Source organism: Flavobacterium ginsenosidimutans (assembly GCF_037478105.1).
GTDB lineage: Bacteria > Bacteroidota > Bacteroidia > Flavobacteriales > Flavobacteriaceae > Flavobacterium > Flavobacterium ginsenosidimutans.
Genome location: NZ_CP147988.1, coordinates 5305775 through 5363003, shown reverse-complemented (window position 1 = coordinate 5363003; position 57229 = coordinate 5305775). Strand labels below are relative to the sequence as shown.

Annotated in this window: 63 protein-coding genes (1 of these 63 only partly in view); 23 read left to right on the top strand and 40 right to left on the bottom strand. The window is 32.4% G+C overall.

Features of this window, described 5'->3' with window-relative positions:
• From V6624_RS22970 to V6624_RS22925, 10 genes are all read right to left on the bottom strand, one after another.
• Positions 1-641, bottom strand: the 5' portion of a protein-coding gene (locus tag V6624_RS22970) for a nucleoid-associated protein (RefSeq protein WP_111288976.1). Its footprint begins 418 nt before the window's first position; 641 of the gene's 1059 nt are visible here — the first part of the coding sequence; the start codon lies at positions 639-641; its stop codon lies off the left edge, out of view.
• A gap of 45 nt (positions 642-686) precedes the next feature.
• Positions 687-1046, bottom strand: a complete 360-nt coding sequence (locus V6624_RS22965) for a four helix bundle protein (protein ID WP_111288974.1) — start codon at positions 1044-1046, stop codon at positions 687-689.
• Positions 1047-1140: 94 nt separating this feature from the next.
• Positions 1141-1680 carry an IS1096 element passenger TnpR family protein gene (locus V6624_RS22960; RefSeq protein WP_111289268.1) on the bottom strand — a complete coding sequence of 180 codons (540 nt, stop codon included), beginning with the start codon at positions 1678-1680 and terminating at the stop codon, positions 1141-1143.
• 190 nt (positions 1681-1870) lie between these two features.
• On the bottom strand, positions 1871-2470 hold the full coding sequence (locus V6624_RS22955; protein WP_338840366.1) for an HPP family protein: 600 nt from the start codon (positions 2468-2470) through the stop codon (positions 1871-1873).
• Positions 2471-2556: 86 nt separating this feature from the next.
• Positions 2557-3837 carry a chloride channel protein gene (locus V6624_RS22950; protein ID WP_338841923.1) on the bottom strand — a complete coding sequence of 427 codons (1281 nt, stop codon included), beginning with the start codon at positions 3835-3837 and terminating at the stop codon, positions 2557-2559.
• Positions 3838-3995: 158 nt separating this feature from the next.
• Positions 3996-5387, bottom strand: coding sequence for a hypothetical protein (locus V6624_RS22945; protein WP_338840365.1), 1392 nt, complete (start codon positions 5385-5387; stop codon positions 3996-3998).
• A gap of 203 nt (positions 5388-5590) precedes the next feature.
• Positions 5591-5980: a VOC family protein gene (locus tag V6624_RS22940; protein WP_338840364.1), complete on the bottom strand. Its 390-nt coding sequence runs from the start codon at positions 5978-5980 to the stop codon at positions 5591-5593.
• Positions 5980-6555 (bottom strand): sugar O-acetyltransferase, encoded by a 576-nt coding sequence (locus V6624_RS22935; RefSeq protein ID WP_338840363.1) that lies wholly within the window; start codon positions 6553-6555, stop codon positions 5980-5982. The genes V6624_RS22940 and V6624_RS22935 overlap by 1 nt, the downstream gene beginning before the upstream one ends.
• 3 nt (positions 6556-6558) lie before the next feature.
• Positions 6559-7017, bottom strand: coding sequence for a YciI family protein (locus V6624_RS22930; RefSeq protein ID WP_338840361.1), 459 nt, complete (start codon positions 7015-7017; stop codon positions 6559-6561).
• A 161-nt stretch (positions 7018-7178) separates the two neighbouring features.
• The gene (locus V6624_RS22925; protein WP_338840360.1) at positions 7179-7637 is read right to left on the bottom strand and encodes a DinB family protein; all 459 of its coding nucleotides are present in this window, start codon (positions 7635-7637) and stop codon (positions 7179-7181) included.
• A gap of 141 nt (positions 7638-7778) precedes the next feature.
• On the opposite strand from V6624_RS22925, the gene V6624_RS22920 reads away from it, so the two are divergent.
• From V6624_RS22920 to V6624_RS22880, 9 genes are all read left to right on the top strand, one after another.
• On the top strand, positions 7779-9944 hold the full coding sequence (locus V6624_RS22920; RefSeq protein ID WP_338840357.1) for a TonB-dependent receptor: 2166 nt from the start codon (positions 7779-7781) through the stop codon (positions 9942-9944).
• A 359-nt stretch (positions 9945-10303) separates the two neighbouring features.
• Positions 10304-10711: a DUF2141 domain-containing protein gene (locus V6624_RS22915; RefSeq protein WP_338840356.1), complete on the top strand. Its 408-nt coding sequence runs from the start codon at positions 10304-10306 to the stop codon at positions 10709-10711.
• A 51-nt stretch (positions 10712-10762) separates the two neighbouring features.
• Positions 10763-11383: a hypothetical protein gene (locus V6624_RS22910; RefSeq protein ID WP_111288956.1), complete on the top strand. Its 621-nt coding sequence runs from the start codon at positions 10763-10765 to the stop codon at positions 11381-11383.
• Positions 11384-11403: 20 nt separating this feature from the next.
• Positions 11404-12741 (top strand): 2TM domain-containing protein, encoded by a 1338-nt coding sequence (locus V6624_RS22905; RefSeq protein WP_338840355.1) that lies wholly within the window; start codon positions 11404-11406, stop codon positions 12739-12741.
• Positions 12741-13064, top strand: a complete 324-nt coding sequence (locus tag V6624_RS22900; protein WP_338840354.1) for a 2TM domain-containing protein — start codon at positions 12741-12743, stop codon at positions 13062-13064. Before V6624_RS22905 ends, V6624_RS22900 begins: the two co-directional genes overlap by 1 nt.
• The gene (locus tag V6624_RS22895; protein WP_338840353.1) at positions 13045-13374 is read left to right on the top strand and encodes a 2TM domain-containing protein; all 330 of its coding nucleotides are present in this window, start codon (positions 13045-13047) and stop codon (positions 13372-13374) included. Before V6624_RS22900 ends, V6624_RS22895 begins: the two co-directional genes overlap by 20 nt.
• A complete protein-coding gene (locus tag V6624_RS22890; protein ID WP_111288948.1) occupies positions 13365-13682 on the top strand; it encodes a 2TM domain-containing protein in 318 nt (105 codons plus the stop codon). The genes V6624_RS22895 and V6624_RS22890 overlap by 10 nt, the downstream gene beginning before the upstream one ends.
• Before the next feature lie 20 nt (positions 13683-13702).
• Positions 13703-14083, top strand: coding sequence for a 2TM domain-containing protein (locus tag V6624_RS22885; RefSeq protein ID WP_338840352.1), 381 nt, complete (start codon positions 13703-13705; stop codon positions 14081-14083).
• 40 nt (positions 14084-14123) lie between these two features.
• Positions 14124-14891, top strand: a complete 768-nt coding sequence (locus V6624_RS22880) for a LytTR family DNA-binding domain-containing protein (RefSeq protein WP_338840351.1) — start codon at positions 14124-14126, stop codon at positions 14889-14891.
• Here the strand turns inward: V6624_RS22880 and V6624_RS22875 are convergent, their stop codons facing one another.
• The 4 genes from V6624_RS22875 to V6624_RS22860 form a co-directional block, all read right to left on the bottom strand.
• Complete coding sequence (locus V6624_RS22875) at positions 14892-15413, bottom strand: hypothetical protein (protein WP_338840349.1); 522 nt, start codon at positions 15411-15413, stop codon at positions 14892-14894.
• Positions 15414-15437: 24 nt separating this feature from the next.
• On the bottom strand, positions 15438-16463 hold the full coding sequence (locus tag V6624_RS22870; protein WP_111288940.1) for a COX15/CtaA family protein: 1026 nt from the start codon (positions 16461-16463) through the stop codon (positions 15438-15440).
• Positions 16464-16478: 15 nt separating this feature from the next.
• Entirely contained in the window at positions 16479-17912 is a 1434-nt protein-coding gene (locus tag V6624_RS22865; protein WP_338840345.1) for a CCA tRNA nucleotidyltransferase, read from the bottom strand.
• Between the two features lie 70 nt (positions 17913-17982).
• Positions 17983-18303, bottom strand: coding sequence for a GxxExxY protein (locus V6624_RS22860; protein WP_317048486.1), 321 nt, complete (start codon positions 18301-18303; stop codon positions 17983-17985).
• Between the two features lie 533 nt (positions 18304-18836).
• Between V6624_RS22860 and yaaA the strand changes: the two genes are divergently transcribed.
• Complete coding sequence (gene yaaA, locus V6624_RS22855; RefSeq protein WP_111288936.1) at positions 18837-19595, top strand: peroxide stress protein YaaA; 759 nt, start codon at positions 18837-18839, stop codon at positions 19593-19595.
• 178 nt (positions 19596-19773) lie between these two features.
• On the opposite strand, the gene V6624_RS22850 is transcribed toward yaaA, so the two are convergent.
• From V6624_RS22850 to V6624_RS22740, 23 genes are all read right to left on the bottom strand, one after another.
• Positions 19774-21363 (bottom strand): MDR family MFS transporter, encoded by a 1590-nt coding sequence (locus tag V6624_RS22850; protein ID WP_111288934.1) that lies wholly within the window; start codon positions 21361-21363, stop codon positions 19774-19776.
• A gap of 4 nt (positions 21364-21367) precedes the next feature.
• Positions 21368-22447 carry an HlyD family secretion protein gene (locus tag V6624_RS22845; RefSeq protein WP_111288932.1) on the bottom strand — a complete coding sequence of 360 codons (1080 nt, stop codon included), beginning with the start codon at positions 22445-22447 and terminating at the stop codon, positions 21368-21370.
• A gap of 12 nt (positions 22448-22459) precedes the next feature.
• Positions 22460-23779 (bottom strand): TolC family protein, encoded by a 1320-nt coding sequence (locus V6624_RS22840; RefSeq protein WP_338840344.1) that lies wholly within the window; start codon positions 23777-23779, stop codon positions 22460-22462.
• On the bottom strand, positions 23769-24398 hold the full coding sequence (locus V6624_RS22835) for a TetR/AcrR family transcriptional regulator (RefSeq protein ID WP_111288928.1): 630 nt from the start codon (positions 24396-24398) through the stop codon (positions 23769-23771). Before V6624_RS22835 ends, V6624_RS22840 begins: the two co-directional genes overlap by 11 nt.
• Before the next feature lie 269 nt (positions 24399-24667).
• The gene (locus V6624_RS22830) at positions 24668-25024 is read right to left on the bottom strand and encodes a lipocalin family protein (protein ID WP_338840343.1); all 357 of its coding nucleotides are present in this window, start codon (positions 25022-25024) and stop codon (positions 24668-24670) included.
• Positions 25025-25034: 10 nt separating this feature from the next.
• Entirely contained in the window at positions 25035-25796 is a 762-nt protein-coding gene (trpA, locus tag V6624_RS22825) for a tryptophan synthase subunit alpha (protein ID WP_338840342.1), read from the bottom strand.
• Between the two features lie 53 nt (positions 25797-25849).
• Positions 25850-26587, bottom strand: a complete 738-nt coding sequence (locus V6624_RS22820) for a carbon-nitrogen hydrolase family protein (protein WP_338840341.1) — start codon at positions 26585-26587, stop codon at positions 25850-25852.
• A 10-nt stretch (positions 26588-26597) separates the two neighbouring features.
• Positions 26598-26915, bottom strand: coding sequence for a gamma-glutamylcyclotransferase family protein (locus V6624_RS22815; RefSeq protein ID WP_111288920.1), 318 nt, complete (start codon positions 26913-26915; stop codon positions 26598-26600).
• Positions 26916-26996: 81 nt separating this feature from the next.
• Complete coding sequence (gene trpB / locus V6624_RS22810; protein ID WP_111288918.1) at positions 26997-28178, bottom strand: tryptophan synthase subunit beta; 1182 nt, start codon at positions 28176-28178, stop codon at positions 26997-26999.
• A gap of 12 nt (positions 28179-28190) precedes the next feature.
• Positions 28191-28802: a phosphoribosylanthranilate isomerase gene (locus V6624_RS22805; protein ID WP_239455708.1), complete on the bottom strand. Its 612-nt coding sequence runs from the start codon at positions 28800-28802 to the stop codon at positions 28191-28193.
• 126 nt (positions 28803-28928) lie between these two features.
• Positions 28929-29708, bottom strand: a complete 780-nt coding sequence (gene trpC, locus V6624_RS22800; RefSeq protein WP_111288914.1) for an indole-3-glycerol phosphate synthase TrpC — start codon at positions 29706-29708, stop codon at positions 28929-28931.
• Between the two features lie 47 nt (positions 29709-29755).
• Positions 29756-30748: an anthranilate phosphoribosyltransferase gene (trpD, locus tag V6624_RS22795; RefSeq protein WP_111288912.1), complete on the bottom strand. Its 993-nt coding sequence runs from the start codon at positions 30746-30748 to the stop codon at positions 29756-29758.
• Positions 30749-30842: 94 nt separating this feature from the next.
• Entirely contained in the window at positions 30843-31409 is a 567-nt protein-coding gene (locus V6624_RS22790) for an anthranilate synthase component II (RefSeq protein WP_111288910.1), read from the bottom strand.
• Positions 31410-31493: 84 nt separating this feature from the next.
• On the bottom strand, positions 31494-31937 hold the full coding sequence (locus V6624_RS22785) for a hypothetical protein (RefSeq protein ID WP_338840338.1): 444 nt from the start codon (positions 31935-31937) through the stop codon (positions 31494-31496).
• A gap of 103 nt (positions 31938-32040) precedes the next feature.
• Positions 32041-33441, bottom strand: a complete 1401-nt coding sequence (locus tag V6624_RS22780; RefSeq protein ID WP_338840337.1) for an anthranilate synthase component I family protein — start codon at positions 33439-33441, stop codon at positions 32041-32043.
• A 299-nt stretch (positions 33442-33740) separates the two neighbouring features.
• Positions 33741-35021, bottom strand: coding sequence for a hypothetical protein (locus V6624_RS22775; protein WP_338840336.1), 1281 nt, complete (start codon positions 35019-35021; stop codon positions 33741-33743).
• Positions 35022-35227: 206 nt separating this feature from the next.
• Positions 35228-35794, bottom strand: a complete 567-nt coding sequence (locus tag V6624_RS22770) for a YceI family protein (RefSeq protein ID WP_111288902.1) — start codon at positions 35792-35794, stop codon at positions 35228-35230.
• 38 nt (positions 35795-35832) lie between these two features.
• On the bottom strand, positions 35833-36465 hold the full coding sequence (locus V6624_RS22765) for an NAD(P)H-dependent oxidoreductase (RefSeq protein ID WP_338840333.1): 633 nt from the start codon (positions 36463-36465) through the stop codon (positions 35833-35835).
• Positions 36466-36478: 13 nt separating this feature from the next.
• Entirely contained in the window at positions 36479-36937 is a 459-nt protein-coding gene (locus tag V6624_RS22760; RefSeq protein WP_198856630.1) for a MarR family winged helix-turn-helix transcriptional regulator, read from the bottom strand.
• Positions 36938-37225: 288 nt separating this feature from the next.
• The gene (locus tag V6624_RS22755) at positions 37226-38803 is read right to left on the bottom strand and encodes a glycerol-3-phosphate dehydrogenase/oxidase (RefSeq protein ID WP_338840329.1); all 1578 of its coding nucleotides are present in this window, start codon (positions 38801-38803) and stop codon (positions 37226-37228) included.
• 360 nt (positions 38804-39163) lie between these two features.
• Positions 39164-39640 carry a DUF6691 family protein gene (locus V6624_RS22750; protein WP_338840327.1) on the bottom strand — a complete coding sequence of 159 codons (477 nt, stop codon included), beginning with the start codon at positions 39638-39640 and terminating at the stop codon, positions 39164-39166.
• Between the two features lie 11 nt (positions 39641-39651).
• Complete coding sequence (locus V6624_RS22745) at positions 39652-40215, bottom strand: YeeE/YedE family protein (RefSeq protein ID WP_250837179.1); 564 nt, start codon at positions 40213-40215, stop codon at positions 39652-39654.
• 90 nt (positions 40216-40305) lie between these two features.
• The gene (locus V6624_RS22740; protein ID WP_338840326.1) at positions 40306-41721 is read right to left on the bottom strand and encodes an MBL fold metallo-hydrolase; all 1416 of its coding nucleotides are present in this window, start codon (positions 41719-41721) and stop codon (positions 40306-40308) included.
• Positions 41722-41924: 203 nt separating this feature from the next.
• Here V6624_RS22740 and V6624_RS22735 point away from each other — a divergent pair, with 203 nt between their 5' ends.
• The 8 genes from V6624_RS22735 (at position 41925) to V6624_RS22700 (ending at position 48880) form a co-directional block, all read left to right on the top strand.
• On the top strand, positions 41925-42515 hold the full coding sequence (locus V6624_RS22735; RefSeq protein ID WP_286968960.1) for an HD domain-containing protein: 591 nt from the start codon (positions 41925-41927) through the stop codon (positions 42513-42515).
• Positions 42516-42892: 377 nt separating this feature from the next.
• Positions 42893-44239, top strand: a complete 1347-nt coding sequence (locus V6624_RS22730) for a cytochrome ubiquinol oxidase subunit I (protein ID WP_338840322.1) — start codon at positions 42893-42895, stop codon at positions 44237-44239.
• A gap of 2 nt (positions 44240-44241) precedes the next feature.
• Entirely contained in the window at positions 44242-45318 is a 1077-nt protein-coding gene (gene cydB, locus V6624_RS22725; protein WP_338840321.1) for a cytochrome d ubiquinol oxidase subunit II, read from the top strand.
• A gap of 288 nt (positions 45319-45606) precedes the next feature.
• On the top strand, positions 45607-46191 hold the full coding sequence (locus V6624_RS22720) for a hypothetical protein (RefSeq protein ID WP_338840320.1): 585 nt from the start codon (positions 45607-45609) through the stop codon (positions 46189-46191).
• A complete protein-coding gene (locus V6624_RS22715; protein WP_338840318.1) occupies positions 46181-46933 on the top strand; it encodes a hypothetical protein in 753 nt (250 codons plus the stop codon). The genes V6624_RS22720 and V6624_RS22715 overlap by 11 nt, the downstream gene beginning before the upstream one ends.
• Before the next feature lie 179 nt (positions 46934-47112).
• On the top strand, positions 47113-47562 hold the full coding sequence (locus V6624_RS22710) for a hypothetical protein (protein WP_338840317.1): 450 nt from the start codon (positions 47113-47115) through the stop codon (positions 47560-47562).
• 297 nt (positions 47563-47859) lie between these two features.
• A complete protein-coding gene (locus tag V6624_RS22705) occupies positions 47860-48264 on the top strand; it encodes a hypothetical protein (RefSeq protein ID WP_338840316.1) in 405 nt (134 codons plus the stop codon).
• A gap of 229 nt (positions 48265-48493) precedes the next feature.
• Positions 48494-48880, top strand: a complete 387-nt coding sequence (locus V6624_RS22700) for a helix-turn-helix transcriptional regulator (protein WP_111288878.1) — start codon at positions 48494-48496, stop codon at positions 48878-48880.
• 90 nt (positions 48881-48970) lie between these two features.
• Here V6624_RS22700 and V6624_RS22695 read toward each other — a convergent pair whose 3' ends face one another.
• Both V6624_RS22695 and V6624_RS22690 read right to left on the bottom strand, forming a co-directional pair.
• A complete protein-coding gene (locus tag V6624_RS22695; protein WP_338840315.1) occupies positions 48971-49756 on the bottom strand; it encodes a sulfite exporter TauE/SafE family protein in 786 nt (261 codons plus the stop codon).
• A 270-nt stretch (positions 49757-50026) separates the two neighbouring features.
• On the bottom strand, positions 50027-50653 hold the full coding sequence (locus V6624_RS22690) for a Crp/Fnr family transcriptional regulator (RefSeq protein ID WP_111288874.1): 627 nt from the start codon (positions 50651-50653) through the stop codon (positions 50027-50029).
• Between the two features lie 377 nt (positions 50654-51030).
• Between V6624_RS22690 and V6624_RS22685 the strand changes: the two genes are divergently transcribed.
• The 4 genes from V6624_RS22685 to V6624_RS22670 all read left to right on the top strand — a co-directional run bounded on the left by V6624_RS22685 (position 51031) and on the right by V6624_RS22670 (position 55943).
• A complete protein-coding gene (locus tag V6624_RS22685; RefSeq protein WP_095929060.1) occupies positions 51031-51342 on the top strand; it encodes a rhodanese-like domain-containing protein in 312 nt (103 codons plus the stop codon).
• A gap of 73 nt (positions 51343-51415) precedes the next feature.
• Positions 51416-52996, top strand: coding sequence for an NADP-dependent glyceraldehyde-3-phosphate dehydrogenase (locus tag V6624_RS22680; RefSeq protein WP_338840312.1), 1581 nt, complete (start codon positions 51416-51418; stop codon positions 52994-52996).
• 295 nt (positions 52997-53291) lie between these two features.
• Positions 53292-55169 carry a M1 family metallopeptidase gene (locus V6624_RS22675; protein ID WP_111288870.1) on the top strand — a complete coding sequence of 626 codons (1878 nt, stop codon included), beginning with the start codon at positions 53292-53294 and terminating at the stop codon, positions 55167-55169.
• A gap of 165 nt (positions 55170-55334) precedes the next feature.
• Positions 55335-55943 carry a hypothetical protein gene (locus tag V6624_RS22670; RefSeq protein ID WP_111288868.1) on the top strand — a complete coding sequence of 203 codons (609 nt, stop codon included), beginning with the start codon at positions 55335-55337 and terminating at the stop codon, positions 55941-55943.
• 41 nt (positions 55944-55984) lie between these two features.
• On the opposite strand, the gene V6624_RS22665 is transcribed toward V6624_RS22670, so the two are convergent.
• Positions 55985-56548, bottom strand: a complete 564-nt coding sequence (locus V6624_RS22665; RefSeq protein WP_111288866.1) for an outer membrane beta-barrel protein — start codon at positions 56546-56548, stop codon at positions 55985-55987.
• Positions 56549-56724: 176 nt separating this feature from the next.
• Between V6624_RS22665 and V6624_RS22660 the strand changes: the two genes are divergently transcribed.
• Positions 56725-57132 (top strand): GNAT family N-acetyltransferase, encoded by a 408-nt coding sequence (locus V6624_RS22660; protein ID WP_111288864.1) that lies wholly within the window; start codon positions 56725-56727, stop codon positions 57130-57132.
• Positions 57133-57229: the final 97 nt, after the last annotated feature.

Below are 57229 nucleotides of genomic sequence, written 5' to 3'. Positions count from 1 at the left end.
AAATATTTTTTTGTGATGAAATTTTCATCCTCAAAAGCATCAACAGATAAAAAGTGCTCTAACCAGTAACGCGCATCATAACGGTTGCTGTCTACAGTTAAAATTTTATATCCTTCTTCTCTTTTGTAGTTGAAAATCAAACATCCTTTATCTAATTTACTCAAGTTAATTCCTTGCTGTAAAATCATTTCAAGGTTGCTTCCATTTTCTTCAAACTGTAAAAAGTCTGCTTGTAACTCGCTTTTGAAAATTCCAATTGCATCAACAACATTGTTATCAATACTTAGATTAGTCAAATACGTTACATAAACTTCACCATTTTTAATGTGCGGGTGATTTGACTGCTCGTATAAATGTTTTGTGATGTTTTTAGAAACCTCATGAACATTTGACGGATTTGCAAAAATCTCAGTTGCATATTTAAACATGTCGTTGTAGTCCAAGTCCACTTCGTGTGCAAACTGATAATAGTTTTCTTCTTTTTCTCTAAAAGGTTTAAAAAAGAATTCTTTAATCAAAGGAACAATCTCGTCATTTAAATTAAACGGCTGCTCTGATAAAAAAATCGCTTCGTTACGGCTTTTGTTTCCTACGCGGTGAATAGCAAGCGTATCGATGTGGGTGTTGAATAAGTTGATCATTTTTTTTGAGTTGCTGAGATTCTAAGTTTCTAAGATACTAAGTTTTTAATTACTGTCTTTTAATTTTCTAATTAATGACGCTAACATTCTTTCGATCTCTCGACTATCCTCATATAAAAGGTTAAATTCTTCTTCGTTTATGTAAATTATATTTTTTGCAATTTCGAGTTGAGTCTGCATCTCAAATATAGAACCAAGAGAAATATATAAAAATCGTAAAAAATCTTTACTGCTTTCTCTACCTGATCCTTCCGCAATATTGCTCGGAATGGAAACTGAGCTTCGACGTATCTGCGAAGTTAATCCAAACATTTCTTCTTTGGGAAATGTACTTGTTGCTTTGTAAATTTTGGTAACTAAGGAAATTGACTTTTGCCAAACTAAGATTTTTTTAAAATGACTCATTTTTTATTTTTAAATTAATTTTAAAAATAAGAAAAATCTCTCAAAAAAAAAGAAAGCTTAGAATCTTAGTGTCTCAGAATCTTAGCAACTTAGATTAATTCCAATTCTCCTCAAATCCATAATCTTCGAAGCTGTCATCGCCTTCAAACATATCAAGATCTTCTTCGTCTAAGTCGTCTTCAAATTCTCCGTAAATATCGTCGTGCATATCTGCTTCGAAGTTTTTTTCAAGAGCTTCGTCTGGCATTTCGCCGTGAGAATATAAAGTTTCTGGGTAAATTGCTCCAACTTGTTCATCTTCGACAGCGGCCAATTCAACTAAGAAAGTCCACATACTGATGAAATCATAAACGTAGATAATCTTAGTATTTTGTTTGTCTAAAATACTAGATAACGGATAATCGTTCATGGTTCTTATTTCGCCAGGAACATCTCCTGTATCAAAAAGCGGAATTTCATCTTCTTGATTCCAAGTATCATCACAAGTATAAAATGAAGCCACTTCTGATCCGTCAAAGCCAAAAGCATTGAAGATTGCATTGTGTAAATCCTCAAGTGTATCTTCCTCAAGAATAGCAATGTCTCTAAAAATATCTTCTTCGGCGTCTAGAATAACTCTAAATTTATAAACCATAATCTTTGTTTTTATTGAGAGGTCAAAGGTAAAATATAAAAAACGAAATTCGAATCTCGAATTGCGATTTGTTGAAAAGATTTTAGTAGATTGATTTTCAATTAGTTTGTCAGGCTGAGCGAAGTCGAAGCCACATTCCAATTTGCGAGCCTTCGACTTCGCTCAGCCTGACAAACAGAACTTAAAAAATTTATTTTCTTGTCAGTCTTTTTCTAATCTTATGATAATGTTTGTGATAAGTACTGTGACTTGGATAACTTCTGCTTGAAGTCATATTATTAAAAATCAAAGCCGTTAAAAGTAAAATCATAACTCCTGTAAAAACTGGAGAGAGTACATACATATAACCTAAAGCTTTTACTTTTTCTGTTCCAATAACTGCGATTAAAGCTGTTGCTCCTCCAGGTGGATGAAGCGTTTTAGTAATCTGCATTAAAATGATGGCAATTGAAACCGCCAAAGGCGCAGCAATCCACATAATATCGGGAACCAATTTGTTGACAGTTACACCGACAAGAGCAGAAATTACATGTCCGCCAACTAAATTTCGAGGCTGCGAAAACGGACTTTGAATAATTCCATAAACCAAAACACTCGATGCTCCAAAAGAACCAATTAAATAAACTGCATCAGGACCAGAAAAATGCATAGATTGTACATAAGCTAAAATTCCAATTCCAACGAAAGAACCTAAAAATGACCAAAAGTGTTCTTTATAATCAATTAAAGTTTCTTTGTAAAGGATGTAACGTGTTTTGCGATAGCTTCTTTTTATTTTTTCAGTTGGCATTATGTGGTATTATTTTTATTCGTTATGCTTTTAAATATACTTTGCTATATGTTTTTAATCTTCAGATTGTATAACTAAGTCTGAAATTATTTAACTAAGCTTGGAGAATAACTGTATACTGTATACGGATAAATTGTTTTTGCAGTGTATTTTGAAATTAAACAAACTACAAGAATTGGGAAAAACAAAGTATAATCGTTTGTTAAACCACAAACCAAGAATATCGCTGTAAAAGGCGCATGAATACTTGCGCTAAGAACCGCAGCCATTCCGATAATCATAAAGTTAACTGGAATTACATTTACATGGAAAAAGCTGTTTAAGATCGAAGCCAATAGTAATCCTAAAAATGCTCCGATAAATAGACTTGGAGCAAAAACACCTCCGTCACCTCCAGAAGCCAATGTTATAGAAGTAACAATTGGTTTTAGGATTAAAATTCCAATAAACGTTAAAGCTAAAGTTATAGTTAATTGAGTTTGAGGCGCATTTCCAAAAATTCCTTTAATGGCGTGATAACCTTCTCCGTACAATTGAGGAAAAAAGAATAAGGAAAGACTTAAAACTGCTGAACCTAAAATGATTTTGTAATAATGTGTGTCGATTTTACCAAATTGTGATTTGAAAAATAAAACGCAGCGAGTTAGATAAACCGAATTCATTCCAGCTAAAATTCCTAAAAGAATGAAGTACGGAATCGCTTTTAAATTCCAAGTTACGATTGAAACTGCAAATAAAGGTTCTTCTTTTAAAATGGTCAGTAAACCAAAAGCAATAGAAACGGCAATTAAATTAGAAATGATAAATGCACGAGTTACTTTTCTAGAAATTACTTCGAAAGCAAATAAAACTCCCGCAATCGGACTGCTGAAAAGTGCTGTAACTCCCGCGGCCACACCCGCACAGATTAATTCTGTTTTGTATTGACGGAAAACATTTTCTTTTTCATGAGCAACAGATCCGATAGTTGCTGTAGCGACAACAGTAGAAACTTCGATTCCTGTTGAACCTCCAAAAATAACTGTTAGTAATCCGTTTATGAAGTGAGATGGAATTTTATAAGAAGGAAGATTTTTAGATTTTGATGCTGTACTTTCAAAAACTTCTTTGATTCCTTTATTTTCTTTTTTCTTAAAAAGATATTGCCTTAAGAAATAAATTACCGATAAACCAAAAACTGGAAATATGATGTAAAATACTGGGTGAACTGAAACTTCATGAAAGAAGATCTCTTCGTAATATTCCGTTATTTTTTTTAGTGAAATTCCGAGGAAAGCTGAAAGAAAGCCAATTAAAATAGAAACAATAACTAATTTTCGGAATTTGATTAATTGATGATTTTTTTTTATTTGCGCCGTTTTGTTCATCATTATAAGTTTGAGAATTCCGCATTTTTTTTCTGCGGATTACAAAATTAAGCATCAAATTCGGTTTTTTCTAGGAAATATTCATTTTAGTGTGTTAAAATGAATATAAACAGGAAAATTCGTTCAGTATGCTTATTGATATATAACGCTCTATTCATCTATAATTTCGTTTCGACTATACCGGATATACTGCTTTCAAGGACATTGTTTTGCTTATCCAAAGTCATAATGATATTTTGCATACTAGACATGCGGAAATAATTGAATTTTTCACCAATAAAGAAAAAAGGCCTGTTTAAACCTTCATTTGAAACTTGAAATAGTTTCTCGCCCTTTTGGTTGTAGTAATATTCATCAGTCGTCCAACTATTTAAAATCCTGTCTATTTCTTTATAATAATATACTTCGCGATGATAAATTCCGTCGGAGACTTCCCATATTTTGTTCCAATCTCCGGCAGGAGTAATGATGTAATTTCCTTTATAGTCAATTACACAATCTTTAAACTTAATATTCTGTATTTCTCCTACTGGATATGACATAATGATATTTCCATAGCTATCAAAATCACTACCAACTGTAATATCGTTTAAGATTCTGAAGTTTTCTAATTGCTCGTTTACAATTTTAATAACAATTTTTGTTTTTTGAAGACTGTCTTTTATTTCTTCTTTCACAATACCATGACCGTTATAGAAAGTAGAAAGAGGCTCTAAATCAGTTTTTAATTTTTTTCCGTTAAGTTTAATAAAACCATATTCGTGAATCTCTTTTTTACGATTGTAAAAACTATAGGTGAAAATTTTACTTTTCTGCGATAAACCTTTTATATAGATAAATTCTTTTGGTACTGTGTAAGTATGAGAATTGTAAGTAAATAAATATTTCTTAGTTTTGGTATTTTTGACAATATAGTTTTTTGTGTCCCAATATCTTACTAGACTGTCTTTCGTTGAAAAAACTTCTTTTCCGGTAAAATAATCTAATTTCACATAGGTTTTTATGCTTTTATTTTTTTTAGTAACAGTGAAAAATCTAAAGCTATGGTCATATTTAAACTCCGTTAATACATCTCCGTTCTTATTTATCTTAGCATATTTTCCGTCTCTGGAGCCAGCATATCCTGCTGCATCCGTGTGATTATTAAGTTCAATAACATAATCTAATTTATTTGAATTGTCTTCAAAATATCCAACTTTTATATATCGATCTGGAAAATAATAATAATTAATATCGCCCATTTGTTTCATGATTTCTAAAATATAAATTTCACTTATACCGCCGGTCTTTCCTTTGCTATTGCCTCTAGTTTGATCAGCTGGCAGATTTTCTTCAACTCTTACCATTCCGTTATTTATACTAAAAACTGATTTGAACGATTTGTAATATTGGACCCCTTTCTTGTTAACAAAAGTCCACCCTTCAGGAGTTGATTTTAAAAATACGCCGTTTTTTATAGGTTCACCATCTATCATTTTGATTATTCTATTTTCCTGACTGAAAAGAATAAGTGGAAAAAAAATGATAATAAATAAGTAAAATAACCTCATATCTATGTTTTTAGAATTTCCTTTCTTGAATAGAGTATTTTTTTATTGTAAAGGTTGGGAACAATTTGTAGAATCTTCGTATGAGTAAACTTTCAAAGACGCTAAGTTTTATTTTTACATAAGCTAAAGCTGGACGCAATTCAATCCTTCAATATTTAAATAATAAAAAAAACTTAGTGTCTTCGCCTTTGTGGCAAAAAAACTTAACGCTCATAAAACTCAATCGGCAATAAATCAGGATCTGCAATAAAAGTAAAACGTTTTTCTGTCGTTTCATCAATTCTTATTGGTTCTGATTCAATTTTTTTAGAAGTTAAAAAAGCAATTGTTTCTTCTAAATTAATAACTTCAAAAGCCAAATGGCGCAAACCAACCGCTTCTGGTCTTGAAGGTCTTTGTGGCGGATTTGGAAAGGAGAATAATTCGACTACATAAGTGCCATTTAGAGCCAAATCTAATTTATAAGACTGGCGCTCTTCACGATAGATTTCTCTAATTATGGTTAGACCTAAAATCTGAGTGTAGAAATATTTCGATTTTTCATAATCGGAACACAAAATGGCAATATGGTGGACTTTATTAAGGGTAAGCATTATTTTTTTGATTCAGGTTCTTGATTTAATTTTCGAATAACTTTTGCTGGATTTCCAACTGCAAGCGAATTGTCTGGAATATCTTTTGTAACAACAGATCCAGCTCCAATAACACAGCCTTTTCCGATTGTTACGCCTGGGCAAATAACCGAATTTCCGCCAATCCAGCAATCGTCTCCAATTGTAACTGGATAAGCATTTTCTAATGTTTTTCTTAATTCAGCATCAAGCGGATGAGAAGCGGTGTAAATCTGAACATTTGGCGCAATAAACACATTTGATCCGATATTTACTGGTGCACAGTCCAAAACAACACAATTCACATTAAAATAAACATTTTCGCCAGCAAAAATATTGTAGCCATAATCACAGTGAAAAGGAGGTTCAATATAAAAACCAGCTCCAGTATTTGGAATTAATTCTTTTAAAATTTCTTTTGCTTTTTTGGTAACTCTGTATTCTTTTACGTTTAAAGTATGCAGTAAATTTTTAGCATTTCGGCGTCCTTTTACCAATTCAGGATCAAAGGCGTTGTAATACTCGCCAGAGATCATTTTTTCTTTTTCTGTTTTCATATTTTACATTTTCGTCTTGGCGATTTTGTCATGTATTTTCACAGTTTCCTGTAAAGCTGCGGTGCAATACCAAGGCGTTAATTCGGCTTCGAGTAAATTGGCTTTTATTGCTGGATCGGTAGCGACAAGAGCTTTTGCTTCTTCTATCGTTTCAACATTAAAAACGTAAATGCCACGATAATTTCGATCATTTTTCATGAAAGGTCCGGCAACAACCAGTTTTCCTTCTTTGGCCAATTTGCCAATATTTTCCATGTGCCCTTCAAAAAGTTTTTTAGTTTCTTCTTTAGAAGCGGTTGTATTGCTTCCAGATTTTAAAAGACAAAAAACATATTTCTTCATTCCGTATTCGTCAGCGTGAAGAGATTTTGCAAGGGTTTCATCATATTTCACTTCGGTTTCTTGCGAAAAGCTGGTAGCGCTTAATAGCAAAAGAGCAAATAACAGTATTGATTTTTTCATAATGCAATTCAAGTTTAAAATTATATTATTTAAAAAATTAGGCTCAATTTTGTCATTTCGAGGAACGAGGAATCTCCGCAAGTAACTCCATAACTAAAATCCAATCTTTGTAGAGCTTCTCGCGGAGATTCCTCGTTCCTCGAAATGACATAAGCGACGTTTTAAACCAGTTTCTTCAAAATAACAATCTGCCCTAAATGATAAACATCATGCTGAATAATTCCGTGAATGTGTTCATAATAAGTATGACCGTTATTTACATAAATTTTCGCTAAATCTTCATCATCAAAATTCTCAAAAAAAGCATTCCACGATTCTTGAGTTTTTGCAAGTGTCTGAAGCGATTGTTCCCAAGCCACTTCTGACGGATCTAAAACAGGAACAAAATAGTTATGATCTGGAGTTATGATCACTTCTCCCTGCATGCGCTCTAAAATATTTCTTCTCCATTGTATCAAATGATTCACAATTTCCCAAATCGTATTAAGATTAGGGTTTGCTTTTTTGTAAGCTTGCTCTGCTGTTACATTTTTTAGAGTGCTAGCCAAATTGACTTCAAGCCAAGGATTTCCATTATAAATGGATTGATATAGATTTGAAATTCGTTTACTTTCTGACATAAAAAGATGATTTTGGTTTTCCTAGCTAAGATACAAATTAGTATTTTACAACTCATCCTCGAAATTCTACAATTGGGTTATTATATATTTTTTAACATGAATTGTTAAAATACATTTGCTTCATCAAAAACCAAAACGGATATGAAAACCAAATTATTTTTTACAGTTAGCTTTTTATTTTTTACAGCTTTAATTTTTGCTCAGAATACTATTTCAGGAAAAGTAGTTGACCAAAAAGGAAAACCAGTTGCAGGTGCAAATATTTATATAGATGGAACTTATGACGGAGCAACAAGCTCTGAAACTGGTGAGTTCTCTTTTGAAACTACTGAAACTGGAAATAAATTTTTAGTGGTTAGTTTTTTACTTTTCGAAACTTATAAACAAGAAATTGATGTTGCTAATTATAAAGACCAAACGGTAAAATTAAGAGAAAATGTTAATGCTTTAGATGCAGTTGTCATTACGGCTGGAACTTTAGAGTCTGGAGAAAAGGCTAGAGTTTCTGTTTTAAAACCTTTAGATATTGTAACGACTGCGGGTTCTGCTGGAAATATCGTGGCAGCTTTGCAAACTTTGCCTGGAACGCAGACAGTAGGTGAAGATGGACGTTTGTTTGTGCGTGGAGGAGAAGCTAGTGAAACTCAAACTTTTGTAGACGGAATTCGTGTAGCACAACCGTATGGAGCAACTACAAATAATTTACCAACTCGAAGCAGATTTTCTCCTTTCTTGTTTAGCGGAATTGCTTTTTCTACAGGCGGATATTCTGCAGAATACGGCGAAGCTTTGTCAAGTGTTTTGCTTTTGAATACACAAGATGACGAAGATCACGAAAAAACAGATTTGGGTTTTATGACTGTTGGTTTTAGCGTAGGAAATACTCAAAAATTCAAAAAAAGTACTTTGAGCGTAAATATGATGTATGTGAATTTAGCGCCATACCAAGCTGTGATTCCGCAAAACGTAGATTGGAATAATCCTTATCAATCGCTTGGAGGTGAAACAGTTTATAGATATAAATTCACAAACGGAGTTTTCAAATTATATGCTTCATTCGATTCAGAAAGATTCGATTTAAATCAGAAGAATGTCAATTTTGAAAATCCTATTAGAACAGATATGAACAATAATAACTTCTATTTGAATTCATCTTACAAAGGAAGTTTTGGATCAGGCTGGACGTTAACTTCGGGAGTTAGTTACGGTTATAGTAATAACAAGTTGAAATATGATATTACGGGCGTTAAAAGTGTAGAAAATGCTGCACAATTGAAATTAAAGTTAAGCAAGAAATTTTCAAACTATTTCAGATTGTCTTTCGGAACAGATTATTTCATTACCAAATACAATGAAGATATAGTTGACAATGTTTCTCTTGATATTGCAAATGGTTATGATTCTAACATTTTTGCATCATATGTAGAAGGTGATGTTTCGTTTTCAAAAAATCTGGCTTTAAAAGTAGGTTTAAGATATTCTAATAATAGTTTATTAAACGAAAACAACATTGCACCAAGAGCTTCATTAGGATACAAACTTTCAAAAAGCAGCCAGTTTTCTTTTGCTTACGGAGATTTCTCTCAAACGCCTGTTGTAGATTATATTAAATATTCAAAATACCATCAGTTTGAAAGCGAAAAAGCGCAACATTATATTTTGAATTACACGTTTACAAAACCGGGACAATTGCTGAGAACAGAACTTTATTATAAAGATTATAGAAATTTAGTTCAGTACGATACGAGAGATATTCAGTACAATTCAGTTTTTAATAACAACGGATCAGGTTATGCAAAAGGTTTTGATTTGCTTTGGAGAGACAGCAATTTGTACAAAAACTTGGAATATTGGATTTCATATTCTTACATCGATTCAGAAAGACAATATAAAAACTTTCCGAACATGGCGACTCCAAGTTTTATTGCCAACCATAGTTTGTCTCTAGTAACAAAATATTTCATTACAGACTGGAAATCACAAATCGGATTTACAAATAGTTATAGTTCAGGACGTCCGTACAACGATCCAAATCAGACACAATTCATGAACGGAAAAACTAAATCGTACAATAGTTTGAGTTTCAATTGGGCATACTTATTAACAACACAAAAAATTCTTTATTTCTCAGTTTCAAATCTTTTAGGAACACAAAATGTTTTCGGTTACGATTATGCTAAAAATCCAGATCCAAGTGGAGTTTATCAAAGACAAGCCGTTGTTCCGACTGCAGACAGATTCTTCTTCGTAGGTTTCTTCTGGACAATCAGCCAAAATAAAAATGAGAATCAATTGAAAAACTTGTAGTTCTTGGTAAAGATGCTAAGCTACTAAGTTTCTGAAATGCTAAGGTTTTGCCTGAAAAGAGAAAAACTTAGAATCTTAGTAGCTCAGAATCTTAGAATCTTCAAAAAACAATTCATCATCAAAAATCAACAACTCAGTATCATTTAATTTTAAAAGACTAAAAACCAGCATACTTTTGAAGTATAAATTAAATAAAGGATCAAAGTTACAAAGTAACAAAGTAGCAAAGGTTTCTTTGCAAATTCAAAAACTCTGAATCTTTGAACCTAAAAAAAGAGTTTTAATTATCTATAAAAAAAACTTAGAACCTCAGAACCTCAGAACCTTAGTAACTTAGAAACTTTAAAAAAATAGAAATCATGACCAAAATTATTACAATAACTATTTTATTTATCTGCAGCTTAATGTCTGCACAAAATGTAAAATTAACTGTTGCTGTTTCAGGTTTGAAAAATGATACAGGAGTTGTTAAAGTAGGATTATATAATTCAGACGGAACGTTTCTTAAAGCAACTTACAAAAGTCTTGCTTCCGAAATTAAAGACAATCAAGCGGTTGTAACTTTTGATGATCTTCCTGCGGGAGAATATGCAATTTCAACTTATCATGATGAAAATATTAACGGAAAGCTAGACAGAAATGCAATGGGAATGCCATTAGAAGAATATGCCGCTTCGAATAATGCAAAAGGATTTATGGGACCTCCTTTGTATAGCGATGCAAAATTTAATGTCAATAAAGATTCAAAAATTGAAATTACATTCTAATAAACAAATAACTAATCCATATAAATAAACCATTAAAAAAACTTATAAAAAATGAAAAAAATCATCACTTTAATAGCACTATTTGTAGTAGTAATAAGTTCAGCTCAAACACAATTTGAACAAGGAATGAACAAAGCTTTCGGACTTTGGAAAGAAGGAAAAAATACTGAAGCTTCTGCTTTATTTGAAAGAATCGCTGGCGCTGAAAAAAACAGTTATTTACCAAATTATTATGTAGGTTTAATAAATGCATTAGCTGTTTTTACAGAAAAAGACAAAACAAAAATCGATTTGTTATTGACAAAAGCGCAAGATGCTGTAGATGTTGAAATGATAAAAGATCAAAGCAACTCAGAATTATATGTTTTACAAGCTTTAATTTACACAGGATATGTTGTTGCTGACCCAATGACAAACGGAATGAAGTATTCTGGAAAGGTGATGGAAGCTTACGCGAAAGCTAAAACATTAGACCCAAATAATCCAAGAGCCGTTTTTGGTGAAGCAGATTATCAATTGGGAGGTGCAAAATGGACAGGAGTTGATACAAAACCTTTATGTGCACAAGTTGATAAATCTATTGAACTTTTTAATAATTTTAAACCAGCAACGCCATATTCTCCAAAATGGGGATTAGAAAGAGCGTTAGAAATTCAAAAAACCTGTAAATAATTTAATAGTTATAAGCCATCATGATATTAAAACCTAATTTGTTAAAAGCATGCTTAGTTGGAGGAATAGTATTTTTATTTTCTTTTCTAATTCGGTTTGCTTCTATAGGAACAGCAGTTTTTACCAAGAATCTTTACATTTATTTCTTGTACTGCATGCTTTACAGTGTGGTTTTATATGTCGTAAACGTCGTTCTTTTTGAATTTTTAGATAGAGTCTTCAGAGAAAATCCATATTCGACAAAGAGAATTTTAATTGGTTTTGTAAGTTCATTTTTAGTGTCGATGATTGTAATTGGTGTATTGCGCTTGTTTACAAGTATAATAATCGAGAATAAGACAATTCTAGGTTTTCTAGCCAATGAAAAGGCGGAAAATTATATAGAATCTTCGGTAATGACATTTATTGTTTTAGTGTTTTTTCACGGACTTAATTTTTATAAACTCTATCAGGAAAATAAAGTCACGCAGCAGAAGATTATCGCAGGAACGGCAAATGCAAAATTTGAAAGTTTAAAAAACCAGATCGATCCGCATTTTCTGTTTAATAGTTTGAATGTTTTAAGTTCTTTGATCGAAGAAAATCCGGATAATGCGCAGCGTTTTACAACTTCTCTTTCTAAAATTTACAGATATGTTTTAGAACAAAAAGACAAAGAATTAGTTTCTGTTGAAGATGAATTGTCATTTGCGAAAACCTATATGAATCTGTTGAAAATGCGTTTCGAAAATAGTTTGTTTTACGAATTGCCAACAGAAAACATAAATCCGGAAGCAAAAGTGGTTCCGCTTTCTTTACAGCTTTTGCTGGAGAATACAGTGAAACACAATATAGTAAGTGAGCAAAAACCACTTCATATTAGAATATTTATTGATAAAGATTATTTAGCAATTCAAAATGATCTTCAGAAAAAAGAAGTGTTGCAGGACAGGCAAGGCGTTGGATTGCAAAATATTGTAAACAGATACGGAATTATAACCGACAGAAAAGTGAAAGTTCAGGAAGATGAGAAGAATTTCACGGTTAGGATTCCAATTTTAACAAAACAAATTACCGTTATGGAAACGAGTGCAGAATATACAGATGAAGCAAAAGCATATTATAGAGCCAAAAAAAGAGTAGAAGAACTAAAAGGATTTTATGGAAATATTATTTCATACTGTTGTGTGATTCCGTTCTTGGTTTTTATTAATTTAAAATTTTCACCAGGATTTCAATGGTTTTGGTTTTCGGCTTTAGGATGGGGATTTGGGGTTGCCATGCATGCTTTTAAAGTCTTTGGATACAGCTCTGATTGGGAAGAAAGAAAAATTCGAGAAATTTTAGAGAAAGATAACAAGCAAAAAACGTGGAAATAATGGAAAATAATTTCACAGAAGCAGATCGTTATTACGATGCTCAAAAAAGAGTCAAAGAAATTAGAGAATTTTATGAGCATTTGACGGTGTACGTTTTATGTAATCCAATTGTGATTGTTGTAAATTATATGACTTCTCCAGAATACCTTTGGTGGATCTGGTCTGTAATGGGATGGGGAATGGCTATTATTTTACACGGATTGAAGGTTTTTAGTTTCCCACCTTTTTTCAATAAAAAATGGGAACAAAAAAAGATTCAGGAAATTCTAGAAAAAGAAAACAAACAACGATTAGAAAGTAATCATGGAAACAAATTTGAGTAACGATCAGGAACAAGTAATACTGCAAGAATTGGCCAGTAAAAAAGTGATTCAGCTAAAATCTTTTTACAAACATTTGTTCATTTACACCATCGCACTAATTCTTTTTCTTTTAAAAGAATATACAAATCTACCACTGCAATTTTTTCCAATAAAATACATCAATTGGGTAGTGGTAATTATTTGGTCGGCTGTTATAGTGGGTTCTGCAATCGATTTGTTTGCTTCTTATAAGATTTTCGGACAAGAATGGGAACAGCGAAAAATGAAAAGCATTTTAGAAAAAAAATATAAAAAACAAAAATGGGAATAATCATGGAAATGAATTTAAGCGAAGAAGAAAGATATATTCAGGCTAGAAAAAAAGTCGAAAATATTAAAGGATTTTATGGAAATCTAGTTGCTTTCATATTAGTAAATGCAATATTGATTTTTATAAATTTATATACATCGCCAAGCTATTTATGGTTCTTTTGGCCATTATTATGGTGGGGAGTTGGTGTAATTTTTCACGGATTAAAAGTCTTTGAAGTTTTTCCAGGAATGGGTAAAGAATGGGAAGAAAGAAAAATCAAAGAGTTTATGGAAAAGGAAAAACAGAATAAAAACAAGTGGCAATAATTATTTAAAAAAATAGAAGCATGGGACGTTTTAGAAGACATATGTACGAGGAATATGCAAAACAACATTCTGGAGAATATACAGGTGATGAGAGTTATAATGCAGCGTACAAAAAAGTAAAAAAGATAAAAGGATTTTATTCGCATTTGAAAGTTTATATCATTGTAAATGTGATTATTATTGTTTCTAGTTTAAGTAGAGATCATTTAACTGAAGGAATTGATTTCAGCGGATTATCAGAATGGCATACCTATTCAACTGCTTTTTATTGGGGAATAGGTTTGGTAGCTCACGGATTATCTGTTTTTGGTTCTAATTTGTTTTTCAGCGAAGACTGGGAACAAAAGAAAATTCAAAAATATATGGAGAAAGACGCCGCAAATAAAAATAAATGGGAGTAACTTTGAAATACTATTCTTTCTAAATTTTACAATATAATAAATGATAACATTAATTATAGAAGACGAAAAACCAGCTGCAAGATTGCTGCAAAGAAAACTTGAAAAGTTAAATGTAAAAGTAGAAACCATGCTTCATTCTGTCGAAGAAGCTGTTGATTGGTTTGAAAACAATTCTCATCCCGATTTAATTTTTCTGGATATTCAATTATCAGATGGTTTGTCGTTTGAAATTTTTGAAAAGATAGATATCAAAAGCGCGATCATTTTTACAACCGCTTATGACGAATATGCTTTAAAAGCATTTAAACTAAATAGTATCGATTATCTTTTAAAACCAATTGATGAAGATGATCTGGAAACGGCCGTTTCTAAATTCAAAACCCGAATGCCAAAAGCAGAAGCAGAAACTTCAAATCTGCAGTTAGATTTTGAGCAGATTCGCCAAATGCTGTCAAATCCTTTTGAGAAAACATACAAAAAGAGGTTTACAGTTAAAATTGGACAACACTTAAAAGTAATTACCACAGAAGAAATCGAATGTTTCTTTAGTGAAAACAAAGGAACTTACATTCATACCTACGACAATCGTGATTACTTGATCGATTCGACTCTGGAGATTTTAGAACAAGAACTTGATAAAAAGGATTTCTTTCGCGTAAGCAGGAAATTTATTGTTCCGTTAAAAGCGATTAAAGAAATTCAGGTTTATACTAATTCTCGACTTAAAGTGATTCTTCCAACTTATAAAGAAGATGAGGTAATTGTAAGCCGAGAAAAAGTACAAGATTTTAAGACTTGGCTAGGATAATTAGTTGTCGATAGTTGACATAATTTCTATAGCTCCAAATTTCCAATCAGAATTAATTATTTGAGCGTCAGTAGGCTTTATAAAAGTTATTGACGCAATTTTTTTTACTGCTTTATTGTTCGGAGTAATGCTGATATAATTTACAAGTTCATCATAAGGTTGATTTATATTACTCGCAATACTTCCTATTATCCCAATTTTAGATAAACAATCCGTTGTTGGAATGTCTTTTTTTAATGGAGAGTTTTCAATATTGTTTTGATAAAACGTATTAAGAATATATTTTTTGGTAGCAAAGATTAGAACTCCCGATTTAGAACCGAACTTTTGCTCAACTTCTTCAGCATTCCCTTTATAAATAAATGGCAACAGATCATTCTGATTGATATTTTTCAAGGTATTTTCTGCCTGTTTCATATATCCAATACATTTAGAATCCAAAATGACTAACGGATTATCTTTTGTCTGCCCAGAAACAATGCAAGTAAAAATAATTGTAAATAAAAAACAGACTGTTTTCATAAATGTTTTTTTATGAAAGTTAGTTTATTTACTCAATCTATGCAATGTAAATGTCATAGCGCTTAAAAGGAAAAACGCCATAATTTGGTGAATTAATCCTAAAGCCAATGGAACACTGTATAATAATGTGAAAACTCCAAGTAAGAATTGAATAAAAACAAAAACAACCAAAGTATTGATTCCGTTTGCCTGTGTGCGCGTAAGTGAATATTTTTTGCTTTTGAAGAAAAGAAAAAGAATAATTGCCACAACAACATAAGCAAAAGTTCTGTGTACAAACTGAACACCACTTTTACCTTCAATTAAATTTTTTATTAAAGAAGATTGCTCAATAAAAACCGATTCGTGAATAAATTCTCCATCGCTCATTAAAGGCCAGTGATTATGAATTAGTCCTGCATTTAATCCTGCTACAAATCCGCCGTAAATAATCTGGATTAATAAAGCGACTAAAGCAAAACGAGCAATTTTGCGAAGAGGCAAAATCTTGTTGATATTTCTTTCAGGATAGATTAAATCTAATGCAACCCAAAGTGTATATGCAAAAGTGATAAAGGCAAAAGTTAAGTGTAATGAAAGTCTGAAGTGACTTACATCAGGATTGTCAATTAATCCGCTTCTTACCATAAACCATCCTAAGAAACCTTGGAAAGCTCCCATTGCCAAAAGAACCACACATTTTTTGATTGTATCTGTATCTAATCGCTTTTTAGCTAAAAAGTAAACAAATGGCACAAAGAAAACTAAACCAATAATACGTCCGATAAAACGGTGAAACCATTCCCAGAAATAAATAAATTTATAATCTGCTAATTGAAAATCGTTGTGAATATTGATTTTCTGATACTCTGGAAACTTTTTGTATTCGTCAAAAGCAGCTTGCCATTTAGCATCTGTTAAAGGCGGGAAGGTATCGGTTACCAAATGCCAGTCGGTCATAGATAAACCTGAATTGGTCAGACGAGTAATTCCGCCCACAACGACCATTAAAAATAATAAAACACAACCCGATAGCAACCAAATGATTACTGATTTATTTTCTTTTTTCATTTTATTAAATAATACTTATTTCTCTACTTTTTTTAAGCCTAATTTTTCCGCTCTTTTAATCACAAAATCATAAGCAGCCTGATATTCATTTGGAATATCACCTTCAAGAATTGCTTCTTTTACAGCTTCTTTTAAGATTCCGATTTCGCGTGAAGGTTTCAAGTCGAACATTTCCATAATTTCTTCTCCGGTAATTGGAGGTTGGAAATTACGAACGTGGTCACGTTCTTCGACTTCTACAATTTTCTTGCGGACAACTTCGAAGTTTTTATGATATTTCTTGAATTTCGCTGGATTTTTAGTTGTGATGTCGGCCTCACATAAAGTCATTAGATCTTCTACATCTTCGCCAGCATCAAAAACCAAACGACGAACGGCGCTGTCAGTCACAATATCCTGTGCTAAAACAATCGGACGTGAACTCATAATAACCATTTTCTGAACGAATTTCATTTTATGGTTCAAAGGCATGTGCAAACGTTCGAATATTTTCTTAGCCATTTTTCCGCCCAAGAATTCGTGTCCGTGAAAAGTCCAACCTTGTTTTTTAGTAAAACGTTTTGTTGGCGCTTTTCCAATATCATGCAATAATGCCGACCAGCGAAGCCAAACGTCATCTGTGTTTGGACAGATATTGTCTACAACTTCAAGAGTGTGATAAAAATTATTTTTATGCGTATGACCTTCAATTTCTTCTACCTGATTCAACGCCGTTAATTCAGGTAAAATTAGATCTAAAAGTCCTGTTTTATATAAAAGTAAGAATCCTGTTGAAGGTTTATCTGTAGAGAGAATTTTATTTAATTCGTCAACAATTCTTTCGCCAGAAATAATTTTGATTCTTTCTGCATTTTTTGTGATGGCATTCAATGAATTTTCTTCGATTTCGAAATTCAATTGAGTTGCAAAACGAATCGCACGAAGCATTCGCAAAGGATCATCAGAATAGGTAATATCTGGATCCAAAGGCGTTTTTATTGTTTTATTTTCTAAATCGGTTAAACCATCAAAAGGGTCTAAAAGATCTCCAAAATTGTTTTTATTTAAAGATAAAGCAAAAGCATTGATTGTAAAATCGCGACGATTTTGATCGTCTTGCAAAGTTCCGTTTTCCACAATCGGATTTCGGCTGTCACGATTATAGGATTCTTTTCGCGCACCAACAAATTCAATATCGGTATCTTCAAAACGAAGCATTGCTGTTCCATAAGTTTTAAAAACTTGAACTTTTGGTTTGTTCGGAAGTAAATCAGAAACTTTAAGCGCTAATTCGATGCCGCTTCCAACAGCAACTACATCAATATCTTTTTTTGAACCTCGATTTAAAAGCAAATCACGAACAAATCCGCCGATCACATAAGAGTCAACGTTTAATTCCTGAGAAGCTTTCGAAATAATATCGAAGATTTTGTTTTGTAAAGCAGTTTTGTAATTTGTTTGTATCGCCACGAATTCACTAATTTTTATAAAATAATACGTTTGTGTTCAAGTGAGGTAGAATTAAAGTTTGCCAAAATCGCTAAATTGTTTTTTTGGATACTTTTAAATAATTAAGACATTGCGAAATATATTTTGGATGCAGAAAATCACTTGATTTTATTTCAAGTATAATTTTATCAAACAAAACAAAATCAGCATAAAATTTGTGATCTAAAATTATGTCTTTATAATTTACTAAATATTCTTTTTCTCTTTCAAATGGAATATTTGCTTTCTTGAATTCGTATTCTAAAGCATCTTTATATACAATTTCAGAAAAGCCTCCACCTAAATTTCTATGAACATCAAATAAAATTCCGATTATTTGATAACTTTCCTCTTGATACAATATTTTTGTCATGATCTAAATTTTTTTCCGCCACGAATTCACGAATTTTTCTAATTAATTTTTTAAAAAGTTAATTCGTGAATTTGTGGCTATTATTTAGAATACAACTTTCAATTTTTGTATTGAAAATGTTTTTGGAATTTTATGGGTGCAAATTTACAACATAGAAAATGCCTTTTATAATCTACAGCCTAATTTTTTGAGTAAATTCACAATTTTTCAATTCAATTTTATGAAAATAAAAAACAGTGGAAGTAAATTGCATGAATTAATACAAATCGAACGTTCAGATTTTAAAAATTAAGTCGTGAATTTCGACATGATTTAAATTTTTCCGCCACGAATTCACGAATTAATTTTAATTGATTTAAAAAAAAATAGGATAGTGAATTACACAAATTCATTCGAAATTTTGCTCAAAGATTTTAAAAAATAAATTCGTGAATTCGTGGCGAAAAAAAATATGGCTCCATAAAACAAATCAATTGCGATAATCTGTTTTTAGAAATTCAATTTGTATTTTTGAATCATAGAAAAATGCACACATGAAAATTGTTATATCTCCAGCGAAATCACTGAATTTTGAAAAAGAATTACCAACATCTCAATATACTGAACCTTCATTCTTAAAAGAAGCGAGAGTAGTTCATAAAGTGGTTAAACAAAAAAAGCCTTCTGAATTATCAGAATTAATGTCAATTTCAGACAAGCTAGCCGATTTAAACTGGAAAAGAAATCAGGATTGGAAAACGCCTTTTACGCCAGAAAATGCGCGTCCGGCAGTTTATACTTTCGATGGTGATGTTTATACAGGATTAGATGCTTATACAATTCCGTTAGAAAAATTAGATGTTTTACAAGATAAATTAAGAATCTTATCTGGACTTTATGGACTTTTAAAACCATTAGATTTAATGCAGGCTTACCGTTTAGAAATGGGAACTAAAATGCCAGTTGCCGAATTTAAAAACCTTCACGAATTCTGGAAGCCTACAGTTACTAAAGCTTTAAATAAAGAATTGAAAAAAGACGAATTATTTGTAAATTTAGCGAGTAACGAATATTTTTCGGCTGTTGATGTAAAAGCTTTAAAAGTTTCTGTAATTACTCCAGATTTTAAAGATTATAAAGATGGAAAACTAAAAATGATCAGTTTCTTTGCAAAAAAGGCGAGAGGTATGATGGTGCGTTATATTATTGATACGAACGCAGAAACTATTGATGATTTAAAAGGTTTTAATTACGAAGGATATCAGTTTGATGCGAATCTTTCTAAAGGCAATCATTTAGTTTTTACAAGATGATTTTTTAAAGATTCTAAGGTTCTAAGTTGCTAAGATTCTAAGTTTTTTTACCGCAAAGACACAAAGTTTTACGCAAAGTTTATAAACTGAATACTGCCACTGGGAACTGCGACTATTATAAAAAACAACGCCGAATTCAACTAAGAATTCGGCGTTTATGCGTATTATAAATCTATTATTAATGCATTGCGTCGGCTGCACTAATTTTGTTCTTCCCTTTTTTAATAAAGAGAATAATCGGTATGCAACATAAAAACATTATTCCTAGATAGAGGAAAATATCCATATAAGCCATTACAGTACTTTGTTTCATTACTGAATACTCTATAGCTTGATATGCTTTTTTCAAAGCAACATCTGCGCTATATCCTTTTGCCATGAAAGCGTGCTGCATTCCTGCAATTCGCTGCTGCACGTCAAATTTGGCAGGATCTAGGTTATTAATTAAATCTACTCTATGAGATTGGCTGAAACGTGTGATGAAAGTAGTAATGATCGCGATACCAAAAGATCCGCCTAACTGACGCATCATTCCAGTAAATGCCGCTCCTTCACCAATTTGCTTACCTTTTAAAGTAGAAAGAGAAAGTGTTGTAATAGGAACGAAAAGCAATCCTAAACCAATACCTCTTAAAATTAAAGGCCAATACATATGTTCAACTCCAGTGTCTGGTGTCATTCGGCTGTACATCATAAAGGTAAAGAAGAAGAAAATTAAAAATCCTACTCCAACCATATACCCTTGAGGAACACCTTTCTGAATCATATTTCCAACAAATGGCATCATGATCGCCGTTGTAATAGATCCTGGAATCAATAATAAACCGGCATCTGTTGCTGTCCATCCTAAAATAGATTGCGTGTAAATTGGGATAATCAATGTTGAACCGTATAGACCAAAACCAAGAATAAAACACATTATGGTTCCAATTCTTAAGTTTCCATCTTTTAGAACACTTAAGTTTACGATTGGGTGTTTATAAGTAAGCTCTCTCCAGATAAATAAAACCAATCCTAAAACTGTTACAACACTTAAGGTTACGATTAAAGAATCATTAAACCAGTCGTCTTGCTGTCCGTGTTCTAGCACGAATTGTAAAGAACCAATAAAGGCACTTAACAAGATAATTCCCCACCAGTCAACCTGATTTGCTTTCAATTTTTCTCCATATTTCGGACTTCTAACAAATGTTAAAGCCAAAATTGTAGCAATAATTCCCAACGGAATATTGATGTAGAAAATATACGGCCAAGAATAATTATCAACCAAATAACCTCCTAAAGGCGGTCCAAGAGTTGGCCCGACAATTACACCCATTCCGTAAATCGCTTGCGCCATTCCACGTTTTGCTACAGGGTAACTTTCTGTAATAATTGTTTGGGCTGTTACTAGAAGTGCTCCACCACCCATACCTTGTACGAATCGGAAGGCTACAAGTTCCCATATATTTGAGGCATTACCACACAAGAAGGAACAGACTGTAAATATTATGATTGAAGCCACAAAATAATTACGTCTACCAAATTGCTGCGATAGCCAGCTCGTCATCGGAATTACAATAACATTCGCAATTGCGTATGCTGTAATAACCCACGCCACATCGGTCAAGGTAGCACCAAGACTTCCGCGCATGTCTGTTAGAGCTACGTTTACAATCGTTGTATCAACAATTTCCAGCAATGCACAAAGTACAGCTGTAATTGTAATAATCACTCGTCGGTAACCGTATTCTACTAAATCGTCGTCTGCTTGTATTGCTGCTGCCATTTATTTATTTTAAATGTACGTCTACATCAACGTTCATACCTGGGCGTAATAATTTTACTTTTTCAGGATCGTTTGATTGATCGATACTAATTTTTACTGGTAATCTCTGAATTGTTTTTACGAAGTTTCCTGTTGCGTTATCAGGAGGTAACAATGAAAAACGAGATCCTGTTGCAGGAGAAAATGATGTTACAGTTCCTTTGAATTCGTAGTTTGGATATGCATCAACTTTTAAGCTTACTTTTTGCCCAATCACCATTTTGTTCAATTGCGTTTCTTTAAAGTTAGCTACAACCCAAGCCTCACTATTATTAATGATGTAGAATAAAGATTGTCCTGGCTGAACTAATTGTCCTGGCTGAATATCAACTTTAGAAACTTGACCATCAATTGCAGCAGTAACTACAGTATATGAAAGGTTTAAATGTGCAACATCTAGCATTGTTCTTGCTTTTTTGATGTTAGCAGCAGCAACTTCTGTTTGTTTATCAGAAACTTTAGATTTTGACTGAATAACAGATTTTTGATAAGTAGTAGCTTTTTGTTGTTGTTCTAAAACTCGTACTTGGTTTTCAGCTTCTTCCTTCGCTGTCAAAGCTTGCTCATATTGTTGTTTTGTAATTGTATGAGTTTTGTACAAGTTATTGTAACGGTTATAATCGTTTGTAAGCTGTCTCAATCTAATTTTAGCGCTTTCGATAGAACCGCTTGCAGATCTCATTTGAGCATCTGAAACAGAAATACTTGCATAAGCACTTCCAATATCAGCTTTTGCAGCTTCGTATTGACCTTCAGCTCCTAATAATGCAGCGTTTGCTTCATCGATTTTTAATTGGTAATCTCTCTTATCGATTGTAAACAAAGTATCTCCTTTTTTTACATAATCATTATCCTTCACATATACTTTGCTGATATATCCTGAAACTCTCGGGATAATCGGATTCATTTTTTTCTCGATTTGAGCATCATCTGTTTCTTCGTGAGCTTGGCCGTGTAAATATTTTGATATTCCGTAAGTTCCTCCCAATAAAACCATTACGGTTAATATGATGATGAATTTTTTATTTGTCTTTTTCTTTTCCATGAGAGCTATCGATTATATTTTAGAAAAATTGAATGATTGTGATAATTGTCCTGATACTGAAAGTAATTCGTAGTATTTTTGAATAATTGTTGCTTTAGATAAAGCAGTTTGAATTTTGGCATTTAAATGTTCTACATCGGCTTCTACCAAATCATTAGTATCAGATAAACCATTGTCAAATTTATCTTTCACTAATCTGTAATTTTCTGCAGCCTGCTGAAGCGCTTCATCATAAACAACACTTTGATTGATTGCTAAGTCGTAATCTTCAATAGATTTTTGAACTTCAACTTTAATACGATCAGTCATAATGGCTTCTGTATTTTTTACTTCCAGAGCTCTGCTTTCTGCCTCTTTCACGTGTACATTGTTTTTTAGAATTCCTGACAAATCATAAGAAAGTCCGATTCCAAAATTCATAGCATATTTTACAGTTATGATATCTTTAAGATCCAACGCTGTATAACCACCAAGTAATGAGATTGCTGGATAATATCCGGCTTTTGCAATTTTTACATTAGCTTCAGAAGCTTTGCTTTGCAATCTTATTGCTTCTAAATCTTTTCTGCTCTCAAGTGCAACAGCATCAGATGTTATAGTATTGCTTGTTTTAAGATTAAAGAAATCCTCTTCATTTACCTGAATTTTTACATTAGGATCTAATTTAAGCAATGTAGTTAGGTAGTAATTGATGTTATTAATATTATTATTAGCTTCATCAATAGATAATTGCGTTTTAGAAACTAATAATTGCGCTTTTAATAAATCATTTCTCGGAATAATTCCGTTTTTCTCCAACTCTGTAAAATCGGTAACACGTTGCTTAGCGCTTTTTTGATTTTCGTTTAAAACATCTAATGTTTTTTGAGCTTTGTACAGTGCTGTGTAATAAGTGATTGCTTTTAAAGCAACATCTTCTTTGGTTTTTGCAGCATTAGCAGTTTCTGCTTCGTACATTCCTTCATACGCATCTATGCTACTTTGAATTTTAAATCCAGCAAAAATAGGAAGGCTTAAGTTCGCCATTCCAAGCATTGCTCTGTCTGGAGAAGCTAATGAAGCACTTTCACCTTGATTTGGCAAATCAATTGATGCTTTTGTTAGACGTTGATATTGGCCAGAAATTTTAAGATCTGGGTACTGATTATTTTTTACGGTTTTTAATTCGTACATTTTTGTGTTTACCTTAGTATTGGCAAGCGTAACTTCGTTACTCTTTTCCCAGGCCATTTGTACGGCCTCGCCCAAGGTTAAACTTGTTTTTTCTTGTGCTTCTATTGAAGATATTCCGATAAAGAAAACTCCAAAGAGCATTAATTGACTAATTTTCATAAACAAGTAGCGCTTTTATAGTTTGTTGAATGTGCTTTGTAAGATCGTTTTTAATGTAATTGTTAAACATTTCTTCTGTTTTTAAATCCAGTAATTCTTCGAAGAAAGAGCGATTCATGTGAAAGTGAAAAAAGGTTCCAATAATTGTTGGTGTAATCAGTTGAATATTAATATCTTTTCTGAAAACGCCTTGAGCTTGTCCCTGTTTAATAATACTTTCAACAGATTTTAAGTTTCCTTTTTTAAGTTCTGTAAAAGCATTAAGGCTTTTCTCTCTTTTTTTACTGTTAAGTTCAAAATGTAAAACCCTGTAAATCCCCTTGTTAAGACAAATTCTGTTAATGTAAATTTCGATTAATTTATTGACTTTTTCAAGCGGTTCAAGATTTTCCTGTAATAAATTTTCGAGTTGTAACTTTAAATCAACAGTTTTGTAGAGAATTAGAGCTTCCAAAAGTCTTTCTTTTGAACCAAAATAATACGAGACCATGGCAATGTTAATTTTTGCCTCTTTAGAGATATCCCGTATCGATGTACCCTCAAATCCTTTCTCAGAAAATAGCTTTTCTGCAACTTCAAGAATCTGAATTTTTTTATCGTTTAATTCGATGTTTGACATGATAGTGTTTCTAATCGGATGCAAAATTAAACAGTTGTTTAATTTAAACGCTTGTTTAATTTTATTTTAACATAATATTAACATAAAACGGTTTCGATAATTTGGAGCAAAAAAAAGCTGAAACACTTGGTATTTCAGCTGTATTTTTTTTTGTCATTCCGACGAAGGAGGAATCTTCGCAAGGAGCCCCGCAATTAATATGTAAATCTTTGTAGATTTAGCAACGAAGATTCCTCGTTTGACGGAATGGCAAACTACACTTTGAATGTTTATTTAGTATATCTATAAGCTCTTTTTTCTTTGATATTTAATAATTCCATTTCTGAATTATTCAGTTTTAAGATCTTGAAAGCGTATGGGTTTTGATCTTTAAATTTTACAGTAATTATATTGTTTTTTAGATTATAATTGGCAACTTCTTTGTCAATAGTTTTTCCATTAGATATTAATTCAAAAATCAATAAACTATCCTTTGTAAAAGTCGTTTTGTCTTCGATATTTTTTCCAGTCGTATTTACTAAATCCTTCATCTTCCAACTTCCGATAAGTTTTTCAGTTTGAATTTTTTGACATGAAATTATTGAAATAAGAAGAATTATTGCTACTAAATATTTTACAATTTTCATTTCAATCAAATTATCGAATCTCTCCAACAAATTCAGCAATTTTTCCGCTTCCGTTTTCGCTTAAATGTTTAATAAAAGCACTTCCTATAATTGCACCTTTTGCATATTTTGTTGCTTGATTGAAAGTCTCTTTATTCGAAATTCCGAAACCAATAATTTGAGGGTTTTTCAAATTCATGTCGGCAATTCTTTCGAAATAAGTTTCCTGAGTATTTCCAAAACCAGCTTGAGATCCAGTTACACTTGCAGAACTTACCATATAAATAAATCCGTTTGAAACGCTGTCAATAAAACGAATACGCTCGTCTGAAGTTTGTGGCGTAATCAAAAACACATTAATTAATCCGTATTTTTCGAAAATTGCTTTATATTCCTCCGCGTAAACATCTACTGGAAGATCTGGAATAATTAAACCGTCAATTCCAATTTCAGCACATTTTTGGCAAAAAGCTTCAACACCATATTGTAGCATCGGATTAAAATATCCCATAATAATCAACGGAATTTTTACGCTTTCGCGAATGTTCTTCAGCTGATCAAAAAGAATTTGAGTTGTCATTCCGTTATGAAGCGCCGTTGTAGAACTCGCCTGAATTGTTGGTCCATCTGCCAAAGGATCACTAAAAGGAAGTCCGATTTCGATTAAATCAACTCCATTTTTTTCTAAATCCTGAATCATCTGCACAGTATCATTTAAATTAGGATATCCGGCAGAAAAATAAATAGAAAGTATCTTTTTATCTTCTTGTAACTTTTGAGTTATTCTGTTCATTTTAATATTTTTTATCCCAACAAGTTTTCAAAATTGTTAGGTGTTTTTTTACTTTAATTAATGATAATTTTACTCGTCCAATCATCACCTTTTTTTTCAACAAGCAATAATCCAGAATCTGAATCATTCATTTGGGCAACTAATTCTCCTTTGTTATTCCAAAAAGCACTTTGACCTGCTGAAGGCGATCCCCAAGATTCTCCGCTGAAATTCGACATCAAAACATTCATTCTATGTTTTTCAGCATAATTTTGTAAATCTCTGTACGCATTCGGAATTCCATTTGGTGAAAAGAAAATACTGGCAATATAAATATCAGTGTCTCTTTTCTTCGCATTTTCAGGATGCAGCGGATTATCAATATCGGCGCAAATCGCAAAAGAAATATTTTGATCTTTTATAGTAATCATCGGATTATGAGCCAACGAAGATTGAAAAAAATCATCTTCTCCTTCATGCAAAAACTGTTTCGTATAAATAGAAACCGAATCATCTGGAGCTATAATAAATTCGCCAATAAACATTTTAGAATCTATCAAAATTGGCGCTCCAGCAATAATGACCATATTGTTTCTAACCGATAATTCTTTTAAATGATCGATTCGATAATCATCTTCTGTAAAAATTAGTGCTTCTGCATTTTCTCTTTCATATCCAGTAATCGATAGTTCTGGAAAAGCAATCAAATTGGCGCCATTTTGAGCCGCCAAATCAATAAGATGATAATGATTCAGTAAATTAGCAGATATATCTCCGCGTTTTGGTTTTGTTTGCGCCGCAGCTAAAATCATTTTTTGAATGTTAATTTTCGATATAAATCCAAGCTGTTTCTCCCGACTGTAATGTCACTTGAACTCTTCTGTAAGCATTAGATTCGAACAGGTCTACTTTTGCTAAATCTGCATTAGAAATCGTGAAAATTACACCGTGTATAATATCTGTTGGATTTTCGCTGGCTACTGCTACAACATAATCGGCCATTCCAAACTCTTCTTCAATTTTTAAACTTTTGAGTTTATAGCCTAATACTTGATCTGCAGTACCAGTTAATACTCTATTAAAAATTTGTCTTTGAATTTCTTTTGATCGTAATGTTCCGTATGAGAATAACTTTTCCATAATTACTATTTTCTCGTTATTTGGTTATTTTGAATAAAAACTTAATTCATTAAAGTAAATTATCCAAAAGTATAACTTTTATTACAATTTAAAATATTCAATATAATTATCTAAATCTTTATCTCCACGTCCAGAAAGACTGATTACTACAACATCTGTGGGCTTAAATTTCTTCTGATCCAGAACCGCAAAAGCGTGTGCACTTTCAATTGCTGGAATAATTCCTTCTAATTTTGTTAATTGAAGACCAGCGTTCATAGCATCATCATCGGTTACAGAGAAAAATTCTCCACGTCCAGTTTGAGCTAAATGCGCGTGTAAAGGCCCAACTCCAGGATAATCCAAACCTGCAGAAATAGAATAAGGTTCTGTAATTTGTCCGTCTGGGGTTTGCATTAAAAGTGTTTTACAACCATGAATAACACCAACTTTTCCTAGTTTACTAGTTGCAGCGCTGTGTCCACTGTCAACACCTTTTCCAGCAGCTTCAACCGCGATAATTCCAACTTCTGGTTCGTGCAAAAAGTGATAATAAGTTCCAGCGGCATTACTTCCTCCGCCAATACAAGCTACTACATAATCAGGATTCTCACGACCTTCTTTTTCTTTTAACTGCCATTTGATTTCCTCAGAAATAATGCTTTGGAAACGTGTCACCATATCTGGGTAAGGATGTGGCCCAATTGCAGATCCGATTATATAATGTGTGTCAACTGGGTTATTAATCCAATCACGAATTGCCTCATTTGTAGCATCTTTTAAAGTTCTTGAACCCGAAAGTGCCGGACGAACTTCTGCGCCTAACATTTTCATACGTGCCACGTTTGGTGCCTGACGCGCGATGTCGATTTCACCCATGTAAACGATGCATTCAATTCCCATTAAAGCACAAACTGTTGCGGTTGCTACACCGTGTTGGCCAGCTCCAGTTTCGGCAATAATTCTTTTTTTACCTAAACGTTTTGCAAGTAAGATTTGTCCAATTGTGTTGTTAACTTTGTGTGCTCCAGTATGGTTTAAGTCTTCTCTTTTTAGATAAACTTTGGTATTGTATTTCTCAGATAAACGTTTTGCAAAATACAACGGACTAGGGCGTCCAACGTAATCTTTCAGCAATTGGTTGAACTCTGCTTTAAAATCAGGTTCATCCATTATGCTTAAATACTTCTGACGTAGTTCTTCTACATTTGGATATAACATTTCTGGAATATAAGCACCGCCAAATTCTCCGTAATATCCTTTTTCGTTAACGTTAAAACTCATTTTGTTTAAATTTTAAAAGTTGGCAACATCAAATTTTCGCTTGAAATTGCTTAATAGATTTTTATTTTTAAGCCCTGGTTCGATTTCAAATTTACTATTTACATCAACAGCGTAAATCGGTAATTTGGTTTTTGAAATTTCTTCAATCGCTTTTAATTCATTCATTCCAATACCGCCGCTCAAAAAGAAAGGCTTTTTCGAATTGTATTTTTTTAATATGCTCCAGTCGAAAGTTGTTCCGTTTCCGCCTGGAAGTTTTCCTTTTGTGTCAAACAGAAAATAATCGCAGACATTTTCAAAAGGTTTTATAATTTCAAAATCAAAATTTTCATCGGCCGAAAAGACTTTGATAATTTCAATTTTCTTTGGAAGTTTTTCTTTTAATGCTGAACAAAATTCAACAGATTCTTCTCCGTGTAATTGAACTGCTTGTAAATTGTATTTTTCTACTTTTTCTAGAATTTCTTCCTGACTTTGATTGACAAAAACGCCTACTTTTTTGATTGTTTTTATCAATTCGGGAACATTCCCATTGCAATATCTAGCAGACTTTTCCCAGAAAATAAATCCCATATAATCGGGTAGGAGCGCGCCTACTTCGAGGATATTTTCTGGGTATTTCATGCCGCATATTTTGAGTTTCATTTTTTTTGATGCTTTAAGCAGTAGGCAATAAGCTTTAAGCTCTTTGCTTTGTGCTGATTTTTTTATTTAACTTTTGCTAAAAGCTTATTGCCTATAGCTTACGGCTTACAGCTGACTTATAAAGTCAATCGCCGCTTTTCCTGCGTTATCAGTTTTCATGAAGTTTTCTCCAATTAGGAAACCTTTGTATCCGTAAGGTTTAAGTTCTTGAATGGCTTCAATTGATGAAATACCGCTTTCAGAAACTTTTACAAAATCATTCGGAATTTGAGATGCCAATTCTTTACTGAAATCTAAACTTACTTCGAATGTTTTTAGGTTTCTGTTGTTTACACCAATCATGTCTAAAGTCGGCATAATAGATTTTTCTAATTCTTCTTGATTGTGAACTTCCAGTAAAACTTCTAAGCCTAAATTTTTAGCAAATTGAGATAATGATTTGATTTCTTCACGCGTTAAAACGGCTGCGATTAATAAAATTAAATCGGCTCCGTGAGCTTTTGCTTCTAAAATTTGATATTCGTCTACAATAAATTCTTTTCGTAAAAGCGGAATATTTACTGAAGCTCTTGCTAAAAGTAAATCGTCTAAAGATCCGCCGAAATATTTTCCATCGGTTAAAACAGAGATTCCGCAAGCACCTGCATTTTCGTAACCTTTTACTACTTCTTCAACTGTAAAATTATTGTTGATGATTGATTTTGAAGGTGAACGGCGTTTGTGTTCTGCAATAATTCCAGAATTACTTTCTTTTAATTTCTGACTAAGAGAAATGGTCTGTTTTCCAAAAAATACAGAAGCTTCCAACTGAGAAACCGGAATAATCGATTTCTTCAAAATCACTTCTCTTTTTTTGTCTATTATTATTTTATCTAAAATGTTCATTTTTTTAAGGTGCTAAGATTCTAAGATACTGAGATACTAAGCTTTTTTTAAAGTGATAATTGTTGTAATTTTTGTAAAGCTTTTAATCCTTTTCCAGATAGCAAGCTTTCTTTTGCTAATTCAAAACCTTCTTTTGGAGAACATTTTGTAACGGTTGAAATTGCCATTGCAGCATTGGCACAAACCACATTATTTTGAGCTTCGTTTCCTCTTCCAGAAATGATATTCGTAAAAATTTCAGCAGATTCTTCAATTGTTTTTCCACCTTCAATTTCTGTTTGAGATAAAAGACGAACGCCAAAATCTTCTGGATTCAGCATTCCTTCCATGTGATTAGAAATCGTTTTGGTTGGTCCAGTTAACGAAATTTCATCATATCCGTCAAGTGAATGTAAGATCGTGAAATTGGTATCGGTATTTTGATATAAATACGCATACATTCTCGCCAGTTCTAAGTTGAAAACTCCAACCAATTGATTTTGTGGAAATGCTGGATTAACCATTGGTCCCAACATATTAAAGAATGTTTTTACTGCCAATTCTTTTCTAATTGGTCCAACATTTTTCATTGCTGGGTGAAATAGGGGAGCGTGCAAAACGCAGATTCCAGCTTGATCGATACATTTTTCTAAAAATGAAGGATCGTTGCTGAATTTAATTCCCATTTTCTCCATTACGTTGCTTGATCCAGAAATGGATGAAACCCCGTAATTTCCATGTTTTGCCACTTTTATTCCTGCTCCAGCAGATACAAAAGAAGCTAAAGTCGAAATGTTGAAAGTGTCCTTTCCGTCACCGCCAGTTCCGCATAAATCGATCGTATTGTAAGCTGATAAATCAACTCGAATACATAATTCTAACAAAGCTTCGCGAAAGCCAGAAAGTTCATCAATAGTAATGCTTCGCATCATAAAAACAGTCAAAAATGCCGAAATCTGACTTGGATTATATTGACCGCTTGAAATATTAATCAATACGTTTTTTGCTTCTTCTTTAGTAAGAACTTCGTGGTTGATTAATTTGTTTAATATAGTTTTCATTTATTTTTAAAGTTGCTAAGGTTCTAAGATGCTGAGATTCTAAGTTTTTTGTTTCATGTTTTCTGTGACTGAAAACTGAGACTGCGACTAAAAATTAACTTTTAATCCAATTCTCTAAAATCCTTTTGCCATTTGGTGTTAATACACTTTCGGGGTGGAACTGAACGCCTCTCACATCATAACTTTTGTGTCTTAAAGACATAATTTGACCATTTTCGTCAACAGAAGTTGCTTCTAAATCTTCTGGTAAATTACTGTCTACAACCCAAGAATGGTATCTTCCAACTTCAAATTCGTTTCCTAAACCTTCAAACAAAATTTCATCCGAAACTACTGTTTTTACATTTGTTGCAACGCCGTGATAGACTTTATCAAGGTTTGAAAGCGTTCCTCCAAAAACTTCTCCAATTGCTTGTTGTCCTAAACAAACTCCAAGAATACTTTTCGTTGGGCTGTATTTTTCGATTACTGCTTTTAATAAACCTGCTTCATCTGGAATTCCTGGTCCTGGCGAAAGTAAAATTTTCTCGAAAGATGCAATTTCATCAATATCAAATTCGTCGTTTCTGTAAACAGTAACTTCGCAGTTTAAATCTTCTAGATAGTGCACTAAATTGTAAGTGAAACTATCGTAATTGTCTATAACTAAAATCTTTTTCATTTTTTTAAGGTGCTAAGTTGCTAAGATTCTAAGGCTTTAAGTCTTTACTGAAAACTGAGACTGAGACTGGCAACTAATTTTTTATTATTTCTCTCGAACGTATTTTTCAATAATAATTCGATCTATTCCTAATTTTTCTACTTTTTCTATTCCTTTTTGAATTAAAGTGTCGTTTTGAACTTTCACTACAAATTCAAATTTGTTCTCTTCCCAATCGCGGTTGTTGAAATACTCTAAATTTTCTGTGTAAATACTGTCTTTCAAAGTATATTTTCCGCCTCCGCCAAAGAACAATGCTGTTGTTGAATCTTTTCCGTTTTTTAAATCATGATTAAAAAAAGCAAAGTGTGTATCGTTTATAATTTTAATCATTTTTGTTTTTCTATTGAAAGTTGAAAAGGTCGAATCTTTCTCAATGGTTTCAGCTGATATAAGACGCCAGGTTCCTTCAATCGGATTCTGCTTTTTCTCTGAATTACAAGAAGTCATAATAATGATTAAAACTAAAATTGATATTGCTTTTTTCATATTTTGTGGTTGTTTTTATGGTTTGTTTTTTAATTGCTTAAGGTTTCACGTTTCAAGTTTCACGTTCCAACAACTTGAAACGTGAAACAAAAACAACTTGAAACTAAATTTGTTCTGCCATTTCTAGCGCTGTATTCAAAGCTCTTAACTTATTGTAAACCTCTTGCATTTCGCTTTCTTCGTCAGAACTTGCTACAATTCCAGCTCCTGCTTGACAGTGCAATTGGTGATTTTTAGAAAGGAAAGTTCGAATCATAATCGCGTGATTAAAGTTTCCATCAAAATCCATAACTCCAATTGCGCCTCCATAAAAATTACGATTTGTTTTTTCGCAATCTTCAATTAATTGCATTGCTCTATGTTTTGGTGCACCACTCAAAGTTCCTGCTGGGAAAGTATCTGCTACAACTTGCATCGTAGTTGCTTTTTCGTGTAAATGTCCGGTAACTTTTGAAACTAAGTGGATTACGTGAGAGAAAAACTGAACTTCTCTATATTTTTCTACATTAACATCGTGACCATTTCGGCTTAAATCGTTTCTTGCCAAATCAACAAGCATAACGTGTTCACTGTTTTCTTTTTTGTCTTCAGAAAGTTCTTTAGCTAAAAGCGCATCACGTTCGTCATTTCCAGTTCTTTTGAAAGTTCCCGCAATTGGATGAATTTCAGCTTTTCTATCTTTTACGATAATTTGTGCTTCTGGCGAAGAACCAAATATTTTGAAATCTCCATAATCAAAAAAGAATAAATATGGAGAAGGGTTGATGCTTCTTAAAGCTCTATAAACATTGAATTCGTCTCCTTTGAAACCTTGAGTAAATCGGCGAGAAAGAACCAATTGGAAAACATCTCCACGGTAACAATGTTTTTTGGCTAAAGCCACATTTGCTTTAAATTCCTCATCGGTTAAATTAGAGAAACCTTCGCCTTCTTTAGAAAATTTATAAGAAGCTATATTTCTAGATTGCAATAATTGCTCTATTTCTGAAATATTATTTTTTCCGTCAAGACTGTGGCAGAAAATATAAGCTTCGTTTTTAAAATGATTAATTGCAATAATGTTTTGATAAACAGCATAAAAAACATCTGGAATCGAAGTTGCGTTGTCTTTTTTAGCAATTGAAACTTTTTCGAAATAACGAACTGCATCATAAGAAATGTATCCGAATAAACCGTTATTGATGAATTTAAAATCGTTTTTTTCTGATTTGAATTGGCTTGAAAATTCCTGAATTACCCGAGGAATATTTGTCGAAGAATCGATATTGATTTTTTCTGAAGTTCCATCTGGAAAAGTTTTAGAGATAACTTCATTTTCAATTTTAATAGTAGCAATTGGATTGCAGCAGATGTAAGAGAAACTGTTGTCATTTCCATGATAATCACTACTTTCTAGTAATAAACTATTTGGGAATTTATCTCTGATTTTGAAATAAATACTCACTGGCGTAACTGTGTCTGCCAGAATTTGTTTGTAATGTGTATTAAGAATAAAAGGTTTCAAAATATATAGTTTTTAATTCGTTAGTTGTTTTTTCGTTTAAAATTGGACCAAAAAAAAAGGCTTGTCGTGATGACAAGCCTTTTTAATTTATAGTTTTTACAATACCATAGGAAGCTTTGTTCACGACGTTTGACGTAAATTGTTCCACCACCAAGTATTGTTTAATATTGTTCTCATATCTGTTTTTGTTGTGACAAAGATATAAATGTAATTTGAATTGAAGTATATAAAATTTGAAAAAAAACTTTTCGAATCTGTAAAATTTGTTAAATTTTATTTGAATTTACTTCAATAACTCTTTAGTTTCCACTTGCTACCGTGTTATTTACGCTTAATCTAAAATCTGGATTTCCTTTGATGTTTGGAAGCGCAAATAATTCAATAAGTTTCAGTTTAGTATATTCTATTCCATAAGCTGGGTTACCATAATAACTTTTTATACCAGGAATATTACTTCCAGATTCGCTTTCGATTTCACCAGTACAATTGTTTGCGATAACATTTTTAAAACTAATTTTTGACAAATTAGCTTCTCCATTTCCAATATTTCCTTCCAATAAAACAAAAGGAGCAAATCCAGAAACGACACTATTTGTTAGATTAAAAAAAGTATTTTCTCTAATATAAGCAGATTCTCTTACCAAACCTTGATTGTTTTCTTCTAGATTAACCAAAGTAATATTGCTTGCATTGATTTTGGTCATCTTTTTAGTCATGTCTGTGTTGGCAACTTTTTCGTAAGAGTCTACCTCAAAACATCTTGAACCCGAAATATCTGAAGAAAATGGGTGGCGAATTGCAATACTATTACTGATGTTAATTTGAGCACCTTGCGTGAAATCAAAATCATCATCTGTTGTTCTAAATGAAATCAAATTAGTCAAATTCAAATCTCCACCATAACATTCGAAAGAATCATCATTAGAAAAGCTAATTTGGACATTGCTTACAATTGTTTTTCTTCCAACACCAGCAAGAGAAAGGCCATTAAGTTCTTTAGAAGCACTTAATTTTCTTCCAGCATACTCGATTCGAACATATTTTAGAATTCCTGAATTATCTTCAGGATCCTGACCTCCGTAATGATTTAAGTTTGGATCTAAATCGAAAGGTAAAGTGTGAATACCTCCTAAAGTGTTTATTGGAGCTTTTCCTAAAACAATAATTCCACCCCAGTCGCCTGGTTTTCTGTTGTTTATTTCGTTTTCTGAAGTAAAAATAATTGGATCAGTTTCTAATCCTTCTGCTACAATTTTTGAACCATTTGTGATTACAAGAGTTCCGCAGGTTTTATCATCACCTCGTATTACAGTTCCTGGCTCGATCGTTAAAGTTGCATTATTTGTAACGTACACAACACCAACTAAATGATAAACATTACGTTTTACTAATCGCATATCTTTATCAATTGTTCCGGCAATTATATTGGTTGCTTCGCCATAGTCATTAGTAGCAGGCTTAAAGCTCGTCCAGTTATTCATCCAATTTGAAGTTCCTATTATTCCTTTTGGCTGTTGTTGAGCTTGTACGAAAAAGCTGGCAATTAGACTTATACATGCAATACGTAATTTTGTTTTCATAACTATAATTTTAATTTCTAGTTTTTGATTTTTTTAATTGTCCCAAAATTAGAAGCCGTATGTTAATCAAAGCTCTGATACTTATTACGAAAGCGTTATTATACTATTAAGAACGTTAAGGTTATGAAAAGTTTTAAAAAAAAATAAACCCCAACAGTTTGAACTGCTGGGGTTTGAGATATTTATGAACTAGTAAGCTTGAAATATTAGAATTTTAAAGCTACAGCTAATTCAAATTCGTCGCTGATAGTTTTGTCTCCTAAACCTTCGAAGAAACTACCTGAACCGTATTTAATATCGTATTTAGTTCTGTCAACTTTGAAAGCAGTTGTAGCAGTGTTTCCATTTACAGTGATATCAAAAGTTACAGGTTTAGTGATTCCTTTAATAGTTAAATCTGCAGTTACAGTGTAAACGTCAGTAGATTTTGCACCGATAGTTTTGAAAACTAATTTTGAAGTTGGGAATTTGTCAGTTCCGAAGAAATCGTCAGCTTTTAAGTGACCGTTTAATTTTCCTTGGTATTCTCCAGTTAAATCTGTAGAAGTTAATGAAGTCATGTCAACTGTGAAGCTACCACCAACTAATTTTTTTCCTTTGAAAACTACTGCACCGTCTTTGAAATTTACAGTTCCAGAGTGCTCTCCAGTTACTTTTTTACCTACCCATTTAATAGTAGATGCTTTTACGTCGATTTTTTTAGTTTGAGCGTTTACTGAAATTCCAGCTGCTGCTACGAATAATGCTATTGCAATTGTTTTTAAATTTTTCATGTTGTTAAAATTAAAATTTGAATTTGATTAATAAATAATTATAGAGTGATAAATAATTCTTCGTGTGATTTTCTAACTTTTTTCTGGTGTTGAGATTTGTCGTCATCATGTCTGTAACCAACAGTTGCGATTACTGAAGCATTTAAACCTAATTTGTCAAAACCTAAAATTTCGTTGAATTGAGCTGCATTGAAACCTTCCATTGGAGTTGCATCAATTTTTAATTCAGCAGCTGCATTAAGTAAGTTTCCTAAAGCTAAATAAGTTTGTTTTGCTGTCCAGATATGTTTTGCATCTTCTGATAAATTAGCGATTACATTTTTCATCATGTCGCTAAATCCGCCTAAAGCTTCTGCAGGAACACCTCTTACTTCGCTAATATTGTTGATGTATTTGTCTACAGAACCTGCATCAAGGTTTAAATCATTTGCAAAAATGAATAGGTGAGAAGCGTCTGTAATTTGAGTTTGTCCCCAAGCTGCGCCTTTTAATTTTTCTCTTAATTCTGGATTTTCAACAATAACTACTTTATAAGGTTGTAATCCGTATGAAGAAGCACTTAATCTAACGGCCTCTTTTAGTGTATTTAAATCAGCATCTGATATCTTTTTTGAAGCATCAAACTGTTTAGTTGCGTATCTCCAATTTTGATTTTCTAAGAAATTGCTCATAGTATTTATTATTTTATTTGTTGGTTCTATATTTTTCTAATAATTGATTTAAGAAAACTAATTCTTCTGGTTTTAAATTGTTTGCAAATGTCTGCTCATGCTCATCTACTTTCGGATCTAATTCTTTTAAAACATCCAATCCTTTTTGAGTAATCGAAACTTCAATTTTTCGACGATTATCTGGACAGACATTTCGGGTTACAAAATCCTTTAATAATAATTTGTCTACCAATCGCGTTGTGTTGCTTGTTTTGGCAAGCATTCGCTCTTGTATCACGCACATATTAGCAGGCTTTCCTTTTTGTCCTCTTAATATACGTAACACATTATATTGTTCTCCAGACAAATCATACGGTTTGATTAACTCGTTGAAATGATCCTGAATCACATTCTGCGTGTACATGATATTCAGAATAACTTTTTTCGCATTATCCATCTTAACCGTACTCTTAATAACTTCTTCAATTGTCATAGTCGTAAGTGTATAATTTGTATATACAAATGTAGAACTTTTAATAGTTGTATATACAAATGTTGTGTTAATTATTTGTTAATATGTTTAATTGCGCTTTTAGCAAGAACAAAAAGGATAATTTCTAGATACTAAAATTAAAATAATTTTCCAATATAACGTTTTGATATATTGTGAATTAATGATTTTTTAAACTCAAAAAGTAATTTTGATCTGCAATATTTTTAAATGGCTTTTTGTAAGATGATTTCAAAATAAAAATTACTCAAAATCGTCTGAATTTACTATTTATTGGAATTCTGAGAGAAGAAAACCGTTTGCAATTTGTCTGAAATTGGCAATTTCTGTGTTAATCCAAGCTTCATCGTGTTCTAATTCTTTAGCAATTACCCTTGCTGTTTTCTCCGAAACTTCAATTGCAGCTCTCGCATCTAAGAACAATAAACGAACTCTTCTCGCTAAAATATCATCTACAGTTCTTGCCATTTCATAACGAATTGCCCAAACGACTTCAGCCATTGTAAATTCGTGATCAGGATGCAGTTTTTCTTTTAATGCTGGCTCGCTTTCTTGTAATTCAATTATTTTCGGAATATCCGAACCATATATATATAGATGATTTTCTCTATCTAAAGAATTTGTAGATTTATTTCCATGAATGGGAAGATGTTCTGTGCGACATTCTTTCTGAGGCAATTTTCCACTTTTGATAGCTTTGTCAATAATATCTTGAGCAATTTTTCGGTACGTTGTCCATTTTCCGCCAGTAATAGTAATTAGCCCTGTTTCTGAAACTATAATTTTATGGCTTCTAGAAACTTCTTTGGTGCTTTTTCCTTCTTCTTTTGGAGCTGCCAATGGACGCAATCCTGCAAAAACAGAAAGTACATCTGCTCTTGTTGGTTTTTTTGCTAGAAAACGTTGTGCCGTTTCGAGAACAAACTGAATTTCGCTTTCCAAAGCAATAGGTTCTAAACTTTGCTTTTTAATTAAAGTATCAGTTGTTCCAACCACAATTCGATTATGCCACGGAACAGCAAATAAAACTCTTCCGTCTTTTGTTTTAGGAATCATTAAAGCATTTTCACCTGGAAGAAAAGATTTGTCAAATACTAAATGTATTCCCTGACTAGGAACAATGTATTTTTTATAAACGTTATCATTCAATTTCATGATTGCATTTGTAAAAACTCCAGTCGCATTTATTATAGCTGAACCTTTTACATCATATTTAGTTCCGTTTTCCTGATCTTGAACTTGAACACCAATAACCTGATTTCTGTCGTCTTTTAGCAAATTGACAACTTTTACATAATTTAAAACACAAGCTCCGTTTTCTACAGCCGTTTGAGCAAGGTTAATTGCTAAACGAGAATCATCAAATTGGCCATCATGATAAATAACGCCATTCACCAATCCATTTTCTTCTACGTTTGGAAGCATTTCAATAGTTTTCTTTTTCGAAAGATATTTAGAACTTCCTAAGCTAAGACAGCCAGATAATAAATCGTAAATTTTTAATCCAATAGTGTAAAAGTAACCACTAAACCAATGATAATTTGGAATAACGAAAGATTGATTTTTAACTAAATGATTTGCATTTTGCGCTAATAATCCTCTTTCCTTTAAAGCTTCTCTAACTAAATGAACATCACCTTGTGCCAAATAGCGCACTCCGCCATGAACCAATTTAGTGCTTCGGCTTGAAGTTCCTTTTGCAAAATCTACGGCTTCAAATAAAACAGTTTTGTAGCCGCGACTTGCGGCATCAATTGCAGTTCCGAGTCCGCTTGCTCCACCACCTATAATTATTACGTCCCAATTTTCGGTATTTTGTAGTTTGGTTAATTGTTCGGAACGATTCATGTTTTGGCTTTAAAAATTTATTTTTAAGGAAATGTTGTTGAAAGCAAACTTAACGAAATGAAATTAAAAATTGATGAAGAAATATTCCGTAGGAATATCTCGTTGGTAGAAAAAAGATAATATCGTTTTACGTTGTGTCCTGTAGGGACACTTGTTTTTTATAAAAATGGGATATTCAATCATTAATCAAACGTTCCTATGGAACGTGTAAACGGAATTCAAATTTAATTTCTACCAACCAGACATTCCTACGGAATGAATAGGTTATTAAAATGCAAAACCCGACAGGTTTAAAAAATCTGTCGGGTTTGTTACGTTTTCCAACTTGAAACCTGAAACAAATAAAACTTGAAACAAATTTTAATGTGGAAGTTTATCCTTAATCAAACCATAAACCCAAGTTCCCGCAATTGCGCTTACAAGAGTAACAACAATTACAGTTGCACCCGTACCAATTTGAGCAAAAAGCGGACCTGGACAAGCTCCAGTAATTGCCCATCCGAAACCGAATAATAATCCGCCGTAGATTTGTCCTTTGTTGAAAGTCTTTGGCTGAATTTCGATTTTTTCGCCATCAAGAGTTTTGATATTAAATTTTTTAATCAATTGTACCGATATTAATCCCACTACGACAGCGCATCCAATTACGCCATACATATGAAACGATTCCAAATTGAACATTTCCTGAATACGAAACCAACTGATGATTTCTGCTTTTACGAATACAATTCCGAAAAAGATCCCAACGATTAAGTATTTTAGGTTTGCTAATGTGTTTTCTTTTTTCTGGCTTGCGTTGATTCCTTCGTCGTCTATATTTTTATTTTCTAAACTCATTTTTGAAATTTTTAAAGTGAAAGAATATAAGGTAAAATCAAAAGTGCCATTACAAAACCGCCAATCATAAAGCAGATTGTCGCTACTAATGAAGGCCATTGCAAGTTTGATAATCCCATAATCGCGTGTCCGCTTGTGCAACCGCCAGCGTAACGAGTTCCGAAACCTACTAAAAATCCGCCCACCACAATCATGATAAATCCGCGAAGCGTTAATAAACTTTCCCAAGAAAATAATTGTGAGGGAACTAAACCACTGTGGTCTGTAATTCCGTAAGTAGCTAATTTCTCTGATAATTCAGGAGCAATTTCCACCGGATTTGGATTTGATAAAAAGTGAGCTGCAATAAAACCACCGAAAAATATTCCAAGAACAAAGAATAAATTCCAGCTTTCTTTTTTCCAGTCGTATTTAAAAAACGAAATATTCGCTGGAATACAAGCCGCACAAATATGACGTAATGAAGAACTAATCCCGAAAGATTTATTCCCGATAATTAATAAAATTGGAACAGTCAATCCAATTAGTGGACCTGCAACATACCAAGGCCAAGGTTCTTTAATGATTTCTAGCATAATTTTTTAAGGTTCTAAGTGGCTAAGATTCTAAGTTGCTAAGGTCAAAATCTTAGAACCTTAGAATCTTAGTAGCTTAGCATCTTTAAATTATTTTAATACTTTACTTTGACAAACAAAATCCGATTTTGGGATATTGGTTTTAGAAATCGCTCCGAAACCTCCTTCAACTTCAGAGAAATTTCTGAAACCTCTTGCTTGAAGGATAGAAGCAGCAATCATACTTCTGTAACCTCCAGCGCAATGCAAATAAAAATGCTCATTTGGATTAATATCTTTTACCCAGTCATTAATATAAGCCAAAGGTTTGCTGTAAGCATCATCAATATGTTCTGCTGCGTATTCTGTTTCTTTACGGATATCTACAACTTTATCTTCTCCAAATTTAAACTCATTTGCAAATTGTTCAGCAGTAATTCTGTTAACAGTATCAATTTCAAAACCTGCATTTTGCCAAGCTTCAAAACCGCCTTCCAAATGTCCGATAATCGTATCAAAACCAACACGGCTTAAACGCGTTACAGTTTCTTCTTCCATGCCAGTAGTAGTAACCAAAATAATTGGCTGTTTTACATTAGCAATTAAAGTTCCAACCCACGGAGCAAAATCACCATTGATTCCGATATTGATAGATTGCGGAATAAATCCTTTGCTGAAATCTGCTGCGCTTCTTGTGTCTAGAATTAAAGCTCCCGTTTCTTCTGCAACAGCTTCAAATTCTTTTGCGTTTATAGCTTTCATACCGTTGTGTAAAACAGTTTCAAAACTTTCGTAACCTTGTTTGTTCATCGCAACGTTCATGCTGAAATAGGCTGGAGGAGGCAATAAACCGTCAGTTACTTCTTTGATGAATTCTTCTTCGGTCATATTGGCACGCAAAGCGTAATTTGTTGCTTTTTGATTTCCGATAGTCGAAACGGTTTCTTTGCTCATGTTTTTTCCGCAAGCGCTTCCTGCACCGTGCGCTGGATAAACAATAACGTCATCAGCCAAAGTCATGATTTTATCTCTTAACGAATGATATAAAATTCCAGCCAATTGATCTTGTGTCATTCCAGCTGCTTTTTGAGCTAAATCTGGACGTCCAACATCTCCAATAAATAAAGTGTCTCCAGAGAAAATGGCGTGATCTTTTCCATTTTCATCAATCAGTAAAAAAGTAGTACTTTCCATGGTATGACCTGGAGTATGCAGTGCTTTAATTGTTATTTTTCCGATTTTGAATTCCTGACCGTCTTTCGCAGAAATGCAATCAAATTCGCAAGCAGCATTTGGACCGTAAACGATTGGCGCTCCAGTTTCTTTGCTTAAATCAACGTGACCTGAAACGAAATCAGCGTGAAAATGCGTTTCAAAAATATATTTCAGCTTTACTCCATCACGCTCTAAACGATCCAGATAAGGCTGAATTTCTCTAAGCGGATCAATAATGGCCGCTTCACCATTTGAAGTGATATAATATGCACCTTGAGCAAGGCATCCGGTGTAAATTTGTTCTATTTTCATGATAGGTATTGTAAAATGATGGGTTACAAAGGTAACTTTGTTTTTTAAAAAAATAGGTGACTAATGTTACAGAAATTAGGTTTTTGTGTAAAAAATGTGGAGTTTACCATAATCGATTGAGATAAATTAATTTTAAGTTGAGCAATTACGCTTTAAGCTTTAATTTTGTATATGACGAATGTCATTTCAAAACAAAAAAGAAAATGAATACACAGGACTTAATAGATCAAATTGCTTTTATAAAAGAAATTGATAAAGTAAAATACATTCAGCGCAAAACAAAATTATTCAACAGTGATAGATGCGAAAATGATGCAGAACACAGTTGGCATTTGGCTTTAATGGCAATTGTTCTGGCAGAACATTCAAACGAACCTATCGATGTCTTAAAAGTAGTAAAAATGGTTTTGATACACGATATAGTCGAAATTGATGCTGGTGACGTTTTTATTTATGATACCGTAAAAAGTCATGATAATACAGACGAAGAACGTTTAGCCGCAAATAGAATTTTTGGTTTGCTTCCAAAAAAACAAGCAGAAGAATTTATTTCCATTTGGGAAGAATTTGAAGCTGGAGAAACCAATGAAGCCAAATTTGCAAGATCTATGGATAGATTAGAGCCTTTATTGCAAAATACTTCTAACAATGGTGGCACTTGGAAAGAATTTGGAGTGAAATACGATAAAGTCTATGAAAAGAAAAGCGTCATTAAAAATGGTTCAGCATCTTTATGGAATTATGCTGAAGGTTTAATTAACGAGAGTGTTGAAAAAGGGATTTTAGAAAAATAACCAATAATAAGACACAATCAAAATCAAACATAGCCTGCGGTTTCAATCGCAGGAAACGTATCGGATATGCATTGTGTTCCCATGGTTGAAACCACGGGCTATGTTTTATCACGTAAATCTAAACGCAATCTTGTCATTTCGACCGAAGGGAGAAATCACACGCGGTATTCCTCAACGAATATTTCCAATCTTTGTTGAGTTTCTAGTGTGATTTCTCCCTTCGGTCGAAATGACAAACTTTGTGAAAATTGTAAGTGTAATTAACACCTTTAAATTGTTGAAAAGTTTAACAAATATCAGGCGATAAACTTTTTTTAAAGGAGGTTAATTCGGGTTGTAATGGTTAAATTTGTGGAACTTCATAAACAAATACCATTATGGAAGAAATGCTCTTTTATGATCGAATGCAATTTGCCTTCACGATTACTTTTCATTATCTTTTTCCACAACTTACAATGGGTCTTTCGTTGATCATTGTGTACTTCAAGTGGAAATACTTAAAAACTAAAGACGAACAATACAATCACGCCACCCATTTTTGGATGAAAATCTTCGCCCTCAATTTCGCAATGGGAGTTGTAACGGGAATTCCGATGGAGTTTCAGTTTGGAACCAACTGGGCTAAATTCTCCGAATTAACAGGAGGAATTATCGGGCAGACTTTGGCCATGGAAGGAATGTTTTCTTTCTTTCTTGAATCTTCTTTTCTAGGAATATTTTTATTTGGAGAAAAACTTCTCGGACATAAATGGCATTTTGTTACCGGATTATTAATCATGATTGGTTCTTGGGCCAGCGGATTTTTAATCATCGCCACACATTCGTGGATGCAGAATCCAGTTGGTTACGAAATCTTGGAAAACGGAAAATTTGTATTGAATAATTTCCAAGCTTTATTTTTAAATCCGTGGCTTTGGCCGTCTTATTTGCATAATCAAGCCGCTTCGTTAGTAACAAGTTCTTTTGTTGTTGCAGGAATTGGGGCTTTTTATATTTTAAGTAAAAAGAATGTTTCTTTCGGGAAATTGTTCTTAAAAACAGGAGTTATTTTCGGATTGATTTCGAGCATTTTTGTTGCTGTTCCAACAGGAGATTTATTGGCTAAAAATGTTGTGAAATATCAGCCCGTAACTTTTGCAGGAATGGAAGGGATTTTTCATACCGAGAAAAAAGGTTCTGAAATTGTCTTAATTGGTCAGCCTGATGTCAAAGACAAAAAATTGGATAATAAAATCGCCGTTCCAAATATTTTGAGTTTCCTTACTTACGGAAACTGGGATCAAGAAATAAAAGGTTTAGATCAATTTGAAGAAGATTTGCATCCAACCAATATTTCAGGACTGTATTATGCCTATCATATAATGGTTGGACTCGGAACTGTATTTATTGGATTGATGGTGCTTTCGCTTTTTCAATTAATTAGAGGAAAATTATTTGAAACTAAATGGCTTTTATGGTCACTCATGTTCATGATGCCGTTTCCTTATATCGCCAACACAACAGGCTGGTATACGGCCGAATTAGGAAGACAGCCTTGGTTGGTTTACAATTTATTACGAACAGCATCGGGTGCTTCACCAACAGTTTCTTCTGGAAATACCTTGTTTACATTGCTTGGTTTTATTGGATTATATCTTTTACTAGGAATGCTGTTTTTACTTTTGGTTGGGAAAATTATCAATAAAGGTCCGCATCATGTGGAACTTTCAACAGAAAAAATATAAGTATGGAATTTTTTTGGTACGTAGTTTTAATGGGAATTCTGGCTGTTTATCTGGTTTTAGACGGCTATGATTTTGGTGCAGGAATTATTCATTTATTTTTTGCCGATACAGAAAAAGATAAAAAAGCGATTACAAATGCAATTGGTCCGTTTTGGGATGCTAATGAAGTTTGGTTAATTGCGGCAGGAGGCGTTTTGTTTTTTGCTTTTCCAACTTTATATGCTTCTTCTTTCAGCGGATTTTATTTGCCTCTAATAATGATTTTATGGCTTCTGATTTTTCGTGCCATCGGATTAGAAATGCGCGGACAAGTACACAATCATATGTGGGAAAGTATTTGGGATAAAGCTTTCGGAATTGCAAGTTTGCTTTTGGCTCTTTTCTTCGGAATTGCTTTGGGAAATATCGTTCGAGGCGTTAATCTTGGAATGGTTCAAAATGGAGTTTCTACGCAGGAAGCACATTATTTCTTTTTGCCTTTATGGAATCCAACTTTTAGTCCGCAAGCGAATGAATTAGGAATTATTGACTGGTTTACACTTTTCTTAGGAATTGTGAGTGTTGTTGCTTTGACGATTCACGGTGCAAACTGGATTATTTATAAAACGAATTCTGCTTTAAATCCGAAATTGAAAAAAGTGGTTTTTGCTTTGAATATTGTTTTGTTGATTTTGGTTTGTATTTCGTTGCAAGTATGGCATTTTATTGAACCTAAACCGTTTCATAATTTTGTTGAAAATCCGATTCTTTGGTTTTTTCCATTGTTGACTTTTGTTGGAATTTTAGGATTATTCAAAGTGCGTTCCTTCAAAAAAGATGGTCACGGATTTCTATTTTCGACTTTGTTTTTAGTTGGCGGATTTGCTTCTACAGCAGTTTCAATTTTTCCGAATGTTTTGCCATCAACCAATAAAGTGAATCCGTCTTTAACGATTTATAATACCGCCGCTCACGAATATGGATTAAACGCTGGTTTGAGTTGGTTTTTTATCGCTTTGTTTCTGGTGATTATTTATTTTATTATTCAGTATCGTGTTTTCAGTGGGAAAATGGATGATATTGGGTATGGTGAGCATTGAGTTTTTTGTTTGCCACGAATTCACTAATTTTCACGAATTAATTATACGATTAGCCTCCAGTTTTAACTGGAGGTTTTTGTTTGAATTTGTAAAAGGCTTTAGCCAAAACGCAAAGTTTGGCTAAAGCTTTTTGCTTTTATAAATTTGGTTTTTCCGTCTAAAGATTGAAGTCTCTTGAGAAAATAAAAACTAGATTTAAGTACTATTTTACTTGTTTAATTCATAAGTATTTTTGTTATTTGCCAAATAAGGAATTCGAAATTTAATTAATAAAAAGCAGTAATTGTAATGAAGAAAAAATACTTAGGAATAGTAGTAAGTTTTTTTCTTTTTCTTTTAATCGCTTTTATCATATTAACTAAAGTGAATTTTCTAAATTACAGAAGCCCAAAAACTTATAATGAAATCGATCGGATTACCTTAAATGATTTTAGAGGATTAGAATTTTTTCAAAATTCATTATATGGTAATGAGCATTTTGCATATATAAAAACTACTATTGACTATGGTTTTGAAAAAGATTCAATAAAGGTTGAGTCTTTTTTTCATCCTTCGAGTTCTTACGTCTATAATAGAAAAGCTTTTAGTAATGAATTATTAAACCATGAACTTTATCATTTTAAGATAACAGAGCTGTATGTTAGAATGATTAAAATGCAGATTTCAAATGGAAAAAAAAGAAGTAAAAATGAAATCGAATATTTAATTGATGAACTAAAAAATGAAGAAAGACAATTTCAGCTGAAATATGATGATGATACTTTTCATAGTTATGTTTTACATGAGCAAAAAAAATATGAAAAAAATATAGATAGCCTATTAACCTTTTATAATAATTTTAAAAATCCCAAAGTTCGTGTATATGAAAAATAATAAAATCTTTTTTTTATCTCTTTTGTTTCTAAGTGTAATTGGTTGTAAGGAAGAAAGTAAATTTCCTCTTGATAAAAAATATTGGGATGTAGAAGATTATGATTATGTAATAAGAGAGATTAAATTTGCGAATCCAGATGAAAAAATGCCAACATTTGATGATCCTGAAACGAAATTAATTATTGAAAAATTTACAGATGAAGAGAATTATAAAGTCGTTTTAGATGACAATCAATTAGGCTTGAAACATAGAAGCGAGATCGGTCAACAGTTCTTTAATAAATGGAGAGATATGGTAACCATTTACAATGCAACTGATAGAACAGATAAATATCTTTATGAGAGGGAATATCTTGAAGTTTATAATTTTGGATTAGGATTGCAGATTAAATATTTTAAAATTGGAAATGAAGAGATAATTGAGAGAGCAGATGATCCAAATTCGTTATCAGTACAAAATACAGTAAACTCGAATACAGAAACTCTAGTTAATAATATGATTCTTTATTTGAATGAAATAAATAATGAAAAAGCATATACAAATACAGGTTTAGATTTATTAGCAAATGGAATTGATGAAAATTTTACTGAGTTGGTTAATACTTATCCAAACTATAATTACGGCAATTTGCTTGAAAAAATTGATTTAATGCTTAAGAAAACTAAATCCGAAAATATAAAAAAATCATTAGAAAAACTAAAGACACTTATTGAGTCAAAGAAAACTACTAAAGCTATATAGTATTTAGCTTTAGCCTTTAATTTTGCTGTTTAGTTTGAGAATTAACAAAAACCTCCAGTTTTAACTGGAGGTTTTTTGTTTTGATGAATTAAGGCTTTAGCCAAACTTTGCGGTTTTTGGCTAAAGCCTTTTTTGTATACATTTGTTTACCTCCAGCTAAAGCTGGAGGCAATTCAAAAATGAAAACAGATAAATCAATTAAGAATATTGTTTGCGCATCTATTTATAGAAAAGTAATGAATCCCGAAGAATGGCTTTATTCTTCTGTTCATGTTGGGAATAAATCAATTGAGTTTAATCTTGAAGAAAATGAGCTTCCTATTTTTCAAGTTAATAGTTTGAATGCAAAAACGCTTATTACAACTCGTCAAATAATTGAAAAGAAAAATGATGGAGTAATTTTATCAATTCGGTTTGAAGAAATTGGAGATCTCTTTTATGGGAATTTTAAAGGAAAAATAGATAAACCGCAATTGTCGATTTTTAAAATAATTGATATTTATGGGAAAAAATATGACTTTCAAATGGAAACAGGTAAAGCTTCAATAGGGCTTATCAATGCTATAAATACTGTTCTGCAATTAAAATCTATAACACCAAAAAGATCATTTGACCCGATATTGCGTTAGGGATAGAAGCGGTATCCTTTTTGTTTTTTCTTTAAAAACAAAAAGATACAAGTGGATAGCCCGGTCGTAGGAAACGCCCAAATCAATTTCCTAATTAAGGACAATTTATTAGTAAAAAATAGCATAATCATTTACTAAAGATTTAATTACAACTACAAGTTATATTCTATAATTTCAATTGTAGGAAAAAAAATGAGTTAATGCTTAATATTGCGAACCTAAGAATTTTTCCCCCTAAAGAATTTTTAGAAAACGATTTTTTACTAAAAGCTTAAATTATTTTTACCTACTAAATTTATGCCCTTAACAATTTTTTCCGACAAAGTTAGATTCCGTTACAAATCTAAAAACTGGCAGTATCAATTTGATGAAATTAAAGAGATTGGACTGCTCAAAAAAAAGAAAAAGTATTTTCTAGAAAACGGTGCTTTTATTGCCGTAACTGCAGTGGCTTATTACTGTATGATATTTTCCAACTTAATGGATTTGTATTATATAATTCCAGCTATTTTGTGTTATACACTTATTATTGTTTTCAGATTCAGCAATTCTAAAGAATCTGTGTATTTCGTTTTTGTAAAAGATATTTATCAAAACGAGATAAGAACTAAAATCGAAGCAAAAGATCGCGTTCTGGTAGGCAAGCAGATTGACCATTATTTGGATCTTCAGTTTGAAAGAAGTATAAAAAGAACCGCTTAAGAAAAATTGATGTTTATATTTGATATTTCCCATTATGATGTATTTTTCATAATGGTAGCTTTGATATATGGTTATTTTATTACGAAAAAGAAAAAATTAACGAAACGCTAAGTCATATTTTACCAATTATGAAGTAGCTTTATCAATACCCAAAAATAAGTATAGTTGTGCCGTTTAGATTTAACGGCTGGCTGTTTTAACTATACATGACCCCAAAGCAGAGAGAATTATGGCCACAACAATTAAGAACAAAATAAAAAATATTAGAGAGTTAAAAAATTATACTCAGGAATATATGGCAGAGAGATTAGGTGTAACTCAGGCGGGTTACAGTAAAATTGAGAAAGGAAAAACGTCTTTGAGTTATGAAAAATTAGTCGAAATAGGAAAAATTTTGGATGTCAGTGTCGAGGATATAATTAGTTTTGATTATGATAAATATTTCAATAGTTTCAATAAAATTACTGGAAATAATAACGGAAGTATTTTAATCAACGCCGACAATACTTCAATTTTAAAGGAACTTTACGAAGACAAAATTCAATTGCTGGAAAAGCTGCTTAATAGAACTGAAATAGAACTAGAACGATATAAAGATAAATTTGGGGAAATTTAAACGTTTTAGTTTCATCTTTGTCAAAGTGTAAAAGCTTTGACAAAGATTACTCTACAAGTGAAACTAAAATTATCTTTTTTGAAGTTGTTTTTAAAACAAAACTTCTTTAGCAATTATATAAAATCCCATTACAAGAACAAACCATCCGAAAAGTGGTTTTAATTTTGTGCCGTCAATTTTTTTGGAAAACTGACTTCCAATAAGCATTCCGATTAAAGCCATAGCAGAAACGCTTAACAAGAAAGTGTAATTTATAGGTGTGCCAATGTATAAATCGCCGGCAAAACCTATTGATGAGTTAATGGTGATAATTAATAATGAAGTTCCAACAGCTTGTTTCATTGGCAAATTGGCGAAAAAAAGTAAGGCAGGAATAATTAAGAACCCGCCGCCTGCGCCAAGAAATCCAGTTACGATTCCGACAAAAAATCCAATTATGCTTAATTGTAAATAGTTGGTTTCTGCCGATTTTATTTCTGGAACATTCTTTTTAATCATCGAAATTGCTGCGGTAATCATCAATACAGAAAAGATTATCATAATTAGGAAATCTTTTGAGACAGTATAAGATGCAACGCAAAATATGGTTTTGGCAATTTGAGGGAAAATTACTTCACGGATAATCAGAATCGAAATAACGGAAGGGACAGCAAAATACAAAGCCGATTTTAATTTTAAATTCCCCATTTTGTAATGACTGTAACTTCCAAACAATGCCGTTAATCCGACAATAAATAAAGAATAAGAAGTTGCCTGGTCAGGATTTACTTTAAATAAATATACTAAAATTGGAATGGTCAAAATAGAACCGCCACCGCCAATTAAGCCAAGTGTGATTCCGATTATGATTGAGGCAAAAAATCCTAAATATTCCATTGCATTTATTTTGATGCAAAGTTGCTTCGGAAATTAGAAACCTACAGTAACATTTATCACAGAAGATTTTTTTTCGCCACGAATTGTACAAATTTTCGCGAATTACTTTGTCACATTGAGCGAAGTCGAAATGCTTTGTGAGGCTTCGACTTCGCTCAGCCTGACAACAAAAAATATTTTAGCCACAGATTAAAAGGATTATTAGGATTTCTTTTTTTATTAAGAATAGAAAAATCCATCTAATCCTTTTAATCTGTGGCAGAAAAAAAATTATTTCAATAATTCAATCTGGTTTCGGTTGAGTTTGACTAGACCTCGTTGTTCCATTTTTTTGAGTAATCTGGAAACGACTTCTCTAGAAGTATTTAGTTCAGTTGCGATTTCTTGATGCGATAAATTTACTTCAGAACAGCCGCAAGCATCAGAATGACGTTTTAAGTAAAATTCTAATCTTTCGTCCATAGAACGGAAAGCGATATTATCAACCACTTCGAGTACTTCTTCAAAACGGCTTCGGTAAGTTTCAATTACAAATTCGTACCAAGAACGGTGTTCCATCATCCATTTGTCCATCAATTGCAACGGAATCATCATCACAGTAACATCTTCGACTACTTTTGCCATAATCTGGCTTTTTTCGCTTTTTGCCGTACAAATCATTGATATTGCGCAAGCTTGTCCAGGCTGTAGGTAATACATTAAAAACTCTCCGCCATCTTCACCTTCGCGATAGATTTTGATTTTTCCTTTAATGATCAAAACGGTATTCTTGATGTATTGTCCGGTGCGCATTAAAATGGTTCCGGCTTTAAAATCTTGAAGACTTCCGTTTTCTTCAATTGTGGCAACAAGTTCGTTGGAAAAATTAGGAAATATGGTTTTTAAGGAATGCTGCATTTTTTAAATAATTTTTGTCACATCGAGCGGAGTGGAGATGTTTAGGTTCTCGACTTCGCTCGAACTGACAGATGTAACTTTTTAATATCTTTGATTTTTATCAAAAAGAGATTAAAAATTATAATTGTTTGCAAAGATAATAGTTTGGGTTGGGATAAATTATCATAAAATTAGATTTAAGATTAATTTTATGTAAATGAAAAAATCCTATTTTCTATCGATTTTGTAGGCTGAATTTTTAAAAATAGTAACTAAATTTGTAATTCACTGATTATAATACTTTCTCTAAAACGTTTTCTGAGAATAATAATCGAAATCGCATTTGGTACGTTTTTTATATATAGAAACGTCGTAATTTTACAAAAACACATTTTATTATGAATTTATCACAAGAAGATTGGGTTGCTCAGTTAGAAGCTGACGAAAATGCAGTTATACTTGATGTAAGAACTGAAGACGAATTTAATGACGGCTACATTGAGAATGCTCTTAATATTGATATCAATAAAGGGCAGGCATTTATCTATGAAATCGAAGAATTAGACAAAAATAAAAATTATTATGTATACTGTCGTTCTGGGGCTAGAAGTGCAAAAGCATGCCAGATCATGAACGAATTGGGTATCGAAAATGCCTACAATCTACTTGGAGGAATCCTAGATTGGGAAGGCGAAACAGTACAACCATAAAAGAAGAAGAGGCATACAAAAGCCTCTTTTTTCTTTTGGCAATAGAATTACCAGACCATTAAATAACCAAATTATGAGTTTTATACCAGAAGAATATCAGATTACTAGTCTGATAAACCAAGATACTTATCTTGTAAATGGAGAATTGAAACAATGGACAGGGCAAACCACACCTGTGTTTTCTACTATTTCTTCAACTGAAAAGTATACTCCAACTTTATTAGGATCTATTCCTTTTATGGGAGAAAAAGAAGCAGCAGAAGTTGTCGAAGCTGCTACCAATGCATACGATATGGGGCAAGGTTTATGGCCAACTATGAAAGTTGCCGATCGTATTAAAAGCATGGAGAATTTTGTGAAACAAATGAAAGAAACCCGCGAAGAAGTAGTGAAATACTTAATGTGGGAAATTGGAAAATCATTAGGAGATTCGCAAAAAGAATTCGACAGAACAGTAGAATATATTTACGATACTATTGCCAGCTATAAAGAATTAAATGGACGCAGTTCGCACTTTGAAAAAGTACAAGGTGTAAACGCTATGATTCGTCGTGGGCCTCTTGGAGTTGTTTTGTGTCTTGGACCTTACAACTATCCTCTTAATGAAACTTTTTCATTGCTGATTCCTGCTTTGATTATGGGAAATACGGTAATCTTCAAACCTGCTAAACACGGTGTTTTATGTATTTCGCCATTGTTAGAAGCATTTAGAAGCAGTTTCCCAAAAGGTGTAATTAATATTGTTTACGGTAGAGGACGTGAAGTGGCTTCTCCGATTATGAAATCTGGAAAAATTGATGTTTTAGCATTAATTGGAAACAGTAAATCGGCGATTGCTTTACAAGACCAGCACCCAAACAAAAATAGATTGCGTTTGATTTTAGGTTTAGAAGCAAAAAATCCAGCAATCATTCTTCCAGATGCCGATTTAGATTTGGCTATTCAAGAATGTATTACAGGAAGTTTGTCTTTTAACGGACAGCGTTGTACAGCGTTGAAAGTTTTATATGTCCACGAATCTATCAGAGAAGAATTCAACAAACGTTTTGCTGAAAAAGTAGATAGTTTAGTTTTTGGAAATCCGTGGGAAAAAGGAGTTTCTTTAACGCCGCTTCCAGAAACGGATAAACCAAAATACATTCAAGGTTTAATTGATGATGCTCTTCATAAAGGAGCTAAAGTGATCAATGAAAAAGGTGGAAAACATACCGATAATTATATTTTTCCAGCGGTTTTATATCCAGTAAACAAAGAAATGCGTGTGTATCACGAAGAACAGTTTGGGCCAGTTGTTCCTGTACTTTCTTTCAAAGATATTAAAGAACCATTGAAAGATATGGCAGAATCAAATTACGGACAGCAAGTAAGTTTGTTTGGTAAAGACATAAAAACCCTTGCACCGCTAATTGATGCTTTAGTTAACTTAGTTTGTAGAGTAAACCTCAACAGTTCTTGCCAAAGAGGGCCAGATGCTTTCCCTTTCACAGGAAGAAAAGATTCTGCTGTAGGAACTTTGAGTATTCCAGATGCTTTGCGTTCTTTCTCAATTCGTACGTTTGTAGCTTCAAAGGATATCGATTATAATAATGAGATTCTGCAGGAATTGCTTAACAGCAAAGAATCGAATTTTATTAATACTGATTATATTTTGTAGCCATCAAAGTTATATATTAATTGTAGACTCCGTCTGTTGCCTTTTGGTTACAGGCGGTTTTTCTTTTTAAGATGCTAAGGTTCTGAGATTCTAAGATTCTAAGATTTCTTTTATCATCAAAAGTGAAAAATCAAAAGTTAAATGAGGAGTTAAAAACATTTTAAAGTTTTTTTCATATTTTACATCCCACTAATTACAATTCACCATTAACAATTTACAATTAATAATTAAATTTGTAACATTGCTTTAAAACAGCAGTCTTATATAAATAATTTTAAAGATCTAAGAATCATTTATGAAAAAGAAAATATTGCAATTTGCATTAATAGCATTTGTTCTTTTTGCTCAAAATAACTTTGCACAAGAGCTTTACATGCCAAGAAATATTAAAAAAGCTTATGCAGAGGGAACACGTTCTAAAGACGGAAAACCAGGAGTAAACTATTGGCAGAATCACGGAAAATACAACATGGAGATTTCAGTTGATCCGAAAACGAGATTGGTCAGCGGAACAGAAACCATTATTTATGAAAATAATAGCAAGGATACTTTAAAAAGTATTGCTATTCGTTTTGTAAATAATCTTCACAAACCTTCTTCGCCTCGTGGTAGTGGCGTTAGCAACGATTTTTTAAGCGACGGATTAACGATTACTTCATTAAAAATAGAAAATGAAGTCTATAAAGAAGACGCTAAAAATTGGGGAACTGTAGAAAGTGTAAAACTGAAAAAGCCAATTTTGCCTCATTCAAAAACAGTTTTAAATATTCAGTGGAATTACCCTTTGTCTAAAGAAAGCGGAAGAGAAGGGCAAATTGACGAAACAACTTTTTTTGTGGCTTACAGTTATCCAAGAGTTTCTGTTTATGATGATTATAATGGTTGGGACAAATTGCCTCATACAGATCGTCAGGAATTTTATAATGACTTTAATGACTACGTTTTCTCTGTAAAAGCACCTAAAAATTATGTTGTTTATGCGACGGGAGATTTATTAAATCCAGACGAAGTTTTACAGCCAGAATTTGCAGCGCGTTTAAAGAAATCTTATACAACAGATGAAATTCTTCATATCGCTAATGAACAAGAAATGAAAGACGGCGTTGTGACTAAACAATACGATTGGAATGTCTGGAAATTTGAAGCTAAAAATATTTCTGATGTATGTTTTGGTTTAAGCGATCATTATTTGTGGGATGCTAGCAGTGTTGTGGTTGATAAAAAGACAAATCGTCGTGCAAGTGTTCAGGCCGCTTATGATGTAAAAGGATTAGATTTCGTAAACTCTGTAAAAAACAATCAATATGCTTTAGATTGGTTTTCAAATAATTGGCCAGGAGTTCCTTATCCATTTTCAAAAATGACAGCTTTTCAAGGTTTCGCAGATATGGAATATCCAATGATGTGTAACGACTCGGAAATGGGAGATGCTGTTTTTGCACAATTGGTTCAAGATCATGAAGTTGCTCATACTTATTTTCCTTTTTACATGGGAATTAACGAAACTCGTTATGCATTTATGGATGAAGGTTGGGCAACGACTTTCGAATATCTAATCGCAATTGCAGAGCGTGGTAAAGAATCAGCAGATAAATTTTATAAGGACTTTAGAGTAAGCCATTATATCTACGATCGCTCTTCAGAACAAGACCAGCCTATTATAACAATGTCTACGCAGGTTTCTGGAGCTGGTTATGGAAATAACTCATACGGAAAAGCTTCTCTTTCTTATTTGGCTTTGAAAGATATGTTAGGAGATGATTTGTTTAAAAAAGCTTTGCACGCTTATATGGACACATGGAATGGAAAACACCCAATTCCGTGGGATTATTTCAATTCCTTTAATGCAACAACAGGAAAGAATTTAAATTGGTTTTTCAACAATTGGTTTTTTACCAATAACTATTTAGATATCGCTGTCAAAGGTATTTCTGCAGATAAGAAAATTATAACTGTAGAAAACATTGGAGGTTTTGCAATTCCTTTTGATGTAATTATTACTTATGCTGACAAATCGAAAGTAACACTTCATCAGACGCCAGCAATTTGGGAGAAAAATCAAAAAACGGCAAAAATAGTTTTGAAAAGCACTAAAAAAATTGATCAAATCCAACTTGACGGAGGTATTTTTATGGATGCAACGCCAGAAAACAATGTTTTAAATGTTAAATAACTAAGTAATTTTTACACTATATCTAAAAATGTCTCTTTATTATTACATAAAGAGACATTTTTTATTTTGAATGAATAAAAATATTACAAATTATGGAAAACCGTAAAGAAGTTTTTGCAAAAAAGACTATGTTTGTAAAATAATAAAAAACCTACAAATTTTTGAATGAAAAATACATTTGCTCTTATTGTTTTATTGGCTGCCGCTCAATTATATGGGCAGAATGATCAGAAAACTGTTTTTCAAAAAAACAAATACGAATTAGCCATTTCGTATTACAAAAAATCGGATTTTGTGAAAGCTATTGATTTATTTTCGTTAGTTGCAAAGATTAAACCTGAAAATGAAATAGGAAAAGAAGCAGCTAAAAAGGTGGATACTTTACGTGATGTTTTGAGAAAGGAAATTTTGGATCAAGCTGTAGGAACTTGGAAAAAATCAGGTAATCAGCCAGTCTGGTCAAATGCAGCTGTTAGTAATCAATCTGCAGTTGAAGAAATTATAGAAATTAAAGAAGATACTATTTCGTTTTATGAAGTAGATAAAAAGACTCAAACGAGAAAACTTATTAAAAAAGAAAATTTGATTTATAATGATGCTAATAGTACAGTGTCTTTATTTTCAGAAATTGTACTTTCTGATGGAACAATTTGGAATTGCAGTATTAATGAAAAAGCAAATGTATTGCATGTAATTAACGTTGCAGTTAAAACCAAAGAAGGAATAGAAAAAATAAAAAGTGATAACGAAGAAAGTTACTACGTTAAGATCTAAAAAAAGGGAATCAAATGATTCCCTTTTTTATGAATTGTATTTTACAAGAATTTAAACCCGAGTGACAAGTTTGTTACGCCTGTTTTAACTTCACCGCCAGAAGAATCAATATCAGTTAAACCTGCAAGATATCGCACGTCAAATGTCAATCTCCAGACATCAACTCCAACTCCTCCAAGTACACTGTGATTATTTCTTTCTATTGCGATAGAATTGAGATTATTACTGGTACTAATGTCTGAATAATTCTTCCAGTTGTACCCAGCAAAGATTCTTACATTGCCAGCTTTCCCTAAAGGAATAATTTTAAGTCCAGCAATTAAGGTAGCATCTGTTCCAGCCAATTTAAATTCTGTTTCTCCAACGCCATCTTGGTAAACACTGAAATTCGTTTTTGCATAGCCAAATTCGCCTTGAGCGTAAAAAAGCGCAAGATTTAATCTGGCAAAAGCTGCAAAACCGATTCCAGTATTGGTATGATCAGAACTGAAATTATCTGTATTGACAGAAGTAATATTGGTTGAAACTTGAGGGCCAATTTGTATTAACTGCGCAAAACCATTTGCACAAATACATAAAAATACTGCTAAAAAGAATTTTCTCATAACCGAATTTATTTGATTTTGGTGATATAAAAATACTCATAATAGATTTAAATTGAATGATTTGTCTGATTTATTTTTGTGTAAAGTTTTGAAAGTGAGTTTGATGCAGTTTTTTATTTTGCTTTTCTAATTTCCATCAAAATGAATTAATTTTGACTCACTTGAAATAATTTACAATGGAAATAAAAGCAATTAAAGCATCAGATACTTGGCAGATTAGGCATGAAGTAATGTGGCCAGATCAGCCTTTTGAGTTTGTGCAGCTCGAAGAAGATAATTCTGGATTGCATTATGGTGTTTTTGAAGACAATCAATTAGTCTCAATTGTTTCTTGTTTTATTGTAAATGATGAAATGCAGTTTAGAAAATTAGCGACTTTACATGCTTATCAAGGAAGAGGAATTGCATCTGAATTATTGAACTATATTTTTAAATCTGCGAAAGAAAAAGGAGTGAAAAAAATCTGGTGCAATGCTAGAACAGAGAAGAAGCAATTCTATGAAAAGTTCGGAATGATCGATACAGGAAGTTCTTTTGTCAAAGCGGGACAGGAATTTACTATTATGGAAAATGTATTTAAGTGATTGATATTTAATATTTTGGTCTTTTTTTAAGCATTTTAAATCATTGATTTAAATTGAAAACGTTTTCGTAAAAAAAGCAATGTTAAGACTTTCTTAT

What these genes read in the sequence shown, in the direction of transcription:
- V6624_RS22895 (WP_338840353.1), top strand. Translation starts at nt 13,045, where the DNA reads ATGGAAACAAATTTGAGTAACGATCAGGAACAAGTAATACTGCAAGAA.
- trpD (WP_111288912.1), bottom strand. Translation starts at nt 30,748, where the DNA reads ATGAAAACTATATTAAACAAATTAATCAACCACGAAGTTCTTACTAAA.
- V6624_RS22675 (WP_111288870.1), top strand. Translation starts at nt 53,292, where the DNA reads ATGAAAAAGAAAATATTGCAATTTGCATTAATAGCATTTGTTCTTTTT.
- V6624_RS22935 (WP_338840363.1), bottom strand. Translation starts at nt 6,555, where the DNA reads ATGAAAACAGAAAAAGAAAAAATGATCTCTGGCGAGTATTACAACGCC.
- V6624_RS22785 (WP_338840338.1), bottom strand. Translation starts at nt 31,937, where the DNA reads ATGAAAAAAGCAATATCAATTTTAGTTTTAATCATTATTATGACTTCT.
- V6624_RS22905 (WP_338840355.1), top strand. Translation starts at nt 11,404, where the DNA reads ATGATATTAAAACCTAATTTGTTAAAAGCATGCTTAGTTGGAGGAATA.
- V6624_RS22950 (WP_338841923.1), bottom strand. Translation starts at nt 3,837, where the DNA reads ATGAACAAAACGGCGCAAATAAAAAAAAATCATCAATTAATCAAATTC.
- V6624_RS22955 (WP_338840366.1), bottom strand. Translation starts at nt 2,470, where the DNA reads ATGCCAACTGAAAAAATAAAAAGAAGCTATCGCAAAACACGTTACATC.
- V6624_RS22820 (WP_338840341.1), bottom strand. Translation starts at nt 26,587, where the DNA reads ATGATTTTAGCTGCGGCGCAAACAAAACCAAAACGCGGAGATATATCT.
- V6624_RS22835 (WP_111288928.1), bottom strand. Translation starts at nt 24,398, where the DNA reads ATGTCAAACATCGAATTAAACGATAAAAAAATTCAGATTCTTGAAGTT.
- V6624_RS22705 (WP_338840316.1), top strand. Translation starts at nt 47,860, where the DNA reads ATGCCCTTAACAATTTTTTCCGACAAAGTTAGATTCCGTTACAAATCT.
- V6624_RS22765 (WP_338840333.1), bottom strand. Translation starts at nt 36,465, where the DNA reads ATGAGCAATTTCTTAGAAAATCAAAATTGGAGATACGCAACTAAACAG.
- V6624_RS22770 (WP_111288902.1), bottom strand. Translation starts at nt 35,794, where the DNA reads ATGAAAAATTTAAAAACAATTGCAATAGCATTATTCGTAGCAGCAGCT.
- V6624_RS22815 (WP_111288920.1), bottom strand. Translation starts at nt 26,915, where the DNA reads ATGGAAAAGTTATTCTCATACGGAACATTACGATCAAAAGAAATTCAA.
- V6624_RS22910 (WP_111288956.1), top strand. Translation starts at nt 10,763, where the DNA reads ATGAAAAAAATCATCACTTTAATAGCACTATTTGTAGTAGTAATAAGT.
- V6624_RS22920 (WP_338840357.1), top strand. Translation starts at nt 7,779, where the DNA reads ATGAAAACCAAATTATTTTTTACAGTTAGCTTTTTATTTTTTACAGCT.
- V6624_RS22685 (WP_095929060.1), top strand. Translation starts at nt 51,031, where the DNA reads ATGAATTTATCACAAGAAGATTGGGTTGCTCAGTTAGAAGCTGACGAA.
- trpA (WP_338840342.1), bottom strand. Translation starts at nt 25,796, where the DNA reads ATGAACAGAATAACTCAAAAGTTACAAGAAGATAAAAAGATACTTTCT.
- V6624_RS22875 (WP_338840349.1), bottom strand. Translation starts at nt 15,413, where the DNA reads ATGAAAACAGTCTGTTTTTTATTTACAATTATTTTTACTTGCATTGTT.
- V6624_RS22850 (WP_111288934.1), bottom strand. Translation starts at nt 21,363, where the DNA reads ATGGCAGCAGCAATACAAGCAGACGACGATTTAGTAGAATACGGTTAC.
- V6624_RS22720 (WP_338840320.1), top strand. Translation starts at nt 45,607, where the DNA reads ATGAAGAAAAAATACTTAGGAATAGTAGTAAGTTTTTTTCTTTTTCTT.
- V6624_RS22890 (WP_111288948.1), top strand. Translation starts at nt 13,365, where the DNA reads ATGGGAATAATCATGGAAATGAATTTAAGCGAAGAAGAAAGATATATT.
- trpC (WP_111288914.1), bottom strand. Translation starts at nt 29,708, where the DNA reads ATGAACATTTTAGATAAAATAATAATAGACAAAAAAAGAGAAGTGATT.
- V6624_RS22745 (WP_250837179.1), bottom strand. Translation starts at nt 40,215, where the DNA reads ATGCTAGAAATCATTAAAGAACCTTGGCCTTGGTATGTTGCAGGTCCA.
- V6624_RS22700 (WP_111288878.1), top strand. Translation starts at nt 48,494, where the DNA reads ATGGCCACAACAATTAAGAACAAAATAAAAAATATTAGAGAGTTAAAA.
- V6624_RS22755 (WP_338840329.1), bottom strand. Translation starts at nt 38,803, where the DNA reads ATGAATCGTTCCGAACAATTAACCAAACTACAAAATACCGAAAATTGG.
- V6624_RS22960 (WP_111289268.1), bottom strand. Translation starts at nt 1,680, where the DNA reads ATGGTTTATAAATTTAGAGTTATTCTAGACGCCGAAGAAGATATTTTT.
- V6624_RS22830 (WP_338840343.1), bottom strand. Translation starts at nt 25,024, where the DNA reads ATGAAAATTGTAAAATATTTAGTAGCAATAATTCTTCTTATTTCAATA.
- cydB (WP_338840321.1), top strand. Translation starts at nt 44,242, where the DNA reads ATGGAATTTTTTTGGTACGTAGTTTTAATGGGAATTCTGGCTGTTTAT.
- V6624_RS22845 (WP_111288932.1), bottom strand. Translation starts at nt 22,447, where the DNA reads ATGGAAAAGAAAAAGACAAATAAAAAATTCATCATCATATTAACCGTA.
- trpB (WP_111288918.1), bottom strand. Translation starts at nt 28,178, where the DNA reads ATGAGTTTTAACGTTAACGAAAAAGGATATTACGGAGAATTTGGCGGT.
- V6624_RS22790 (WP_111288910.1), bottom strand. Translation starts at nt 31,409, where the DNA reads ATGAAAAAGATTTTAGTTATAGACAATTACGATAGTTTCACTTACAAT.
- V6624_RS22730 (WP_338840322.1), top strand. Translation starts at nt 42,893, where the DNA reads ATGGAAGAAATGCTCTTTTATGATCGAATGCAATTTGCCTTCACGATT.
- yaaA (WP_111288936.1), top strand. Translation starts at nt 18,837, where the DNA reads ATGAAAATTGTTATATCTCCAGCGAAATCACTGAATTTTGAAAAAGAA.
- V6624_RS22735 (WP_286968960.1), top strand. Translation starts at nt 41,925, where the DNA reads ATGAATACACAGGACTTAATAGATCAAATTGCTTTTATAAAAGAAATT.
- V6624_RS22965 (WP_111288974.1), bottom strand. Translation starts at nt 1,046, where the DNA reads ATGAGTCATTTTAAAAAAATCTTAGTTTGGCAAAAGTCAATTTCCTTA.
- V6624_RS22915 (WP_338840356.1), top strand. Translation starts at nt 10,304, where the DNA reads ATGACCAAAATTATTACAATAACTATTTTATTTATCTGCAGCTTAATG.
- V6624_RS22805 (WP_239455708.1), bottom strand. Translation starts at nt 28,802, where the DNA reads ATGAAATACCCAGAAAATATCCTCGAAGTAGGCGCGCTCCTACCCGAT.
- V6624_RS22945 (WP_338840365.1), bottom strand. Translation starts at nt 5,387, where the DNA reads ATGAGGTTATTTTACTTATTTATTATCATTTTTTTTCCACTTATTCTT.
- V6624_RS22665 (WP_111288866.1), bottom strand. Translation starts at nt 56,548, where the DNA reads ATGAGAAAATTCTTTTTAGCAGTATTTTTATGTATTTGTGCAAATGGT.
- V6624_RS22710 (WP_338840317.1), top strand. Translation starts at nt 47,113, where the DNA reads ATGAAAACAGATAAATCAATTAAGAATATTGTTTGCGCATCTATTTAT.
- V6624_RS22940 (WP_338840364.1), bottom strand. Translation starts at nt 5,980, where the DNA reads ATGCTTACCCTTAATAAAGTCCACCATATTGCCATTTTGTGTTCCGAT.
- V6624_RS22880 (WP_338840351.1), top strand. Translation starts at nt 14,124, where the DNA reads ATGATAACATTAATTATAGAAGACGAAAAACCAGCTGCAAGATTGCTG.
- V6624_RS22670 (WP_111288868.1), top strand. Translation starts at nt 55,335, where the DNA reads ATGAAAAATACATTTGCTCTTATTGTTTTATTGGCTGCCGCTCAATTA.
- V6624_RS22900 (WP_338840354.1), top strand. Translation starts at nt 12,741, where the DNA reads ATGGAAAATAATTTCACAGAAGCAGATCGTTATTACGATGCTCAAAAA.
- V6624_RS22885 (WP_338840352.1), top strand. Translation starts at nt 13,703, where the DNA reads ATGGGACGTTTTAGAAGACATATGTACGAGGAATATGCAAAACAACAT.
- V6624_RS22750 (WP_338840327.1), bottom strand. Translation starts at nt 39,640, where the DNA reads ATGAGTTTAGAAAATAAAAATATAGACGACGAAGGAATCAACGCAAGC.
- V6624_RS22760 (WP_198856630.1), bottom strand. Translation starts at nt 36,937, where the DNA reads ATGACAATTGAAGAAGTTATTAAGAGTACGGTTAAGATGGATAATGCG.
- V6624_RS22660 (WP_111288864.1), top strand. Translation starts at nt 56,725, where the DNA reads ATGGAAATAAAAGCAATTAAAGCATCAGATACTTGGCAGATTAGGCAT.
- V6624_RS22930 (WP_338840361.1), bottom strand. Translation starts at nt 7,017, where the DNA reads ATGAAAAAATCAATACTGTTATTTGCTCTTTTGCTATTAAGCGCTACC.
- V6624_RS22740 (WP_338840326.1), bottom strand. Translation starts at nt 41,721, where the DNA reads ATGAAAATAGAACAAATTTACACCGGATGCCTTGCTCAAGGTGCATAT.
- V6624_RS22690 (WP_111288874.1), bottom strand. Translation starts at nt 50,653, where the DNA reads ATGCAGCATTCCTTAAAAACCATATTTCCTAATTTTTCCAACGAACTT.
- V6624_RS22695 (WP_338840315.1), bottom strand. Translation starts at nt 49,756, where the DNA reads ATGGAATATTTAGGATTTTTTGCCTCAATCATAATCGGAATCACACTT.
- V6624_RS22840 (WP_338840344.1), bottom strand. Translation starts at nt 23,779, where the DNA reads ATGAAAATTAGTCAATTAATGCTCTTTGGAGTTTTCTTTATCGGAATA.
- V6624_RS22860 (WP_317048486.1), bottom strand. Translation starts at nt 18,303, where the DNA reads ATGACAAAAATATTGTATCAAGAGGAAAGTTATCAAATAATCGGAATT.
- V6624_RS22775 (WP_338840336.1), bottom strand. Translation starts at nt 35,021, where the DNA reads ATGAAAACAAAATTACGTATTGCATGTATAAGTCTAATTGCCAGCTTT.
- V6624_RS22870 (WP_111288940.1), bottom strand. Translation starts at nt 16,463, where the DNA reads ATGAAAAAAGAAAATAAATCAGTAATCATTTGGTTGCTATCGGGTTGT.
- V6624_RS22715 (WP_338840318.1), top strand. Translation starts at nt 46,181, where the DNA reads ATGAAAAATAATAAAATCTTTTTTTTATCTCTTTTGTTTCTAAGTGTA.
- V6624_RS22925 (WP_338840360.1), bottom strand. Translation starts at nt 7,637, where the DNA reads ATGTCAGAAAGTAAACGAATTTCAAATCTATATCAATCCATTTATAAT.
- V6624_RS22680 (WP_338840312.1), top strand. Translation starts at nt 51,416, where the DNA reads ATGAGTTTTATACCAGAAGAATATCAGATTACTAGTCTGATAAACCAA.